This window comes from Mesorhizobium sp. WSM4850 (assembly GCF_055811735.1).
On the sequence record NZ_JBVVPV010000042.1, the window covers coordinates 1 to 57,671 of the forward strand.

49 protein-coding genes and 4 pseudogenes (1 of these 53 running past the window's edge) are annotated in these 57,671 nt (G+C 59.2%); 24 read left to right on the forward strand and 29 right to left on the reverse strand.

Annotated features, from left to right (window positions below; translation table 11 throughout):
• The first annotated feature begins 185 nt into the window (after positions 1–185).
• Both AC0L2Z_RS28145 and AC0L2Z_RS28150 read left to right on the forward strand, forming a co-directional pair.
• A complete protein-coding gene (locus tag AC0L2Z_RS28145) occupies positions 186–938 on the forward strand; it encodes a carbonic anhydrase (RefSeq protein WP_473489534.1) in 753 nt (250 codons plus the stop codon).
• Positions 939–1,069: 131 nt separating this feature from the next.
• Positions 1,070–3,631 (forward strand): two-component system VirA-like sensor kinase, encoded by a 2,562-nt coding sequence (locus AC0L2Z_RS28150; RefSeq protein ID WP_473629887.1) that lies wholly within the window; start codon positions 1,070–1,072, stop codon positions 3,629–3,631.
• A gap of 127 nt (positions 3,632–3,758) precedes the next feature.
• On the opposite strand, the gene virB11 is transcribed toward AC0L2Z_RS28150, so the two are convergent.
• The 12 genes from virB11 to AC0L2Z_RS28210 form a co-directional block, all read right to left on the reverse strand.
• A complete protein-coding gene (gene virB11, locus AC0L2Z_RS28155) occupies positions 3,759–4,799 on the reverse strand; it encodes a P-type DNA transfer ATPase VirB11 (protein ID WP_473479389.1) in 1,041 nt (346 codons plus the stop codon).
• Complete coding sequence (gene virB10 / locus AC0L2Z_RS28160) at positions 4,783–5,925, reverse strand: type IV secretion system protein VirB10 (protein WP_473479386.1); 1,143 nt, start codon at positions 5,923–5,925, stop codon at positions 4,783–4,785. Before virB10 ends, virB11 begins: the two co-directional genes overlap by 17 nt.
• Entirely contained in the window at positions 5,922–6,803 is an 882-nt protein-coding gene (locus AC0L2Z_RS28165) for a TrbG/VirB9 family P-type conjugative transfer protein (protein WP_473479384.1), read from the reverse strand. Before AC0L2Z_RS28165 ends, virB10 begins: the two co-directional genes overlap by 4 nt.
• A complete protein-coding gene (locus AC0L2Z_RS28170) occupies positions 6,800–7,513 on the reverse strand; it encodes a type IV secretion system protein VirB8 (RefSeq protein WP_473479381.1) in 714 nt (237 codons plus the stop codon). The genes AC0L2Z_RS28165 and AC0L2Z_RS28170 overlap by 4 nt, the downstream gene beginning before the upstream one ends.
• Complete coding sequence (locus tag AC0L2Z_RS28175; protein WP_082827328.1) at positions 7,510–7,668, reverse strand: type IV secretion system lipoprotein VirB7; 159 nt, start codon at positions 7,666–7,668, stop codon at positions 7,510–7,512. Before AC0L2Z_RS28175 ends, AC0L2Z_RS28170 begins: the two co-directional genes overlap by 4 nt.
• Before the next feature lie 27 nt (positions 7,669–7,695).
• Positions 7,696–8,583, reverse strand: a complete 888-nt coding sequence (locus tag AC0L2Z_RS28180) for a type IV secretion system protein (RefSeq protein ID WP_473479378.1) — start codon at positions 8,581–8,583, stop codon at positions 7,696–7,698.
• Between the two features lie 58 nt (positions 8,584–8,641).
• Entirely contained in the window at positions 8,642–9,322 is a 681-nt protein-coding gene (locus AC0L2Z_RS28185) for a TrbJ/VirB5 family protein (protein WP_473479374.1), read from the reverse strand.
• Between the two features lie 13 nt (positions 9,323–9,335).
• Positions 9,336–11,705, reverse strand: coding sequence for a type IV secretion/conjugal transfer ATPase VirB4 (gene virB4 / locus AC0L2Z_RS28190; protein ID WP_473479372.1), 2,370 nt, complete (start codon positions 11,703–11,705; stop codon positions 9,336–9,338).
• Positions 11,705–12,031 (reverse strand): type IV secretion system protein VirB3, encoded by a 327-nt coding sequence (locus tag AC0L2Z_RS28195; protein ID WP_473479370.1) that lies wholly within the window; start codon positions 12,029–12,031, stop codon positions 11,705–11,707. Before AC0L2Z_RS28195 ends, virB4 begins: the two co-directional genes overlap by 1 nt.
• Positions 12,031–12,396 carry a pilin major subunit VirB2 gene (gene virB2 / locus AC0L2Z_RS28200; protein ID WP_473479368.1) on the reverse strand — a complete coding sequence of 122 codons (366 nt, stop codon included), beginning with the start codon at positions 12,394–12,396 and terminating at the stop codon, positions 12,031–12,033. The genes AC0L2Z_RS28195 and virB2 overlap by 1 nt, the downstream gene beginning before the upstream one ends.
• Positions 12,397–12,410: 14 nt before the next feature.
• Positions 12,411–13,193 (reverse strand): type IV secretion system lytic transglycosylase VirB1, encoded by a 783-nt coding sequence (locus tag AC0L2Z_RS28205; RefSeq protein ID WP_473479366.1) that lies wholly within the window; start codon positions 13,191–13,193, stop codon positions 12,411–12,413.
• A gap of 74 nt (positions 13,194–13,267) precedes the next feature.
• Complete coding sequence (locus AC0L2Z_RS28210; RefSeq protein WP_473479364.1) at positions 13,268–13,633, reverse strand: hypothetical protein; 366 nt, start codon at positions 13,631–13,633, stop codon at positions 13,268–13,270.
• 858 nt (positions 13,634–14,491) lie between these two features.
• On the opposite strand from AC0L2Z_RS28210, the gene virG reads away from it, so the two are divergent.
• Positions 14,492–15,217 carry a two-component system response regulator VirG gene (gene virG, locus AC0L2Z_RS28215; RefSeq protein WP_473479361.1) on the forward strand — a complete coding sequence of 242 codons (726 nt, stop codon included), beginning with the start codon at positions 14,492–14,494 and terminating at the stop codon, positions 15,215–15,217.
• A 54-nt stretch (positions 15,218–15,271) separates the two neighbouring features.
• Here the strand turns inward: virG and AC0L2Z_RS28220 are convergent.
• From AC0L2Z_RS28220 to AC0L2Z_RS28230, 3 genes and pseudogenes are all read right to left on the reverse strand, one after another.
• Positions 15,272–15,782: pseudogene (locus AC0L2Z_RS28220) on the reverse strand (IS66 family transposase); the annotation flags it as partial.
• Positions 15,783–15,909: 127 nt separating this feature from the next.
• Entirely contained in the window at positions 15,910–23,070 is a 7,161-nt protein-coding gene (locus AC0L2Z_RS28225) for a Ulp1 family isopeptidase (RefSeq protein WP_473629888.1), read from the reverse strand.
• Positions 23,071–23,158: 88 nt separating this feature from the next.
• Positions 23,159–23,626 (reverse strand): annotated as a pseudogene (locus AC0L2Z_RS28230) (type IV secretory system conjugative DNA transfer family protein); the annotation flags it as partial.
• A gap of 827 nt (positions 23,627–24,453) precedes the next feature.
• Between AC0L2Z_RS28230 and AC0L2Z_RS28235 the strand changes: the two are divergent.
• Positions 24,454–25,482 carry a trypsin-like serine peptidase gene (locus AC0L2Z_RS28235; protein WP_473479355.1) on the forward strand — a complete coding sequence of 343 codons (1,029 nt, stop codon included), beginning with the start codon at positions 24,454–24,456 and terminating at the stop codon, positions 25,480–25,482.
• A gap of 218 nt (positions 25,483–25,700) precedes the next feature.
• On the opposite strand, the gene AC0L2Z_RS28240 is transcribed toward AC0L2Z_RS28235, so the two are convergent.
• Positions 25,701–26,120, reverse strand: a complete 420-nt coding sequence (locus tag AC0L2Z_RS28240; RefSeq protein ID WP_473479352.1) for a winged helix-turn-helix transcriptional regulator — start codon at positions 26,118–26,120, stop codon at positions 25,701–25,703.
• A gap of 85 nt (positions 26,121–26,205) precedes the next feature.
• Between AC0L2Z_RS28240 and AC0L2Z_RS28245 the strand changes: the two genes are divergently transcribed.
• Positions 26,206–27,192, forward strand: a complete 987-nt coding sequence (locus AC0L2Z_RS28245; protein WP_473479350.1) for an NADPH:quinone reductase — start codon at positions 26,206–26,208, stop codon at positions 27,190–27,192.
• A 91-nt stretch (positions 27,193–27,283) separates the two neighbouring features.
• Here the strand turns inward: AC0L2Z_RS28245 and AC0L2Z_RS28250 are convergent, their stop codons facing one another.
• The gene (locus AC0L2Z_RS28250) at positions 27,284–27,625 is read right to left on the reverse strand and encodes a hypothetical protein (RefSeq protein ID WP_473479348.1); all 342 of its coding nucleotides are present in this window, start codon (positions 27,623–27,625) and stop codon (positions 27,284–27,286) included.
• Positions 27,626–28,026: 401 nt separating this feature from the next.
• Between AC0L2Z_RS28250 and AC0L2Z_RS28255 the strand changes: the two genes are divergently transcribed.
• The 3 genes from AC0L2Z_RS28255 to sbmA all read left to right on the forward strand — a co-directional run bounded on the left by AC0L2Z_RS28255 (position 28,027) and on the right by sbmA (position 29,883).
• A complete protein-coding gene (locus AC0L2Z_RS28255) occupies positions 28,027–28,149 on the forward strand; it encodes a hypothetical protein (RefSeq protein WP_473479584.1) in 123 nt (40 codons plus the stop codon).
• A gap of 147 nt (positions 28,150–28,296) precedes the next feature.
• Positions 28,297–28,509: a hypothetical protein gene (locus tag AC0L2Z_RS28260; RefSeq protein WP_473479345.1), complete on the forward strand. Its 213-nt coding sequence runs from the start codon at positions 28,297–28,299 to the stop codon at positions 28,507–28,509.
• Positions 28,510–28,605: 96 nt separating this feature from the next.
• Positions 28,606–29,883, forward strand: coding sequence for a peptide antibiotic transporter SbmA (gene sbmA / locus AC0L2Z_RS28265; protein ID WP_473479342.1), 1,278 nt, complete (start codon positions 28,606–28,608; stop codon positions 29,881–29,883).
• A 26-nt stretch (positions 29,884–29,909) separates the two neighbouring features.
• On the opposite strand, the pseudogene AC0L2Z_RS28270 reads toward sbmA, so the two are convergent.
• Positions 29,910–30,326, reverse strand: a pseudogene (locus AC0L2Z_RS28270) (polysaccharide deacetylase family protein); the annotation flags it as partial.
• 740 nt (positions 30,327–31,066) lie between these two features.
• Between AC0L2Z_RS28270 and AC0L2Z_RS28275 the strand changes: the two are divergent.
• A pseudogene (locus AC0L2Z_RS28275) lies at positions 31,067–31,390 on the forward strand (molybdopterin-binding protein); the annotation flags it as partial.
• Between the two features lie 472 nt (positions 31,391–31,862).
• Here AC0L2Z_RS28275 and AC0L2Z_RS28280 read toward each other — a convergent pair.
• The 4 genes from AC0L2Z_RS28280 to AC0L2Z_RS28295 form a co-directional block, all read right to left on the reverse strand.
• Entirely contained in the window at positions 31,863–32,186 is a 324-nt protein-coding gene (locus tag AC0L2Z_RS28280; RefSeq protein ID WP_473629889.1) for a LysR substrate-binding domain-containing protein, read from the reverse strand.
• Positions 32,156–34,414 carry a hypothetical protein gene (locus AC0L2Z_RS28285; protein WP_473479336.1) on the reverse strand — a complete coding sequence of 753 codons (2,259 nt, stop codon included), beginning with the start codon at positions 34,412–34,414 and terminating at the stop codon, positions 32,156–32,158. The genes AC0L2Z_RS28280 and AC0L2Z_RS28285 overlap by 31 nt, the downstream gene beginning before the upstream one ends.
• A 51-nt stretch (positions 34,415–34,465) precedes the next feature.
• Positions 34,466–36,211, reverse strand: a complete 1,746-nt coding sequence (gene virD4, locus AC0L2Z_RS28290; RefSeq protein ID WP_473629890.1) for a type IV secretion system ATPase VirD4 — start codon at positions 36,209–36,211, stop codon at positions 34,466–34,468.
• A 246-nt stretch (positions 36,212–36,457) separates the two neighbouring features.
• Positions 36,458–37,324 carry a hypothetical protein gene (locus AC0L2Z_RS28295; RefSeq protein ID WP_473479332.1) on the reverse strand — a complete coding sequence of 289 codons (867 nt, stop codon included), beginning with the start codon at positions 37,322–37,324 and terminating at the stop codon, positions 36,458–36,460.
• Positions 37,325–38,625: 1,301 nt separating this feature from the next.
• Between AC0L2Z_RS28295 and AC0L2Z_RS28300 the strand changes: the two genes are divergently transcribed.
• The 4 genes from AC0L2Z_RS28300 to AC0L2Z_RS28315 all read left to right on the forward strand — a co-directional run bounded on the left by AC0L2Z_RS28300 (position 38,626) and on the right by AC0L2Z_RS28315 (position 43,186).
• Positions 38,626–38,769, forward strand: coding sequence for a hypothetical protein (locus AC0L2Z_RS28300; protein WP_473479330.1), 144 nt, complete (start codon positions 38,626–38,628; stop codon positions 38,767–38,769).
• Positions 38,770–39,805: 1,036 nt separating this feature from the next.
• Positions 39,806–42,643, forward strand: coding sequence for a xanthine dehydrogenase family protein molybdopterin-binding subunit (locus AC0L2Z_RS28305; RefSeq protein ID WP_473629891.1), 2,838 nt, complete (start codon positions 39,806–39,808; stop codon positions 42,641–42,643).
• 77 nt (positions 42,644–42,720) lie between these two features.
• A complete protein-coding gene (locus AC0L2Z_RS28310) occupies positions 42,721–43,032 on the forward strand; it encodes a (2Fe-2S)-binding protein (protein ID WP_473629906.1) in 312 nt (103 codons plus the stop codon).
• On the forward strand, positions 42,920–43,186 hold the full coding sequence (locus AC0L2Z_RS28315) for a 2Fe-2S iron-sulfur cluster-binding protein (protein ID WP_473629892.1): 267 nt from the start codon (positions 42,920–42,922) through the stop codon (positions 43,184–43,186). Before AC0L2Z_RS28310 ends, AC0L2Z_RS28315 begins: the two co-directional genes overlap by 113 nt.
• Positions 43,187–43,530: 344 nt before the next feature.
• On the opposite strand, the gene AC0L2Z_RS28320 is transcribed toward AC0L2Z_RS28315, so the two are convergent.
• The 3 genes from AC0L2Z_RS28320 to AC0L2Z_RS28330 all read right to left on the reverse strand — a co-directional run bounded on the left by AC0L2Z_RS28320 (position 43,531) and on the right by AC0L2Z_RS28330 (position 44,601).
• Positions 43,531–43,740, reverse strand: coding sequence for a DUF6088 family protein (locus tag AC0L2Z_RS28320; protein ID WP_473629907.1), 210 nt, complete (start codon positions 43,738–43,740; stop codon positions 43,531–43,533).
• On the reverse strand, positions 43,737–44,033 hold the full coding sequence (locus AC0L2Z_RS28325; RefSeq protein ID WP_473629893.1) for a DUF6088 family protein: 297 nt from the start codon (positions 44,031–44,033) through the stop codon (positions 43,737–43,739). Before AC0L2Z_RS28325 ends, AC0L2Z_RS28320 begins: the two co-directional genes overlap by 4 nt.
• Before the next feature lie 403 nt (positions 44,034–44,436).
• Entirely contained in the window at positions 44,437–44,601 is a 165-nt protein-coding gene (locus AC0L2Z_RS28330; RefSeq protein WP_473629894.1) for a hypothetical protein, read from the reverse strand.
• 545 nt (positions 44,602–45,146) lie between these two features.
• On the opposite strand from AC0L2Z_RS28330, the gene AC0L2Z_RS28335 reads away from it, so the two are divergent.
• Positions 45,147–45,500: a hypothetical protein gene (locus tag AC0L2Z_RS28335; RefSeq protein ID WP_473629895.1), complete on the forward strand. Its 354-nt coding sequence runs from the start codon at positions 45,147–45,149 to the stop codon at positions 45,498–45,500.
• 64 nt (positions 45,501–45,564) lie between these two features.
• Positions 45,565–45,894: a helix-turn-helix domain-containing protein gene (locus AC0L2Z_RS28340; protein ID WP_473479318.1), complete on the forward strand. Its 330-nt coding sequence runs from the start codon at positions 45,565–45,567 to the stop codon at positions 45,892–45,894.
• A gap of 384 nt (positions 45,895–46,278) precedes the next feature.
• On the opposite strand, the gene AC0L2Z_RS28345 is transcribed toward AC0L2Z_RS28340, so the two are convergent.
• Positions 46,279–46,569 carry a hypothetical protein gene (locus tag AC0L2Z_RS28345; RefSeq protein WP_473629896.1) on the reverse strand — a complete coding sequence of 97 codons (291 nt, stop codon included), beginning with the start codon at positions 46,567–46,569 and terminating at the stop codon, positions 46,279–46,281.
• A 614-nt stretch (positions 46,570–47,183) separates the two neighbouring features.
• Between AC0L2Z_RS28345 and AC0L2Z_RS28350 the strand changes: the two genes are divergently transcribed.
• The 6 genes from AC0L2Z_RS28350 (at position 47,184) to AC0L2Z_RS28375 (ending at position 52,514) form a co-directional block, all read left to right on the forward strand.
• Positions 47,184–48,092 carry a BRCT domain-containing protein gene (locus AC0L2Z_RS28350; protein ID WP_473629897.1) on the forward strand — a complete coding sequence of 303 codons (909 nt, stop codon included), beginning with the start codon at positions 47,184–47,186 and terminating at the stop codon, positions 48,090–48,092.
• A 634-nt stretch (positions 48,093–48,726) separates the two neighbouring features.
• On the forward strand, positions 48,727–49,026 hold the full coding sequence (locus AC0L2Z_RS28355) for a hypothetical protein (RefSeq protein ID WP_473586336.1): 300 nt from the start codon (positions 48,727–48,729) through the stop codon (positions 49,024–49,026).
• The gene (locus AC0L2Z_RS28360; RefSeq protein WP_473629898.1) at positions 49,023–49,454 is read left to right on the forward strand and encodes a PIN domain-containing protein; all 432 of its coding nucleotides are present in this window, start codon (positions 49,023–49,025) and stop codon (positions 49,452–49,454) included. Before AC0L2Z_RS28355 ends, AC0L2Z_RS28360 begins: the two co-directional genes overlap by 4 nt.
• 36 nt (positions 49,455–49,490) lie before the next feature.
• Positions 49,491–50,279, forward strand: coding sequence for a DUF5131 family protein (locus tag AC0L2Z_RS28365; protein ID WP_473629899.1), 789 nt, complete (start codon positions 49,491–49,493; stop codon positions 50,277–50,279).
• Between the two features lie 27 nt (positions 50,280–50,306).
• Positions 50,307–51,572 (forward strand): three-Cys-motif partner protein TcmP, encoded by a 1,266-nt coding sequence (locus tag AC0L2Z_RS28370; RefSeq protein ID WP_473629900.1) that lies wholly within the window; start codon positions 50,307–50,309, stop codon positions 51,570–51,572.
• A gap of 132 nt (positions 51,573–51,704) precedes the next feature.
• Positions 51,705–52,514, forward strand: coding sequence for a restriction endonuclease (locus tag AC0L2Z_RS28375; RefSeq protein WP_473629901.1), 810 nt, complete (start codon positions 51,705–51,707; stop codon positions 52,512–52,514).
• 365 nt (positions 52,515–52,879) lie between these two features.
• Here the strand turns inward: AC0L2Z_RS28375 and AC0L2Z_RS28380 are convergent, their stop codons facing one another.
• The 3 genes from AC0L2Z_RS28380 to AC0L2Z_RS28390 all read right to left on the reverse strand — a co-directional run bounded on the left by AC0L2Z_RS28380 (position 52,880) and on the right by AC0L2Z_RS28390 (position 54,640).
• Complete coding sequence (locus tag AC0L2Z_RS28380; RefSeq protein WP_473629902.1) at positions 52,880–53,749, reverse strand: nucleotidyl transferase AbiEii/AbiGii toxin family protein; 870 nt, start codon at positions 53,747–53,749, stop codon at positions 52,880–52,882.
• Positions 53,742–54,359: a type IV toxin-antitoxin system AbiEi family antitoxin domain-containing protein gene (locus AC0L2Z_RS28385; protein WP_473518269.1), complete on the reverse strand. Its 618-nt coding sequence runs from the start codon at positions 54,357–54,359 to the stop codon at positions 53,742–53,744. The genes AC0L2Z_RS28380 and AC0L2Z_RS28385 overlap by 8 nt, the downstream gene beginning before the upstream one ends.
• Before the next feature lie 77 nt (positions 54,360–54,436).
• Positions 54,437–54,640 (reverse strand): hypothetical protein, encoded by a 204-nt coding sequence (locus AC0L2Z_RS28390; protein WP_473629903.1) that lies wholly within the window; start codon positions 54,638–54,640, stop codon positions 54,437–54,439.
• Positions 54,641–54,923: 283 nt separating this feature from the next.
• On the opposite strand from AC0L2Z_RS28390, the gene AC0L2Z_RS28395 reads away from it, so the two are divergent.
• The 3 genes in view from AC0L2Z_RS28395 to metK are tightly spaced (at most 54 nt apart) and all read left to right on the forward strand, a layout consistent with a single transcriptional unit that may run on beyond the window.
• Positions 54,924–55,274 (forward strand): ArsR/SmtB family transcription factor, encoded by a 351-nt coding sequence (locus AC0L2Z_RS28395; RefSeq protein ID WP_473488981.1) that lies wholly within the window; start codon positions 54,924–54,926, stop codon positions 55,272–55,274.
• 30 nt (positions 55,275–55,304) lie between these two features.
• Entirely contained in the window at positions 55,305–56,642 is a 1,338-nt protein-coding gene (locus AC0L2Z_RS28400) for a serine hydroxymethyltransferase (RefSeq protein ID WP_473629908.1), read from the forward strand.
• Between the two features lie 54 nt (positions 56,643–56,696).
• On the forward strand, positions 56,697–57,671 hold the 5' portion of the coding sequence (gene metK, locus AC0L2Z_RS28405; protein ID WP_473629904.1) for a methionine adenosyltransferase. The gene runs 201 nt beyond the window's last position; 975 of the gene's 1,176 nt are visible here — the first part of the coding sequence; the start codon lies at positions 56,697–56,699; its stop codon lies off the right edge, out of view.

Consider the following 57,671-nt stretch of genomic DNA (forward strand, 5'->3'; position numbering starts at 1 on the left):
CTCAGCGGCGGCCCCGACGAGGATGTCGTCTATGCGCCGACGTGAAGCCCTGCGCGATGCTCTGGTCGTATGCCGAGTTGTTCGGCGTAGTTGCGATGATGTTGCCACATCACAGTTGCGACCGCAGTTCCCGCCATGCCAACCGCAAATGATAAACTCAGTTCACGTCCAGGAGCGAAAGCAATATGCATCGTCGTAATCTGATCAAAGGGTTCGTTGCACTCGGCGCGTGTTCCATTTGCGCTGATGCCGTGGGGGCGGCGGGCACCCATTGGGGATATGCCGGCCCGGCCGGGCCCGAACACTGGGGCGAGCTGGACAAGGGAAATTTCGTCTGCTCGGCGGGCACGCAGCAATCGCCGATCGATATCAAGGGCGCGGTCAAAGCGGATATTCCGCACATCGCCATAGGTTGGCACAAGGCCGGCGGCAGGATGGTGAACAACGGCCACACCATCCAAGTCAACCTGCCGCAAGGCAGCACCCTCACCCGCGGGGATCGTGTCTACGAACTGGTACAGTTCCATTTCCATGCGCCGAGCGAACACTACGTGGCAGGCAAGAATTTTCCGATGGAAGCGCATTTCGTCCATAAGGACACCGACAGCGACACTCTGGGTGTGCTGGGCGTGTTTCTGGCGCCAGGCGCGACAAATGCCAGCTTCGCCAGCCTTGCCGCAGCATTTCCCGCAATCTCAGGTGAGGAAACAGCGGTCGACGAGGTCGAGCCCAACGGGCTTCTACCGGCCTCACTTAGCTATTGGACGTATGCGGGATCCTTGACGACTCCGCCATGCACCGAAAACGTCGAGTGGATGCTGGCGACGGAACCGGTTGAGGTCGACCCGGCAGACATGGAGCGATTTACCTCACTCTACCCCCTGAACGCGCGGCCTATCCGTTCACACAATCGGCGCTTCATCCTAGGCCTCGGCTGAGGTCCCCGTCACGGGCGAGGCCAGACTGGTGCGCTATATCGACGGCTGATCCCCAATATCGTGAGGATGCGCTCCGCGTCGCGGAGGCCCTTTGGGAGCTCATCCTAGTCCTGGACGCGGATCAAGACCAATTGGGCGACGGTCTTAAACCGTCTTATGAGGGAGAGGTACACGTGGCTTTCCTGTTCCAACAGCATCCGGCAGCACACCGAAGGGATAGGGAGCTAGAATTCAGATTGGACCTTCGCAAGGCGTGCACCGCGGATCAAACGCCGTTTCCTTGGGAAACATGGCTCAGTTTCGACAAAGCAAATGTAATCGCCCTAGCTGCCTCGATTGCGCTCTTGGTCGGGACGCAGGGGCCCCAGATCAACGACGCGGTCCTAAGCCAGCTGCGAACGATTCAGATCCACGATGCATTGCTCCGGCGCGACGTCGCCCGCGCTCGGACCGATATGGCATTGGACTACCGTTCGGTTGCTTCTACCGGACAGGCATTGCAAAGGGATCGTGAAAACTTGCAACGCTCTCTCGACATTTCGCCCGATGAGAGCTCCGGGCAATCCAAATTGCTCGCGCAGCTCATAAACTCGATCGAAAACAAAGAGGCTGCCATCTCAGCCTTGGTCAAGCAAAATCAGCTTATGCAAAGCTCTCTCGCAGATCTTGCTCGCTCGATTGGTCGCCTCGGGGGGGCACCGTCGGGCAGGGTTGAACTTTCGAAGCTGATCGTGTTTTCGGCTGAACCGGGGCTCACCCTCGCATCACAGATGGATCAGCCTCTCGACCGACTTGCTCCGAGCCAGGCCCGAGCTGCCGCGGATGCTATGGGCAATTTCCTGTCTTCTTTATGGAGGTTGGACCAAGCTGCCAATCAGATCGCATCCCTCGACACGTTCTCCATGGCCGTCGAACTGGAGCGAGAGCATCTGAAAGGCTACAGCTTGGCCAGCGCACAAGCGCAGCGTACGCGACTTTTCTTTGGCTTGGTGTCCATATGCCTCTGCTTGTTTGCGATCATTCGGCCCTCCAGGCAGCATCTGCGGACGAAACGGCTGGAAAGGCGGTTGGAGCTTGAAGCGGCAATGAGTGAGATCGTAGCTCGCTTCAACGATAGTAAAGCAAACAACGCCTCGGCGTGCTTTTCCACCGAAGCAGCGCTTAGACTCGTTCAACGCGTTTTCGATGCGGATCAATGCGCGCTTGCTCTGGTGGATCCGAGTCTCAGCAGGCATACCGAGTGCTTTGTGGCCAACACGTGCATACCCGTCTGGAACGTCGCGCTTATTGATCAAGTCGTTTCACTTGTCCGCCCCGGACGGCCAGTGTTTCGCGTCATTCCGGCGGCGGAAATGGTTCGGACCGCCATAGGCACTTCCGGTGTGTGTCAAATTGTTGGATGCCGGGTCTCCGATCAGCAGGCTGTGGTTTGCATCCTTGTTTTTGAAGGAGATCGTTCACTCCCCTCAGCAGACGACCTCCGGGTTCTTGCCAGTGCTATTGTGCGTTTAAGCAACCATCTTGAAATGCAACGTATAAATGCGGAACGCGACCTTCTGGTGAGTCGATGGGAGCATGTGGAAAGGCTGAGGACTGTCGGCACAATCGCAAGCGGCGTCACACATGAATTCAACAATATTTTAGGAGCAATAATTGGATACTCAGAGATTGCCAAAAGTCTTGTGCGTCGTCCCTCAAGAATTCGGAACCACATCGATCAAATCATCTTAGCTGGACACCGAGCAAAGCTGATCGTTGACCAGATTTTGTCACTCAGCCGAAACCGACAGCGCGTGGCAGTGCCTCTCAATGTCTCTGAAATTCTTATGGATCTTGCGCCATTGCTGCGGGTCACAGTTCGTGCCGATGTTCAGTTGAACTTCAAGATCAACGAGTGGCAAACGGTAATCGAGGGCAGCCCAACCGAGCTACAGCAGATTCTTATGAATCTGTGCAAGAACGCGTCGGAGGCTCTCTTGAATGAGGGCCGTGTCGAGGTTAGCGTTTCTCGCGCCCACGTCCGTCAAACGAAGCCGCTCGCTCAGGGCACCTTGAGACCGGGAGATTACGTTCTCCTCTCCATCAGCGACGATGGCCCAGGGATCGCAAGTTCGGTACTTCCGCATATCTTTGAGCCCTTTTTTACCACGCGCTCTCGCGTCGGCGGGACCGGACTGGGTCTTGCTGCAGTGGACAGCCATGTGAGCGCGCTCGCAGGATGCCTTGACGTCACCTCGGCTGTTGGCCGAGGTACGCGCTTTGATATCTACTTACCGGCCTCCGAGGAGGAGCCAGTCAGCGCTGGCATCGCTTTCGGTCCATACGACGGATCATTCGGCAACGGAGAAATCATTGCAGTCGTCGAGCCCGATCCAGCAGAGTTGGAGATCTACAAGGACGAGGTCGCCGCGCTGGGTTATAAGCCGGTCGGCTTCGCGACCTTCGAAAGTCTTTGCGGCTGGATCGAGAGCGGGAAGGCAGCTGACCTGCTAATTTTGGGTAAAACGCCTTTCCTCGAGCGAGGACAGGCCGAATCCGTATGCCCCACCCTCATGACGGTGCCTGTCATAGTTGTCGGTGAAATCGACCCCATGCCGGTCACATCTGATAATCAGGCCTTCGTCCTTTGGCTAGCGAAGCCGGTCTCGTCCAGGGCAATGGAGCATGCAATTCGTACAATGATGATGGCATGATGCCGCCGACTCGCTCAGGCTACCCAAGCAATCTGAGAAGGCCCGTCAAAAAGACATCGAAGCAGAACAAAATGACGCGTCACATCACAATCGACTTATCGATCCCGAGACGCTGTTCTAGCTAGCCTTAGTGCTTGTTAAGAAGGTCGGCTACTGTCTCTCCCCGTCGCCGGGCATCGGCGGCGAGCCATACCTCTCCCACCTCATACACTTCGCCTTGGGTACGGAACGGTACAATGACGTCAATGGCAGCCGACAGCATGTCAAGAAGCGTGCGGTCTTCCACAGCGGCTCCTTGCGGGCTGCTCTTGACGAGTGAAAAGAGCTTTTTAAAGCCTTGGACCGGATCAGCCCCATGAATCGTTGATATTGATCCCGCATGGCCGGAGACGACTTCGCTAAGGTAGGCCCAAGCAGCATCATCGCGCATCTCGCCAAGCAATATTCGATCAGGGCGCATGCGCAAGCTGGCTTGCAACAGTTGCTCGGCTGTCACCGCACCTACGCCTGCTCGGTCCTTCGGATAGAGTAACCGGACATGGTTCTCGTGCGGGATTGCAAGTTCGAGCGTGTCCTCGATACTTATCAGTCTCTCTTGCGGGGGTATAGCGTTGATCAAAGTCTTGCTCATTGTCGTTTTGCCGCTTCCAGTAGGTCCGCAAAGCAGCATCGTGAGCCGCCCGCAAACGCACGCTTGCAAAAATTGCTCCAAGTCACCATGGTCGTAGTGCTGAAGAATCGTTTCGTCCTGCCGCTCTTGGCGCTCCTTTCGTGACCGCCATTGATTCCAACGCGAGTATTCGTAGCGAGAAGAAACTTCCTTGAGTTCGGTCACACGACTTGAGGGACGCCGTATCGTCAGGCTTATTGTTCCTGAGGGAACAGCTGGCGGCAAACAGATCTGCAGCCGCTCTCCGTTCGGCAGCTCAGTCGCACAGAGGGGGCTTTGCGGTCCGACATCTTGCTTGCGCAGCGCTCCAGCGAGGATCGCGATGTCCTCCAGATCGTCATAAGATAGCGGCAGCGGATGTTTCGTGAAAACGCCGGCCTGTCGGACAAAGGCTTCCCCAGGCCGGTTGATAGCGACCTCTTCGGTCCTTGGCTCCTCAAGCCATTTCAGAACGGGGTCGAGAAGCAAACGCAATTGAGGATCAGCCTCCGATCGCATTGTTGTCTCTCCGGCGTTCGCGATGTTGGGGGGCTGGCGCCACGGCGGTCGCTCTAAGATCGTATACATCTGAGAAATCGAGGTCCCGAGCCACAAAGATGGATACAGCATCTCCCTGGTTTTTCTTCAGAGTTGGCGGAACGTTGATCGTCGCTCTCAGTGTCGTCTCGACGGCTTGTCCGCCATTGCTCTGGAAGCTGTTGATGCCGCTTCCTCCGCCAGAGCTGGCCGCGTATTGACCGGCCGCCTGAAACGCGCCTTGGATGACGCTCATGAGCATCGCTCCGCCAAAGCGTTGCCAGAAGTGATTGTCCACCGTGCCAGGCATTCCGGAGCGGCCGAGCTCGTCAGCGCCCGGCGATGCTATCGAAACGAGGGCATGGTCAGGTGTTTCGATGCGCGTCCATAGCACGAAGACACGCGCATCCCCCTGCTGGAGACCGCGCTGGATCTCGCCAATCACGGTCGTCCCGCGATCCAAGAGCACGACATTGTTGGTGGCGCCGCGGACGGCTTTAGGTAAGACGCACTTCACATAGCCGGGTAAATTTGTGTCGACTGCCGTTTGCAAAATGCACGGAATGATCGTTCCTTGAGTAATCACGAGATCAGGGTGCGGCATAAGTGTGGCCCGGCTCGGCTCCTGTATATCTGGCTTCAATCGGCCTGACAGATCGCCACCGTTTGAAATCTCATCCGCGGTCGCGGGAGCATCCTTATGGTTGTCTTCGCTCCGCTGACCGTCATTGGGCATTTGACTGCTGCTACTGTAGGCGAAAATTGGCGTTTCCTCGGGCGGCGGATCAGCTGGCGCCGGTGGGGGCGGCGCGGATGGCGCAGGATCTCCTGCCTGGGCCGCCTGTACGGGTGCTGGAGGTTCGGGAGCAATCTCAATTGGCACAGGGCGGAATGGCTCGGCGTTGGCGACAATTGGCGGTTTTGGCTGAGACGGATCGTCTTGTGTGCCGGGACGACCTCCGAGCCAGATGAGCGATAGAGATGAGACGAGAACAAGAGCAGCGACGGCCAACTTCTGCAATCCCGAAACATGCCGGCGGGCCGGCTCCGAGACCATCGATCCGGATGCATGGACATCATGTCCCGACTGTGGGCCGGTTTCATTCATCGGCCCGAGCCTTTCAAAACGCGCCACACGTCGGGTGTCACTGTACCGGTCACTGGCGCTCGTCCCACAGGATCATAAGCCCTGTTGAAAATGGACAAGACCGTATTGCCATCTCTCAGACGCCATTCCCGGGCGACTGCGGATACTTCAACATAGTCCCCTTTGACCGTGTAATTGGCAGCGGCTTCTTTCCCGTCGGGATTGATAACGTAGAGGGAGGGTATGCGGGAATTGCTTGCGAAGCCAAATACGGTCGTAAAGCCATTATCGAAAACTTCCAGCGGCGCCAGCGATCGATCGCCCTTTGCGACGTAGTGAAAATTGCTTTCGTCCGGACTGGCAGTTGCGGCGGGCCGATTCAACAAATCCTGAACTCTCTGGTCTTGCAGCACTTTCGCCCGGGCCTGGCCAAGAATCGAGCGCCTTTCTGCTTCCTTTCTCTGAGCAGCAGCCTCATCAGCAGGATAGGTGAACTGCACACTGTAGTATAGGTCTGGTTGCTGCTCATCAAGTTTTGGCATCGGTTTGGTTGAAATACTGAAGACGTATCTGCGTGTACCGGACTCGCTCTCGGCCAGCACGATGACCGGCTGCGGCGACAGCATCCGGCTAGCCTTAAAAAAGAGATAGTTGGCGCGCGGGAGCGCAGCCAGGTCTTTGCTATTGGAAACGGCCACGGCTGCGACGGTCTCGTTGGCCGCGAATGTGACAACCAGCGTTGCCCCCACTGCGGTCGATAGGCGCACCACTTCGTCGGGACGGTAAGCCAGGTAGCGCATCCGCGCATCATGCTTGCCGGCAAGTGGCGTGTCTTCCGCGCACGCTTCCGTCGCGAAGAGGAGTGAACAGGCCAGCGCGAAAAATGCTCTTTTTGTCATGGCTGCGCATAGCCCAGGTTCGATACGGTATCTTCCGAGGCTTGATAGGAGGTGACGAGTAGACCTCCCGGATTGGTGAGCCTCGATTGGCCAGGCAGACCCGTCAGGCGCTCGTAACGGATGGTAGCTGTCCATGTGGTCACTATCGGCATCTGCCCATCGACAACAAGCATACGTTTGTATCGGATCTGTTGAACGTCGGGACTGAGGTCGTTTGAGGAAATATGCCCGACCTCGAGCTTGCCGCGCTTGCCGACCGTGACTTGCGGCGAGGTGGGATTTGGATAGTTGAAGAAATCTTGATATTGCTGTTGCACAGCCGGTGCGCTGAAACTGGACACGAGGTCATAGGCGTATTGGGCTGTATCTGCTGTGTAGCCCTCGCGCAGGCGTACATATTCCCACAGCGAAGCATTTATGACGGCTCGGTCTTGAGTTGCGGGCAGTCGAGAGATTGACACTTCGCTGTCAACGGTCCCGTCCGGCCGCACCCAGAGGAACACAGGTACGAGCTTGGCCAACGGGACCATGGCAGCGATGGTAAATGCCTGGGCAACATTTCCGAGGACCGCCGCTGCCGCAAAGGCTATAAGGGCCTTTGACAGGCGCCGCGCAGACTTCGCTCGTGAAGTTTGAAACGCTTCCACCTTCTTGTAGTGAGCAGCTAGCGTTTCTCTCTCCACCAGAAGGGCATGTTCAGGAAATTTCACTTGGGCTCTTCCGTACACTCAACCTGAAGATCCTCAGGTGTGGTTTCCCATTGTCCCGCGTTCAGTTGGAATGGCGTACCCGTGCAGGTCGCAAGCCGATCGGTTGTCTTGCAGGCCGCCAAAGCGAGGATTGACAACAGTAGATAGCGTTTCATGTTTTTGATACCGCGCTTGTTGATTGATTAACCACGTGCCGTTTTGGCAAAGTAGCGATTGAGGTTGTTTGGAGCTCGGTTCGCCCCTGACCAAGAGCCGCCGGCGATGCTGCTGGCGATCGTCGGAAGTGCGACGATCAGAGCGTCGCCAGCCAGGAAAAGCATGTCGATCTCGTAAAGCCCGATGATCTTGGCTGCTGTCGTGCTCGAGAATTTGATCATAACAAGCATGGCTGTCAGCGCGACTGCTTCGGCCGCGATAACTATCGTCGCAACGATGTTGAGAAGGAGAAGCAGCAGCCCGTACGAGACAAGTTGGCCGATCCATCTGGTAGCCATGTCTCGAGTGTGATCAAAAAGGTAGCCGACAAGAACCAGGGGGCCGATCGCCAAGAGCACCTTCGTCAAAATTCCAACGGCATCATAGATTTCGAACGCTGTCCACAGCGAGCCGTAGAAAATCCATTGCGCTCCCTCGAAAGCAAGTGTGTCCTGGCCGTTCATAGGCCCGATTTCGGATGCAATCATCTGAAAGGCATACTGAGTTGAAGCAAACATCCAGTCGAGCTTCCGGGGAATATCGACGAAGGGTAAGTCGCTGCTACTCATCTGGTGAGCAAGCCTTGGAATCGTGTCGTCGAACACCGTTTCAATGTATTTCTGGTAGTTGGCCTGCCCTAAGATAAGGCCGACGACAATCGACACCATGATTACGCGAGAGATACCTCCACGCGCATCGACTTGACCACGCATGACCAGACAGCCTTGGATTATTATCCAAAGCGTCACACAAGCAACCAGAGGCGCGCTGATCGCCTCTTGGATTTTTTCAAGCACGTTGTGCAGCCCTGACGTGAAGGCCACATGAAAGACCGTGTGTATGGCCGTGAATGGCGCGGGAATGCTGAAATTCATGGCATGAGCCTGATTTGTCCCTGATCAGCGGAGTTGAGCCGGATGAACTCTGTGTGGTTCACGGCAGGCTGAACATCTTGGCGGTGTCCTGGCGTTCCCGACGCTGCGTGGCGGCCTCCTCCACTGCGTGAAGGCTCCCTTGTGCAGTGGCCATCGTCAGCAGACTGGTGGCCTGGACATTTTGGATGATCGCATCGTGAATCTGCTTGAGGACCAGACCGTTGGTCACGGTGGCCTGCACAATATTTCTCGAGCTGGAAAGCTGACCAAGCGTGTTGTCGTTAGCCCTAAGGCGCTTGTCCATTACGTCCAGAGTGTCGGCTGCAAGACCTGCGGCATTGGCGGCACCAGCGATTTGCCCCTCTAACAGTTTCCCTTCTGCATCGGTGCCGGTGACTATCCGAGTTGGGTCCTGCGCAATGTTACGCGCCATGGTCGAAACTGGCGCCCGAGCATCAAACATCTGCCCCTCCAGCTTATTGCTCGACGGGTAGTGATTTCCTTGGTTCAGTGCGCCCAACAGTCCTGTGACACCGAATGACGACTTTAGCATATCCACCATTTCGATCGTGGTAGCGAGCGTCGCGATTGACCTCTCAAGGATCGCCGCATTGGAAACCGCTGTTAAGGTCACTTGTGTTTCTGTTAACGGGTCGCTGACGACAAATTGCGACCGGGCCTGTGTGCTAAGCAGAAAGGAAGCAGCAAGCGTTGTTGCTGCAAGCTTGGCAAATCTCATGAATATTCCTCCGTCAGTCTTGAATTTCGTGGTAACGAGCCATGAACTTGTCGAGCCACCCACTTGGGGCATCTCCGTACTGGTCACGAAGCTGGTCGGCAAAGCGCACGGTGTTGGCCCGCCCCGAGAGTACGGCTACATACTCGCGCATCTGCCCAAGGTCGAATTCGCAAACAACACTCCCGCTGTCGCGCTTGAGCAAAAACTTGCGGCTGCCAATTGCCATTCCCTGGCGGATTGCCTCGAACTCCTGCGTGGTGCACTTCAAGCCATCGACATACGCAGCCCGATCCGCCGTCGGTGATGGGTAGAAAATCTTCGTCATGCATTGTGCAACGAGACTAGCTCCGAGGGGCGATTGAAGCACGTGTTCAGGCTGCTGCGTTGCGAGTATCAACATCCCGTTGTTTTTGCGGACGGTGAGCAAGAACTTGTCGATCACAGCCGAGAACTGGGGGTTGAGCAGATAGAAGCGAAATTCGTCGCAGCTCATGACAAACCGACGGCCATCGACAACAGCGCCCACGCGGTGCAGAAGATATGCGGCAGCCGGCGCGCAGACCTCCTCAAATTCCAGGAGCTGCGTCATGTCGAAGCCTGTAATGGAGGCATCCAGTCTTACTTCGTCGACATCGCCGTCAAAGGCCCATCCAAGCGCATTCCCTCTACACCACCGCTGCAGCCGTGCTCCTGCGCCCTCGGAGGGGCTGTGCAGCAGAAATTCGCGTAGGCCCGCAATTGAGCGCATGACGGGTTCGAACGAAAGTTGACGAACAATGCCACGTTCTAGTCGACGGCTTTCCTCCGGCGAGATCGGACCACGGCCGTCACTCTCGATTAGGGCCATCAACCATTCGCGCAGAAAGTCCAACGAGGCGGAGGTGTTGTCCAGTCCACGCAAGGGGGCCAAGCCGCTCGGAGCGCCTCTGCGCAAGGCTAGATATGTCCCCCCCGTGGCTCGCACCAGCAGTTCACCACCCCGGTCCTTATCGAAAAATACGATGGCACCATCGCGATCGACCAGGCTTTGCTCAAGCATCGCGAGGATAAAGGTCATCAGCGTCGTCTTGCCTTTGCCGACGGGCCCGAATATCGCCGTCATGCCGACGTCATCCTCATGGGGGATGTAGTCGAAAGAAGTTCCACCGTTCGTGCGAAAGCGCGCAACCGCTTTGCCCCAGTGGCCGGAAGTGGAACCGCTTGGGAAGTTTTCAAATGACACAAGCCCGGCAAAATTGTGCGAGGTGATCGCCCCCGGGCGTGTGCGCCACCTGTTGTTCCCCGGAAGTTGGGACCAGTACGCGGCCTCCATGCCGATACCCTCTTGGACGATAACGGCGCCCGCGTCGGCCAGCCTTGCGCGCGCATTTGCTGCACGATCTGCAAGGCTGTTGAGGCTGTCGGCATGGACGCACAGGCTCAGATGATGCGAACCCATGACGAACTCGTTGCTTGCCAGTGCGTCCTCTGCCTCGGCAAGTTCATTGATCTGGGTGAGAGCCTTGTCGCCGGCGCTCGTCATCTGGCTGGACTTAAGGCTAAGCTTCGCATGAGCTTGTGGCCGAGTGAGGAAGGAAAAGCTCTGGCTGAGGACAAGCGGAAAGTTGGCGGACAGCAAGGGATTTAGCATGCCTGGCCGCGTGGTCGCGGGATATTCACGGAACGAAAACAATGATCCCACGGAGCTGCCCCCGGGTCGTCGAATCTCAAGCGCCCGCTTCCCGCAGATGACTTGGTCAGTGTAGATCGAGGCGCCAAGTGAGCCGGTAACCATCGGAACCGGGAGAAACCGGCACGTCATTATCAGCCGAAGCGCCTCACCGATTTCCGTGAAGAGCACGTTGCCTTTCTCACGAATACCCAACCGGCGCAGACCGTAACCGCCGAGCGACCCAGCAATGATCTGCCAGAGGTCCTCCAGGCTTCGAATTTGTGTGGCCAGATCGTTGTCATTGCGTCTGGGGGATTTGGCAATGCGCCAGCCGATCTTGCCGATTGCGGTGCGGGGGAACACGACGACAGTGAGGAAGTGATCGTTGCGAAACAGCTTGCCCGACAGCACACGGCTCTCATAGGCCTCGTTCAGACTGTCAGCGAATGCGCTTTGAAACTGGCGCGATGCCGGCTCCGGCACATCGTTGTTTCGCACAAGATGGGCGTATAGCGTGACATTGTCGTCGGCGATGTTGCGCAAGAGAGTGTTGAACGCGCGGCAGCGCGAGTTGCGCATCTCAGCGTCCTCCAAATCAAACGGCAGCCCGTTCACATGTGCCATGGCCATGATCGATCCGTCCTCCAGAAGGACAACCTGATCGCTTAGATGACCGACATACGGAAGGTAGATCTCGCCAGATCTCTCGGTCCGGCCACTGGCGCCAAACATTACACCATTCCTCTTCCGCGTTTCGGCACTCTGATCGGATTGGCGCTGACGCTCGCGCCGCCCCAGACCTGTCCGTCCACGCTTCTGCCGGCGGTCTGCAAATAGAGGAACGCGACGCTTGCGGCGTTATAGTCACGCTCAACGATCAGCCGTGCTCCGAACCAGAGTGGCACGAGCACGATTTCATAAAGTGGGTTCTTAAGGATAATGATGACGAGCCCCGCCAACATCATGAGCGCTCCGGCCAGCGTCAGCGGCACCCCCAGAAAAAGTGCGGGGCGTGTCGCCGCCACATAGAGGGTGCTCACTTCCAACCGGTCGCTCATCAGCCGCCGCCTATGAGCGCCTTGCCCAGGAAGCTGGCGCCAAACATGATGACGATTCCTCCAACGACGCCCGCAACCAGGCCAAGTGAAGCACGACCGAACATCCAGGAGATACCGATGGCCACGAGTCCGAGCACGGCCAGCGATTGTCCGAAGGGGCCAAGTATGAAGGTGCAGATATTCTGGACCATCTTGGCAGGATCCGTCCCTCCGGTCACCTGGGCCGCGGCTGGCCCGCTGGACAAGACCGTCCACGCAACGCCCGCAGCAGCGGCCGGTACATATTCAGCCGCCATGCGCAGCATGAAAAAAGGCAAAGGAACACGCGTTTTAAACGCACGAAATATTTTGAGTGGCTTCATCATTGCATCTCCATGATTCAATCGAATACGAGTTTGTTCGGGTTCGAGGGTTCCCGCTCTTCCGCAGCCTGGCTGCCTGTCGGACCGGAGGGATCGGCCCCGGAGCGGTTTGACTGATAGGAGCCCCAGATGTCCCAGGAATTTTGGTTGGGCTGCTTTCTATTGGCCTGTTGGCTCTGTTGGAGCAGAGGCGGCACGTCTTTCCGACCGGGTGCCTCGAGGTCTGGCACATCTTGAGCGGTGGGCTCCAGCGTTCGCTCAAGGAGACTTGACATGTCCTTTGCGGCCGACTCGACCTTGCGTACATAACCGTTGGCGAAGCCACGCGTGACGTCGCCCGTGTTATAGGCCGAGATGGCACGGCGAAGCGCCAGTTGCTGCGCCAAAGCAGTCGCGCCGCCGGCATACCGGCTTTCAAGTAAGTGGGCGGCAGCCGAAAGCGAGGCGCAGGGCTCGAAAGCCTTTTCCGGCGTGAGATTGAGTATGGGAAAGTTGTTGCTGTTTATCTGCATCAATCCAACGTCGACAGAATGTTGTGCTTCGAGGCGGTGCTTGATGCCCCGCGTGGCTTCCAGGTGATCTATCCAGCGAAGCTGCTCACCTGTGGTGTTGTCATGAGCCACCAGTGTTTCAAAGCCACTTTCAACCTTGGCAATCGCGGCGAGGGTGGACGGCGCAACCCATGGAGCGCATTTGCGCGACAGGCTGTGGAACTCACGGGGAGAAAGTGGCGCGGGCTCGGCTGGGAGTGACATGGATGTCAACAGGACGATGGCCAGGGGCCAAGCTGCAATAAACATTCCCTATCACCTACCTTTCCAAGCCGCCGGACGGGTTCTGGCCCTGTCCGGCACGCGCTTATCGGGGAGGTTTGTTACTCTGTGATGTTCAATTTCAGCTTTTCGGTTTCAACTGAAGCAAAGACCGTGTTCGTGTCAGCATGGGTGAGCATCTTGCGCATGCGTGAGTGCGCGGGCCCGATCAGCCAGCGACATCCGGAGCATCTTGGTATGATGACTCCTGTGCAGGATTGCTCGTCCCCGCCGTCCGTTGCTCTTGGACCGGGGCCCGCGACTTCGTCGTCATGGATGGTGATGGGATCTTCTGTCAGCGCCAAGCCAAGGACAAAATGGGAAGCTTGGCGGGTTTGTTCAGGCTCGGGATCACCGTGGGGAATCGACGAAGGCGATAAAGCAGCCCAACTTTGCCGGTATGCTGCCGGTGCTTTAAGAGCAGCCATGCGCGGCCCTGCACACTCAGATCATTGCTTGAGACGCGAGCTCGTCCGCGAAGCTGGCTCGAAGGCGCAAATCCGCGGGGGCGAGGGTCAACGGGGAAGACGTGGCGGCGCAGCCCATCCTGGTGCGAGCCTGGTTCAGCTGTTCGGCCGCCGCCGGCAACGGGTGGATCATGCACAGTCCCATCGGCAGAAAACCGCACGCCATTAACGGAGTGCGACGGCGCAATGGACAAGCATAGTGACACCCTCCAGATGGAGGGAGTTGCAGTAACTGAGAAATGTTAGCCCGGACGTTCACCGCAACCGGCGACCTGCCGGTCGCCCGAACAGCATTTGAGGCCGCCGGCCACCTTGGACGAAGCCGGCTTGGCAGGAGACATACTATTTGGCACAAGGCCGCTGCAGCGAATCACGGTCTTCTTCCGCCGACCGCCTCTCCGATCAACCAAACGCCGCGCTGCTCAACCATGTCCGAGCTGGATCCACGAGCCGGAGGATGTCGAGATGATCCAGGTCCGCAAACTCCAGGATGACGAGGATGCAAGGGCATAGCAGGAAACTTGGCATCCATGAGGTCGAACTCGAATGGTATTGGCAGGCCTGCACCAACGGGGGAGCTCGAAGCGAAAAAGCGAAGGACCACACGGCAGGGTCATCTCGGCGCTTGGACCTGTCTGGTGGCCACGGGCGGCCTGGGTGCGGTCAATTCGCCAGGGATGAAAAGACCAGGACGAGCACGGCCTCACATTGGCCGCACGCAACGGCGAGTGGTATCAAGGGGCAGCTGTTCTGCGTCGGCGCCCCAGGGTTGCTCGGCAACAGGTTTAGACAAGGGGATTCAAGATTGAAGGTGTGCCGTTGAAACATGTTCTTGTCATTGACGATGATGCCGCAATGCGGCGCCTCATCGCCGGGTATCTCACGATGCATGCCCTGAAGGTAACCGCAGTCCACGATAGCAAGCAGTTTGACTATGTTCTTTCACATGAGCCAGTCGATCTCGTGGTTGTTGACCTTAACCTAGGCCGGGAGGATGGACTTGCGATTGTCCGCAATCTGGCGACAAAATCGGATGTTCCTATCATAGTGATCAGCGGCGACCGGCTTGATGAGGCGGAAAAAGTGGTTGCACTGGAGCTCGGCGCAACCGATTTCATTCCCAAGCCTTTCGGGATGCGCGAATTCTTGGCCCGCATTCGAGTAGCGTTACGCGAGCGCATTTCTAGTCCGCGAACCAGAGATCAGCGCTCATTTCGCTTTGGGGCCTGGAAGCTCAGCGTGAAGCAGCGGCGACTGATCTGTGCGGAGCGTGGCGAGGTCAAGCTTACCGCATGTGAGTTCAATCTCTTGATCGCATTTCTGGAGAACCCCCGCAACGTGCTATCCAGAGAACGGCTTTTGCTCGCGAGCCGTGTGCGTGGAGAAGAGGTGTACGATCGAAGTATCGATGTCCTAATCATGCGCTTGCGTCGAAAGCTGGAGGCTGATGCGGCCAATCCTCGCCTAGTCAAGACATGCCGTGGTGCAGGGTACTTCTTCAACGCTGACGTAGACGTTAGCTACGGAGGTACCTTGGCCGCGTGACAGGAGCTATTCAGGAGATTGGCTGACGAGGCTGATCAAGCGTAAGCGGTGTTCTCAGGCCACGGCCTTTAGCTCGGGCGCCCGGATGTAGGCCAAAGGCAGCAGGTCATTGATCTGGCTGTTCGGATGGCTGTTGACGATCCTGGTGAGGACGTCGGCGACTAGCCGAGTGGCTCGACACCATTGAGCTTGCAGGTTTCGATCAGCACGCAATGACTGCCCAGTGTTCGGCACCGCCGTCGAGCCAGCGAAGAGCGCGTTCTTGCGGTTGAGCGCGATCGAACGGATTGAGCGCTCGACGGTGTTGCTATCGATCTCGATACGGCCGTCGTCAAGGAAGCGCGAGAGGCCTTCCCAGCGTGAGAGCGTGTAGCGGATTGCCTCGGCGAGCTTGGTCTTCTGACTGATCAGGCCGAGCTTTTCGCGCAGTAAGGTTCAAGATCGGCGACAATAGCGCGGCTATTTTCCTGACGCATCGCACGGCGTTCATTGGCCGATCGGCCGCGGATATCGTCCTCGATCTTGAGGTCGGCGATCGTCTCAGCTCCTGGCTGGCGATCGGCGAGTTCCAGGCCTACAGTCGCCTGCCAACAGTGCCAGCCTGATCAATTACGGCGAGAGCTACCGGTCCGGAGATCGCATCAGCCTCTCCGTCGCCAAAGAGCTGTTCTGCTTCATCCCGGCCATCGAGCTCAACGCCCTGCGTCGGAGCGCTCTCTGCTTCTGGAGGAAGCCATGAGGTCCGCTCGGGCTTGATCGGAGGCTTGCCTGATGGGCGTCGTGGTTGCTTCGCTCGCCTGCCGCCCCGTGGCGAGGGTTTGCGGATTATCGGTCCTCTGCCTCTTCGCCGGTCTCAACAGCGCTGTGTAGTGTTCAGTGTTTATGATGACGCCCCCGGTGTTGCTCCTGTCAGGTGTACTCGTCAGCTCGTGCTGGGCCTCGCGCGACTTGCTCAAGTGCTGGTCAAACGGCGCTGGCGCGACTTGTCGGGCTTGCTGCTCTTGCAACACGGCTTGTTGCGACCCGGCTGCTGCAAAAGCTTCCGCGGGGATTGCGGCAAGCTCGTGCGGCAAGCGGCCCTGCCTCAGTCGGTTTTGCAGCGCCTGCCGGTCGGCAACGAGGTCGTCGAGGTGCAGCGGCCGCTGCCGTTCCGGCCACTCTTGGTTCGCCAATCTCTGAACCAGCGCGCGCGTGCCATCCACCACGAAGACGCCGCAATCAACACCGTTGTTCTGCTGCGCCATGACGGGTGTCACCAGGGTGGTCGCGTCCAGTCTTGTTGCGAGCTCTATTGCAGGCGCGTTGTTGTATCCCCGTCCATAGCTCTGATGGATGGAGTCGTAGTGATAGGCGACCGTTCTTTCCGGGTCGCGGCGATCTACGAGCAGCAGCGACCAATGCTCAGTGCGTCCCTCGTTCTCCGCCGTAGCCATAGGATTGCCACTGTTCACCGGCAGGAACACGAAGTCGGCTGGGGCGTCGTTTTGATGGTAGATCGACAGCAACCTACCTTGCACGTCCCCGTCGTGACGGCGCAGTTGCTGGGAGACCAAGGGATCCACCAGCCTTGTTCGGGCGGCGAGCGCTGGGTGGGCCGCCTGCAGGTACTGCTCCAGCAACTGGTAATCCCTGTGGATATGGACGTCGTCCAGCAGGTCGGTGGCCCCGAGAACCGCCCCCCGGGGGAGGTTAGACGAGCCTGACGGAAGCGTTCCGATCCGTGCATCGGAAGAGGTGGTCAGATCGACCAACGGAACACCGCGATAGGTGTCTGACAGCCTCGCGGTCGCTGGCGAGACGGGTCCTGGAGCCCTTGCCGGTACTGCTGCCGCTGCAGATGCACTCATCGGACCGCGATCGACGAGCCAAAAGTCGTTGCGCCCTTCTGGCCTCTCGGCGGCGTAGCCCTGACCTTTAATCTCGTAGTTCCATTGCGGCTTTTCCGCATCCGGCACGAGGTCATGGCGGTCCAAGAAAGAGAGCATCGCGTCTGGGGCGTGTTGAGTCCCATGGGGAAAGCCTTTGGGGACGGTGAATGAGACGTTTATGGAGTTCTCGATCGTAGCGGGGGATGCCTCAGACCTTGCGAAGGGCGCGGCCTCCGCATGCAGCCTTCCGATGTATTCGGACCTTGTCCCTTGAACCGATAGCCCTTCCAATGGCAACTGCTGCCTGGGAGGCTGCATCGGCACGCGGCCGGCTGAATTGCCGATTTCGCTCAGCGGCGGCTGAATGGCGGCGGCTTGCGGCGTATTCAGGGCCCTCTGCCTCTCCGCTGGCCGCAACAGCGCCGTCGAATGTTCATTGTTGATGATGAACCGCTCGGGTGGCAGGAGGTTGCCCCGGTCAAGCGCATCCGGCCAGGGCCGGTGTTGGCTGGCAGCTAACGCTGGCGGGGCGGCGGCCTCAACTCCGGCGTGCCCAGAGCCGGCCGCCGCGAAAGCGTCCGTCACGCTTCTGTCTGACGCAGACTCCATATCGCGAACCCGTCCCAACGCCCAGCGGAGATTGCGGCTGCCTGGAAGCAACGTCTCGGCGAATTTCATCCGTGAATCATGATCCAGCCTAGAGATCGTCAGGCCCCGACTCTCCAGCGCTTCAGAAAATCTGCGAAGACTACGACCATAGACAACACGGGAGGTTGAGGCCAAGCTGCTGTCACTGGCCACTTGTTCCAAGACCTGCGCGTCTGCCTTTGAGGGCACCGGCACTCGCCGCCGGCCAGGCGCCGAATAGCCCGGCTCATGATACGCACGCAGGACGTTCAATGCCGTCTTTATATCACCGTTTTTCGGAAAGAAAGCATCGACGTGATCGACCAGGGATTGGTGATTTTTTAGATCAGTCGCTTGGCCGCGAGCGCCGAGATCATTCGCCAATTGGCGAAGTGCAGACGTGTATATTCGGACCGTGCTCTCGCTATATTTTTGCTGAACCGCAGCGTGAGTGATCGCCCGATCAATAAGGTCCCGGTGTTCGTCGGACAGATGGGGATAGCGGGTAGCACGGGCGCCACTCGCGACAGGTTCGGCTCGGCGCGGCTCGGCCACGTGCTGCTCAAAGCCCGCTTGCCGGGCCTGGCCCGCAACCGGCAAGAGGTCATGGCGGTCCAAGGAAGAGAGCATCGCGTCTGGGACGGGTTGAGTCCCATGGGAGAAGTCTTTGGGGACGGCGAATGAGACGTTTATGGAGTTCTCGATGGCAGCGGGGGGTGCCTCAGACCTTGCGAAGGGCGCGGCCTCCGCATGCAGCCTTCCGATGTGTTCGGACCCTGTCCCTTGAACAGGTACCCCTTCCAATGGCAATTCACCCAACTGCTGCATGGGGGGCTGCATCGGCACGCGGCCGCCTGAATTACCGATTTCGCTCAGCGGCTGCTGAATGGCGGTGGCTTGCGGCGTATTCAGGGCCCTCTGCCTCTCCGCTGGCCGCAACAGCGCTGCGTAATGTTCAGTGTTGATGATGACGCCCCCGGTGTTGCTCCTGTCAAGTGTACGCGTCAGCTCGTCATGGGCCTCGCGCGACTTGCTCAAGTGCTGGTCAAACGGCGCTGGCGCGACTTGTCGGGCTTGCTGCTCTTGCAAGACGGCGTGTTGCACCTGCGACCCGGCTGCTCCAAAAGCTTCCGCGGGGATTGCGGCAAGCTCGTGCGGCAAGCGGCCCTGCCTCAGTCGGTTTTGCAGCGCCTGCCGATCGGCGACGAGCTTGTCGAGGTGCAGCGGCCGCTGCCGTTCCGGCCACTCTTGGTTCGCCAATCTCTGAACCAGCGCGCGCGTGCCGTCCACCACGAAGACGCCGCAATCAACACCGTTGTTCTGCTGCGCCATGACGGGTGTCACCACGGTGGTCGCGTCCAGTCTTGCTGCGAGCTCTCGTGCAGGCGCGTCATTGTATCCCCGTCGATAGCTCTGATGGATGGAGTCGTAGTGATAGGCGACCGCTCTTTCCGGGTCGCGGCGATCTACGAGCAGCAGCGACCAATGCTCGTTGCGTCCCTCATTCTCCGCCGTAGCCATAGGATTGCCACTGTTCACCGGCAGGAACACGAAGTCGGCTGCGACGTCGTTTTGATGATAGATGGACAGCACCGTATGTTGCGCGTCTCGGTCGTGACGGCGCAGTTGCTGGGAGACCAAGGGATCCACCAGCCGCGTTCGGGCGGCGAGCGCTGGATCGGCCTGCTGCAACTGCTGCTGGAGGAATTCGTAATCCCTCTGGATATGGGCGTCGCTCAGCAGTTCGGTGGCCCCGAGCACCGCCCCCGCGGGAAGGTTGGACGAACCTGACGGAAGCGCTGCGATCTGTGCATCGGAGGAGGTGGTCAGATCGACCAACGGAACACCGCGATAGGTGTCTGACAGCCTGGCGGTCGCAGGCAAGCCGTGTGCTGGAGCCCTTGCCGGTACTGCCGCCGCTGCAGCTTCCCTCATCGCACCGCGATGGACAAGCCAAACGTCGTTGCCTCCTTCTGGCCTCCGGGCGGTGTAGCCGTGACCTTTAATCTCGTAGTTCCATTCCGGCTTGTCCGCGTCCGGCAAGAGGCCCTGGTGATCCAGGAAAGGGAGCATCGCTTCTGGGACGCGTTGAGTCCCATGGGAGAAACCTTTGGGGACGGCGAATGAGATGTTTATGAAGTCCTCGAGCGCAGCGGGGGTCGCCTCAGACCTTGCGGAGGGCGCGGCCTCCGCATGCAGCCTTCGGATATGTTCGGCCCCTGTGCCTTGAACGGGTACCCCTGCCAATGGCAATTCACCCAACTGCTGCATGGGGGGCTGCATCGGCACGCGGCCGCCTGAATTGCCGATTTCGCTCGGCGGCTGCTGAATGGCGGCGGCTTGCGGGGCCCACTGCCTCTCCGCTGGCCGCAACGGCGCCGTCGAATGTTCATTGTTGACGATGAACCGCTCGGGTGGCGGGAGGTTGCCCTGGTCAAGCGCATCCGGCGAGGGCCGGATCTGCTGTTGGCTAGCAGCTAACGCTGGCGGGGCGGCCTCAACTCCGGCGTGCCCAGAGCCGGCCGCTGCCAAAGCGTCCGCCACGATCCTGTCTGACGCGGGCTTCGCATCGCGAACCCGTCCCAACGCCAAGCGGAGATAACGATTGCCTGGAAACAACCCCTCGGCGAGTTTGATCCGCGAATCATGATCCAGCCCAGAGATCGTCTGGCCCTGACTCTCAAGCGCCTTAGAAAAATTGCGAAGATTACGACCATAGATAAGACGGGTGGTTAAGGCCAAGCTGCTGTCACTGGTCACTTGTTCCAAGACATGCGCGTCTGCCTTTGAGGGCGCCGTCACTGGCCACCGGCCAGTCGCTGAATAGCCCGGCTCATGATACGCACGCAGGACGTTCAACGCCGGCTTTATGTCCTTGTTTTGCGGAAAGAAAGTATCGACGTGATCGACCAGGGATTGGTGATTTTTTAGATCAGTCGCTTGGCCACGAGCGCCGAGATCATTCGCCAATCGGCGAAGCGCAGACGAGTATATTCCGAGCGTCGGCGCGCTATGGTGTTGCTGAGCCGCAGCGTGGGCGATCGCCTTATCAATCACGTCCCGGTGTTCGTCCGACAGATGGGGATAGCGGGTAGCAGAAGTCGCTGAATAGCCCGGCTCATGATAGGCACGGAGGGCGTTCAACGCCCTCTTTATTTCCTCCTTATTCGGAAGAAAAGCATCGACGTGATCGACCAGGGATTGGTGATTTTTTAGGTCAGTCGCTTGGCCACGAGCGCCGAGATCATTTGCCAATCGGCGAAGTGCATACCTGTATTTTAGGACCGTGCTCTCGCTATATTTTTGCTGAGCCGCAACGTGGGCGATCGCCTTATCAATAAGGTCCCGGTGTTCGTCGGAAAGATGGGGATAGCCGGTAGCACGGGCGCCACTCGCGACAGGATCGGCTCGGCGCGGCTCGGCCACGTGCGGCTCAAAGCCCGCTTGCCGGGCCTGGCCCGCATTCGGCAAGGGGTCGTGGCGGTCCACGAAAGGGAGCATCGCGTCTGGGACGCGGTGAGTCCCATGAGAGAAGCCTTTGGGGACGGCGAATGGAACGGGTGGCAGGTGGTTGCCCTGGTCAAGCGCATCCGGCCAGGGCCGGTGTTGGCTGGCAGCTAACGCTGGCGGGGCGGCGGCCTCAACTCCGGCGTGCCCAGAGCCGGCCGCTGCGAAAGCGTCCGTCACGCTTCTGTCTGACGCGGACTCCATATCGCGAACCCGTTGCAGCGCCAAGCGGAGATAGGGGTGGCCTGGAAACAACGTCTCGGCGAATTTGATCCGCGAATCGTGATCCAGCCCAGAGATCGTCTGGCCCCGACTCTCAAGCTCCTCAGAAAATCTGCGAAGACTACGACCATAGACAGCACGGGTGGTTGAGGCCAACCTGCTGTCATTGGTCACTTGTTCCAAGACATACGCGTCTGCCTTTGAGGGCACCGTCACTGGCCACCGGCCAGTCGCTGAATAGCCCGGCTCATGATAAGCACGCAGGACCTTCAACGCCGGCTTTATATCCTTAATATCATTGTTTTTCGGAAAGAAAGCATCGACGTGATCGACCAGGGATTGGTGATTTTTTAGATCAGTCGCTTGGCCGCGAGCGCCGAGATCATTCGCCAATCGGCGAAGCGCAGACGAGTATATTCGAAGCGTCTCCGCGCTATGGTGTTGCTGAGCCGCAGCGTGGCCGATCGCCTTATCAATAACGTCTCGGTGTTCGTCGGACAGATGGGGATAGCGGGTAGCAGGGGCGCCAGCAGTCGCTGAATAGCCCGGCTCATGATACGCACGCAGGACGTTCAACGCCCTCTTCATATCATCGTTTTTCGGAAAGAAAGCATCGACGTGATCGACCAGGGATTGGTGATTTTTTAGATCAGTCGCTTGGCCACGAGCGCCGAGATCATTGGCCAATCGGCGAAGTGCATACGTGTATTTTCGGACCGTGCTCTCGCTATATTTTTGCTGAGCCGCAACGTGAGTGATCGCCTTATCAATAACGTCCCGGTGTTCGCCGGAGAGATGGGGATAGCCGGTAGCGCGGGCGCCATTCGCGACAGGATCGGCTCGGCGCGGCTCGGCCACGTGCTGCTCAAAGCCCACTTGCCGGGCCTGGCCCGCATCCGGCAAGGAGCCATGGCGGTCCAAGAAAGAGAGCATCGCGTCTGGGACTTGAGTCCCATGGGAGAAGCCTTTGGGGACGGCGAATGAGACGTTTATGGAGTTCTCGATGGCAGCGGGGGGCTCAGCCCTTGCGGAGGGCGCGGCCTCCGCATGCAGCCTTCCGATGTGTTCGGACCATGTCCCTTGAACAGGTACCCCTTCCAATGGCAACTGCTGCCTGGGAGGCTGCATCGGCACGCGGCCGGCTGAATTGCCGATTTCGCTCAGCGGCGGCTGAATGGCGGCGGCTTGCGGCGTATTCAGGGCCCTCTGCCTCTCCGCTGGCCGCAACAGCGCTGTGTAATGTTCATCGTTGATGATCACCCACTCGGGTGGCAGGTGGTTGCCCTGGCCAAGCGCTTCCGGCGAGGGCCGGATCTGCTGTTGGCTGGCAGCTAACGCTGGAGGGGCGGCGGCCTCAACTCCGGCGTACCCAGAGCCGGCCGCTGCGAAAGCGTCCGCCACGATGCTGTTGAGGTCACCCCGTCCAGCGGGCATGCCTGGGTCGCTGAAAAGAGACGAGGCGGCTTGATCATCCTGCCGTCGCTCAAGCCCTTCGCTCAATTGTTCTAGTCGCAGAACCTCTTCTGGATTGGTTGGCGACTCGTCAGCTTGATCGAACAGCCTCCGGGCCTCGGCAAGGTGCTGCTCATCGCCCACTTGCCGTGCCTGGTCCGATTGCCCCTCTTCCAAGCCGGCGTCCTGCACCTGTGACAAAGCTGATACCCGGGATGGGTTACTATTTCGCGGGTCCACACTAGCCTCACATCAAACTGTATCGTCAAAGTTCTGCGCCAATCCACGCAGTTCCTGATCGGGTTGAGATTCTGCCGAGCCCCTCGTCTGCTTTCACCAAGGGTGCCGGCTCCGGGAGGGCGCCTGTCTGGCTTTCGAAGATGCGTTTAAGTATGCGGTCCGAAAAATATCGCACCTTCCTCAATTGCAATGGTGGCAGACCTTTGATGAGAACAATCTCGTAGTCGTCATCGAGCAGCCGAACCTGTTCGGGACGCAACAGCGGTGCACCTTGATGCGAATTCTGAATGTTCCAATCGAACGTTCGCGCCTGGCTGTAGGAAATCGACTTGGCTTCAAACGTGTATTCACCGATAGCTGCGGAAATGTAGTTCGGAGTCTCGTCATCGGCCGTGGCCATGAACACTTGCAGGCCGGTATTGCTGAGAAAATTCTGCTTGCCAGCCTCGCCATAGGCGCCCGTCAGTGCCGAAAGGCTTTGGATGATGAGCATGGAAGGTCAAGGTGGTTACGCCGTTCCTCGGCCCTCCTCCCGTCGCGGGATGAACTTCCAGCTGCACGTGTCCGTTTGCTATCGCGATCCATTGCTCGGCTTCCAGAGTCGTATCTCTACCCCATGAGGTTACCACCGAAGCTTGATCCGCTAAACCAATATGGTGTTACACTTGTAGTCTCCCAGAGGCTTCTCCTAGCTCTCTGGGTCACGCCGAGAGCCGTAACCGATGAACAGGTGAGCACAAGGTTCGCGCCCCTCTGGGGAAAAAATCTGTAGACCGACGTTCCTCACTGCAATCTTATGCGACTTTTGGGCGAAAAAACACCAAACAACACTACAAAGGCTCCGCTCAAATTCTACGGACTCCAAGACAAGACACAGACCGCTGATGGGTCCGACGCGGTACTCTAACTTGGGACGCGATGTCGGATGAGCGTGAGCCCTGTCGGCCGAAGGGCATTTACCGTGAGTCCTTCGGCGAGGACAAACGCATCGTCGTTCTTGCCGGCAAGCTCAATGCCAATCGCTGCCATGGCGCAAGTCACTGGTCTCCTCTCGCGGCGGCGCCAGATCATCGCCATCGACGTTGAAGGCCACGGCCAGGTCTGCGAGACACGCCCATGAACCGCGAAAGGAACGGCGATGACGTTGCCGCAGCCGGCGCCACCTGGGGATAGTCCAAGCCGACGTAGCGGTTTGGCCGACCATCTGCACAACGGTAACATTTCCGTCGTTTCCGACGATTATAGGTTGCGCATCACTTCTGATTCGGGGGACCAGATGGCGGATTAGCGCAAGAAGCAAATCTTTCGTTCGAGCAGCAAATGGCGGTGGAACGGCCCGACGCCGGCCCCGTCCCTAAGAGCGCTGCGGACTGGGGCATCAAGGATCTGGCCATCCTGCCCGGTGATGTCCAGAAGACCCGACGCCTTCGCAGCCCGAAGTTCGAAGGTCTGCCGGCCGACGCCAGCACCATGTTCGAGCAGCTGTCCGTCACCCTGGAACAGGTTGTCGGCTCCAACGATCGGCGCCCGGCCTGGTGGCTGGAGGAAGGCGCAGCTCGCTCGCGCGCCGTCTGCAAGATCGACGCTTCTGGCATCGACTACAAAGGGCGCTCCGGCACCTGGAGCGGATCCGGTTTTCTGGTCGCGCCGGGTATACTGTGCACCAACCATCACGTCCTCAACAGCAAGGAGGTCACCGCCCGCAGTCGCGCGCTGTTCGATTTCGCCGCCCTTCCCGACGGGACTGTGCGACAGGTCTCAACTTTTCGCCTGCGTCCCGATCTCCTTTTCTGGACCAGCCCTGTCGTCGCCACCGGCGGCAAGGGCGGTCTCGATGTCACGTTTGTCGCCGTCGAAGGCCAACCCGGCTCGACCTTCGGCAGCATTCCGCTTCTGCGGCAGGCCTTTGTGGTAGCTGACGAAGACAAGTTGAATGTCATCCAGCACCCAAATGGACGCCTCAAGGAAGTCGCGATCCGCAACAACACGGTGGTGTTCCAAAACACGCAGGTCGTCCAATATCGTTCGGACACCGAGGCGGGCAGTTCGGGCGCGCCGGTCATGAATGACGGTTGGGAGCTCGTGGCGCTTCACCATGCGGCGAAAGAAGACAAGTCGAACGAAGGCATCAAGTTCTCGGCGATCGCCGCTGCTCTGGAACTGGAGGCGCAAACCGGCAACGCAGATGCGGCGCGGCTTCTCGAACTTTTCGCGGGCACGGATGAACTGGCCGGGTTCTTCGGCACCCTCGGTCGCGCGGTTGCCCGGAACGACAGCGGCATGGAGCGGGTCGTCGATGCCTACAACGGCGAGGATCAGGATCTCGATCGGCTAGCCAACGTTTGTTGAACCATTCGATGTTCCAGAGAAGGCAATCACGTTGGCAGTGGTGCCCTCTTTGATGAACCGTGATGGGTGAGCCGATCAACTCAGGCTCCGAGACGATATAACGCGGGCAGACCACCCCTCAGGCGGTGCCGCGCTCTTAGGGTGGTGGAGGCACGAAGCTGGCCTTGGGAGATGCACCCGAACCGACAATGGCACTTGGCCTCGATCCTGTCGGCCCTCTACGAGCGCCTTGACGATGTGTGATCCCGATCGGCGGATGCACGCGGTTGGGCGACCTCAAGTGCCTCGCCGTCAGGCCCGCAAACAAGGCCGTTTCGGGCGGCAAACGTCTCGCCCCACTCCTTCATCGCGTTCAGAACCGGCGCGAGCGTCTTCCCGAACTCTGTGAGGGAGTACTCCACGCGGGGCGGCACTTCGGCAAAGACCTGGCGTTCGACCACGCCGTCGGTCTCGAGCTGTCGGAGTTGCATCGTGATGGAGCGCTGGCTCGGCTCGCCCACCATGCGCCGGAGTTCACCACGTCGTGGGCCGTTGAGGAGTTCGTAGATGATCAGCGGTTTCCACTTTCCGCCGGCCACGTCGACCGTCACCTCCACCGCACAGTTGTAGGCGAAGCTCCAATGATGTACTTTATACACCTATAGGCAAGAATATTGCCTACTTGCAAGAACACTTGTGGCATCGATATCCCTTTGGTCATTGGCAAATGTCAGGAGACCGAGAATGAGAGCTGCTTTCTACGACCGGCAGGGCGCCGCGAAGGACGTCCTCCAGATAGGTTCTCTTCCTGATCCCGAGCCCCAGTTCGGCGAGGTCCGGGTCAAGGTGGCCGTCTCCGGCCTGAACCCCTCGGATATCAAGACGAGAACGGGCTTCGGCGGCAGGCCGATGCCCTTTCCCCGTGTCGTTCCCCATCAGGATGCGGCCGGGATCATCGACAAGGTTGGGCCGGGCGTGTCCGAGGAGCGGATCGGTGAACGGGTCTGGGTTTTCAAGGCTCAGACAGGCCAGGCGTTCGGATCCGCGGCCGAGTTCGTGGTGGTTCCTTCCTCCCATGCGGCCCCTCTTGCCGAGAATGCGTCGTTTGATGGCGGGGCTTCACTGGGCATCGCGGCCATCACCGCCCATCGCTGCCTCTTCGCCGATGGTGATCTGCGCGGAAAGCGCGTTCTCGTCCAGGGCGGCGCGGGAGCCGTCGGCACGGCGGCCATCCTCCTCGCCAAATGGGCGGGCGCCTGGGTCGCGGCGACCGTGAGCCGCGAGGAGCAAGCCACGGTGGCAGCGGCGGCGGGCGCCGATCTCGTGATCAACCGTCATCAGGAAGACATCGCTGAACGGATCAGGGCCGCGACCGGCGGCCGTGGCGTCGAGCGTATCGTCGACGTCGATTTGGCAGCCAACGTCGAGGCCGATATCGCCTGCATCGCTCCGAGCGGCGTCGCGACGGCCTACGCGACGGAGGATCCGACGATCAGGTTGTCGATGCCGTTCCTATCGACGATGTTCGGGGGCTATGCCTTCCGCTTCGTGTTCTTCTACACGATCCCTGAGGATGCGTTCCGCCAGGCAGTCGAAGAGGTCTCCGCCTGCGTGGCGGCTGGGGCCTACTGGCCGCAGATCGCGATGAAGCTGCCGCTCGACCGCATTGCCGAAGCGCATGAGGTACAGGAGAGGGGCAAGGCAGTCGGCAAGATCCTGATCGAAATCTGATCTTGCATTTTGGCGACGGAGCGTGCCACCCATCCCTCACTCGGGGTCGGGGCACATGTGCTGATTTCCTGCACGGCCTAAAAGCGGTCGTTCAGGAGATCGTCAACGGGCGGCTTCGAAAGCGCCGCCGGTAGTCGTTGGGCGTCAAGCCGACGATCCGGATGAGCACTTTCCGGAGGGCGCCGGGATCGGATGACCACCGGGGTTCAGCCGCAGGCCAACACCATGTCGGGATACGAGACCCAGTAGGTGCTGGGAGGATGACCTCGTCGCTTTCGCCGACGGTGCCACCAAGGCGTTGTAGATGACCTGCTTCGGTCCCAACCGTCACCTGATCGAGGTCGCAACGGAGCTTTGCGATGATGGCCTGGCGCAGCGCCGGCGCATCGTTCACGGGCGTGTACCGCGTGTTGCCTGCTGCGAGGGCGGCCACGACCGCATCCTTGGGCCTCCTGTTGGCGCACGAGCGCCCTCGGCTGAGTAGCCAGCGTCGCCCGCCGCCACCGAGACTGGCAACTGCTACGCAGAAGGACGAAGCCGATGCCACACATCCATTCCGTAAATCTTTCTATCTAACAATTCGATTTCCCCGATTATCTGATGAGGAATATGAGGGCGCCAGGTGGCGTGGTGGGTTGCATCATAAGGAGTATTTGCGATGGCAAACATCATTGAGGGTAGGTCCTCGCGTCCCGAATGGCTCATCGGCACCGATCTCGAGGATTGGATGGCGGGTGACGAGGGCAATGACCGGCTTGAGGGTCGTCGCCGCAATGACAAGATCGAAGGTGGCGATGGCGATGATCACGGCATCGGCGGCGAGGGAATGACCGAATTTGGGGCGGAACGGGCGACGACTATCTTCGCGGTGACAACGGCCGCTTCCAACCGCGCCTCGTCGCGAGGATCATGACAAGCTCTTCGGCGGTCCCGGCGACGATCTCCTCTACGTGGTGACGGCAAAGACAATTTGACGGGGGGGCCGGCAATGACACGTTTCTGTTCCAGTTCCACAATTCGATCCACGGAGTAGTCGAGGGGACGGCGGACATTACCACTATCAGCGATTTCAACGCGAAGGAGGACACTTTCGCCTTCGATGCGGTGGGCCGCGGCGACGACGGTTTTGGCGCGAACTTCGTCAACAACGCCGCCGCAAAGTCTGGCAGCCCGGTGAGCAGCTTCTACAGCGGTCCGTCTGCGGGTGCGAAGGGCGAGCATGTGGTGGTGATCACTGACGATTCTTTTGAGACTGCCTCCGACGCAGCGCGTAAGATCTCCGGCGAGGCCGTCGGCGACATCATCGTCTACTACTGACACGACGATTTTGGCAAAATGGCGAAGCTGGCGTATGTCACCGCCTGCTGACAGCAACGCCGCTGATTTGCGCATCAACCGAGGAGTTTCCCCAACGTGTTCGTATCCTTCTTCCCGCAGCCGAAGCCTTTTTTCATCTCGGCCGCCGTCTGGAGCCTTCTGCTCGTCCTCCTGTGGTTTTTCGGCGGTGAGCACCTTGGCACGATGCTCGGCATGCCGCCGGTCGACCCGCAGGCAGCACCAGTCATCAGCCCGTTAAGATTCCTGACGCCGGCATTTCTCTGGTTTTATGGATATTTCTTCGCCGGTATGGGCGTATTCTACCTTTTCTGGGCGCTGTATTCCCCGCATCGCTGGCAGAACTGGTCGATCCTTGGCTCTGGTTTGATCATTTTCGTCACCAATTTCATCGTCCAGCTCAGCGTGGCGCTCAATGACTGGCGCGGCATGTTTTACGACATGGTGCAGAGGGCACTCACCACACCGGGCTCCGTTTCCCCTGCCGAGCTTTACTACGGCGTATGGCAGTTTCTGTCCTTGGCCCTGGTCTATATGAGCATTGCCGTTCTGAACGTGTTTTTCGTCAGGCACTACGTGTTTCGCTGGCGCACCGCGATGAACGATTATTTTACCGCTTACTGGCCGCGGCTGCGCCATATCGAAGGGGCGTCGCAGCGCGTTCAGGACGACACGATGCGCTTCTCCAGCACAATGCAGGGGCTCGGAGTGAACTTCATCGACTCCATCATGACCCTGATTGCATTCCTGCCCTTGCTGGCCTCCCTGTCCCTCCATGTCTCGACGCTTCCGATCGTCGGCGCAATCCCTTATCCGCTGGTCATCGCGGCGGTCGGGTGGTCGCTGTTTGGCACCGGCTTGCTGGCAATCGTCGGCATCAAGCTTCCCGGCCTGGAATTTCGCAATCAGCGCGTTGAAGCCGCGCTGCGAAAGGAGCTTGTCCTCGGCGAGGACGATACGGCACGAGCGCAGCCACCAACGCTGGCCGAGCTTTTCAGCAATGTTCGGAAGAACTATTTCACGCTATACGCTCATTATGTCTACTTCGACATGGTCCGCTATCTCTATCTCCAAGTCGACAACGTTTTTGCTACCTTTCTTCTTGTTCCGACCTTGGCAATCGGCAAGATAACATTTGGCGTTTTCCAGCAAATTGTCACCGCGTTTTCCCAAGTCGCCAGTTCGTTCCAATATCTCGTGAATTCCTGGCCGACCATCGTCGAGCTGATATCCATCTACAAACGCCTGCGCGCCTTCGAGGCGACGCTAGAAGGGGCGCCGCTAACGGAAATCGACCGGGACTATTTGGCGCGAGAGCGGGCCGGCTTGCGCCTTGAGGATCAGCCGGTAAGCTGAGCGTGGCGGGCGGCGAGCGCTTCTAGTCAGCCGCCCACCGACGTCTGCTTTTCGCCGTCACGTCGCCGTGAAACATAGTCGCAATAGCTGATGCACTCGACATCGGGCTTGGTGCAGACCTCGCGGCAAAGCGCTCCAGCGCATGCCAGTAGGCGCCGTCATTCATCAGCGTGAAATTGAACCGAGTTCCAGCGGAATGCGTTTGCCCTGGTACTGCATATCGAAGGCGATGCGGAAGGCGTCTGTCCGGTCGTCGTCCGCCTTGCTCGGCCGCTCGAAGCCGCCGGAATGCCTGACATAAAGATGTAATCCATCGCGATCATTCGCCTTGTGTCGGGACCTTCCGGAATCTGCGGCAGCGAGAAGCGTGTGATGCCGTCGTGGGTCGGTGGTCGGGCAGGGCCGCGCGACACACTGCTCCCGTCGAACAGATAGCCCGCTGAGAAGTTTCCATGTTCTTGAGGCGGCTCCGAACCGGCTGGACCGACGATGACGTCGGCACCGTCGACATGATCCGGCAGACCGGCAAGTCCAAGAGCTGCATATGGCGTTGGCAGAGCGCTTCGCCGCCGAAGGCTTCAAGGGCTATTGCGCGACGCGGCCCTCGCGTATTGGTTTCTCGGGCCCGAAGCCCGCCGAGCGCGGTTCTGGTAACGCCGTGAGAGGAATCGGGCGACGGGCCATAATTATGAAATACATTGCGTTAGCTGCATGGAAAAGGAGTTGACGGTTTAGGAGCGGGATGCGGCGCCAAACGCACGCTGGAATCAGCCGAGGCGCGCTCGTGGTTGGGCTTAGCCGAGAAGGGAATCCGCGAAGCACAGCTCCAATTAACCAAGAGGTGAAAGCCGCGCCAGGGTATCTCTCCGCCTGTCGCTACGAAGCTGCTGTAGGCAACGCTGCTTCAAACGCAAGAACTCGCCGGACGCGATGATGTCAGTGGTCCTCGGCCTCTCGAAGGCCATATTGATTTCTTCGTGGATGCGACCTGGCTGTGCCCTGCATGACGATGATTCGATCCGAAAGCAGGAAGGCTTCGTCGATGTCGTGACGAAGACGACCGTCGTTTTGAACTGCTCGAGCAGCAGTTCCTGCATCCTGAGCCGTGTAGCCGAACGGAGAAAGTCGAGAATGCTGCCAACGGAATTGTGCGCGGGATCAAGGAGCCTGCGAGGGCTGGAGCGCGATCGGTGAGTGGAGGGGTATTCCTCTGAGCGTCTTCCTCCAGCATGTTGGCGCGGACATGACAGCCAAATATGTCGGCTTCAAATGCGGACCGCTATTATTCCAGTATCGATGTGCCGACAGCACTGCACCCGCAAACCATCCTGTCGCTCGATTTCGGGAAGGATTCTTGCCGCTCAAATATCGTTCACCGATGAAGCTTAGGGTGTCGACTAAGCTCGGCTTTAAGAACCCCAAGCATATCCTAGAGGTGTTCGTCGCCAATGATTATCCGGGCGGCTACTGGGTAGACCAGGGCTCCAACTGGTTCAGTGGGCTATGAACAGCTCCGCCGCCAGCCTTGGGTGCCGTAAACTTCCACGATCGATTGATAGGCTATTGACCCGCGGCGGGTGTACCCTCAGCGATCATGCGAAGATCGTGTGACTGTCCAAGTTTCCCAAACGCAGGCATCCCACAGATGGGGCACTCGGCTGCTGCGGGTCACCGTCGACGACAGTCACACTTACTGATCTCGATATAATTGTTGAACCTCGGTCTTAAGAGCAGCAGTGCTGACCTCAAGCTCCTTAACCGATGTCGAAATGAGTTTGGCCGCGGGCATGGCACGCGCAAGCGGCGCACCCTGGCCAGCCCATTGTGCTCCGAATCCGCGCTCCTTTCTTGCTTTTGCAGCAGCATGCAGCGCCTTTCCAGAATCGTAGGCGATCTCTGGGCAAACGGACCCTACGATCTGCCATCAAGATCCGCCGACGATTGGGTCTGACTGACCCCTTGTTTTTGCTCCACCTTTCTTAAGCCCGCTGCAGTTGTCGGGCCGGCTCTGGTCCTTCCGGCTGAGGCCGTGAATGCGCCTCAGACGCCACCGCCATGAAAGCCTGAAGTGCCGCGGAGAGATACTCGTCGCTCCGCGTCACAAAAACAGTCGGCGCCGACCGCAGATTGTCAGGTAGCTGGTGTATGATGACCTGTCCGTCGGCTGCCGCATCCTGAACGACCCCCCGAGGTAGCATGGCCATCCCTACCCCGGCGGCGACGCAGCCGATGATCCCGTCCATTGTTCCGAGTTCCATCCAGCGGACATGCGTTACCCCACACGCCGCCAGGAACGTGTCCATGCGCCGGCGATAGGAACAGCCCGATCTGGCGGGGCGGCTGCCTCAACTCTGGCGTGCCGAGAGCCGGCCGCTGCGAAAGCGTCGGCCACGCTGCTGTTGAGGTCACCCGGTCGAGCGGGCATCCCTGGGTCGCTGAAAAAAGACGAGGCGGCTTGATCATCCTGCCGTCGCTGAAGCACTTCGCTCAACCCCTGTTCCAGTCGCAGAACCTCCTCTGGATTGGTTGGCGACTCGTCAGCTTGATCGAACAGCCTCCGGGCCGTCTCGAGACCCCCGGCTGACGCGGACTCCGCATCGCGAACCCGTTGCAACGCGAAGATGAGATTGCGTTTGTCTGGAAGTAACGTCTCGGCGAATTTGATCCGCGAATCGTGATCCAGCCCAGAGATCGTCAGGCCCCGGCTCTCAAGCGCCTTAGAAAATCTGCGAAGATTACGACCATAGTCAGCACGGCTGCTTGGGGCCAACCTGCTGTCACTGGTCACTTGTTCAAAGACATGCGCGTCTGCTTTTGAGGGCACCGGCGCTGGCCGCCCGACAGTAGCTGAATAGCCCGGCTCATGATACGCACGGAGGACGTTCAACGCCGTCTTTATATCGTCGTTTTTCGGAAAGAAAGTATCGAGGTGATCGAGCAGGAATTGGTGATTTATTAGATCAGTCGCTTGGCCGCGAGCGCCGAGATCATTTGCCAATTGGCGAAGTGAATACGTGTATTTTCGGATCGTGCTCTCGCTATATTTTTGCTGAACCGCAGCGTGAGTGATCGCCCGATCAATAAGGTCCCGGTGTTCGTCGGACAGATGGGGATAGCGGGTAGCACGGGCGCCAGGTGACGCGGGCTCCGCATCGCGAACCCGTTGCAACGCGAAGATGAGATTGCGTTTGTCTGGAAACAACGTCTCGGCGAATTCGATCCGCGAATCATGATCCAGCCCAGAGATCGTCAGGCCCCAACTCTCAAGCGCCTTAGAAAATCTGCGAAGACTACGACCGTACTCAGCACGGCTGCTTGGGGCCAACCTGCTGTCACTGGTCACTTGTTCAATGAGATGCGCGTCTGCTTTTGAGGGCACCGGCGCTGGCCGCCCGACAGTCGCTGAATAGCCCGGCTCATGATACGCACGCAGGACGTTCAACGCCCTCTTTATGCCGTCGTTTTTCGGAAAGAAAGCATCGACGTGATCGACCAGGGATTGGTGATTTTTTAGATCAGTCGCTTGGCCACGAGCGCCGAGATCATTCGCCAATTGGCGAAGTGAATACGTGTATTTTCGGACCGTGCTCTCGCTAAATTTTTTCTGAACCGCAGCGTGAGCGATCGCCTTATCAATAAGGTCCCGGTGTTCGCCGGAGAGATGGGGATAGCGGGTAGCACGGGCGCCACCCGCGACAGGAGCCGGATCGGCTCGGCGTGACTCGGCCACGTGCTGCTCAAAGCTCACCTGCCGCGCCTGGCCCGCATCCGGCAATGAGCCATGGCGGTCTAAGAAAGAGAGCATCGCGTCTGGGACTTGAGTCCCATGGGAGAAGCCTTTGGGGACGGCGAATGAGACGTTTATGGAGTTCTCGATGGCAGCGGGGGGCTCAGCCCTTGCGGAGGGCGCGGCCTCCGCATGCAGCCTTCCGATGTGTTCGGACCCTGTCCCTTGAACGGATACCCCTTCCAATGGCAATTCACCCAATTGCTGCACGAGGGGCTGCATCGGCACGCCGCCGCCTGAATTGCCGATTTCGCTCAGCGGCGGCTGAATGGCGGCGGCTTGCGGCGTATTCAGGGCCCTCTGCCTCTCGGCTGGCCGCACCAGCGCTGTGTAATGTTCGTCGTTGATGATCACCCACTCGGGTAGCAGGTGGTTGCCCTGGCCAAGCGCTTCCGGCCAGGGCCGGATCTGCTGTTGGCTGGCAGCTAACGGCGGCGGGGCGGCGGCCTCAACTCCGGCGTGCCCAGAGCCGGCCGCTGCGAAAGCGTCGGCCACGATGCTGTTGAGGTCACCCGGTCCAGCGGGCATCCCTGGCTCGCTGAAAAGAGACGAGGCGGCTTGATCCTGCCCTCGCTCAAGCCCTGCGCTCAATTGTTCAAGTCGCAGAACCTCTTCTGGATTGGTTGGCGACTCGTCAGCTTGATTGAACAGCCTCCGGGCCTCGGCAAGGTGCTGCTCATCGCCCACTTGCCGGGCCTGGCCCGCTTGCCCCTCTTCCAAGCCGGCATCCTGCACCTGCGACAAAGCTGATACCCGGGATGGATTACTATTTCGCGGGTCCACACTAGCCTCACATCAAACCGTATCGTCAAAGTCCTGCGCTAATCCACGCAGCGGCTCATCGAGTTGAGATTCTGCCGAGAGCCCCTCGTCTGCTATCGTCAAGGGTGCCGGCTCCGGGAGGGCGCCTGTCTGGCTTTCAAAGATGCGTTTCAGAATGCGATCCGAATAATATCGCACCTTCCTCAATTGCAATGGTGGCAGACCTTTGATGAGAACGATCTCGTACTCGTCATTAAGTAGCCGCACCTGTTCGGGACGCAACAGCGGTGCACCCTGATGTGAATTCTGGATGTTCCAATCGAACGTGCGCGCCTGGCTGTAGGAAATCGATTGGGCTTGAAACGTGTATTCACCGATAGCTTTGGAAATGTAGTTCGGAGTCTCGTCATCGGCAGTGGCCATGAACACTTGCAGGCCGGTATTGCTGAGAAAATTCTGCTTGCCAGCCTCGCCATAGGCCCCCGTCAGTGCGGAGAGGCTCTGGATGATGAGCATGAAGCGACCCTTGTAGCCCGCGATGGTCGTAATTGCGGTCTCGATCGCCTCCAGCTTACCCAAGTGCTTGAACTCATCGAGCAGAAAGAGAACCTCGTTCTTTTCATCCCGGCGGGGCAGCGACCGCTGCAGAATTGAAACGATTTGCTGAAAAAACAAGCGTATCAAAGGCGCGATCACCTCAAGATCGTTCGGACCAACACAAAGATAGATGCACGTTCTGCGACGGCGAAGATCATAGACCGAAAAGTCCGAGCGACTTGTAGCTGCCTTTACAGCGGGATCCGCCCACAAATTGAGCCCGCCATCGCCGAGCACGGAAGTGTAGGAGGTCAGGATTTTCGTGTCGTTCCCCGCCATGTCGTCGAATATGCGTTGTGCCTCTTTGTTCTGGGTCTCCATGGCGAGTCGCGCGAAGAGCTTAAACTTCTCCCCCGGCTGGGCGAAGAGATCATAGACGGCGCCGATTGTTGGCGTGCCCCGCTCGATGCAGGCAAGGATCCCCGCGACAAAGATATCTCGCGCGCCGCTGACGAAACCTTCCGCGCCCTCCCCCTTCGCCGTAATCAGGTTTGCGGCCAAGCGGCGGGCTTCGGTGAATTGCAGCTGCGGAGGCAGCGCTATAAGATCCAACAGCGGATTGTAGCAGTTTGTGCGCCGCTCCGAATCCAGCGGCGCGAATTTGAACACGTCGTCGCCTGCGGCTTTGCGCGCCCTCGAGGTGAGCTCAAAGAGCTCCCCTTTGACATCCAGAGCTATCACTGAGCCTTTGAATGTAAGTAGCGTTGGAATGACTATGCCGACGCCCTTGCCAGCGCGCGTCGGTGCAACGATGAGGCTGTGAGGCTGCTCGCCATTGGTCAGGTAGTAGCCAGGCCAGAAAGGGCCACTCGTCTTCCCAAATACCGGGCCTGTCACGCCACGGTATCGTCGCAGATATCCGGTGCGTCGCATTTCATCCACTCGAGCCCAACGAGCCGTCCCGTGGTGTTCGAGCTTGTGGCGTAATACGATCCGCTGAATCAGCAAGACGACCCCGGACGTCGAGAGCAAGATAGCTGCGCCCCGATAGAAAACGGGGGTTGCGAAACCCAGATAGAAGGGGGTCTCAAACCAAAAGGCACGGACGTCAAACGTCATCAAAGCCTCGCCGCTACCCCCGTGGCGGAACGTTGCGTACAGACTTGCCGCGCAGAAGCCCAAGGCGAGCGAGCACGCGATGCTAATGGCTATGTTTGGGGGCGTCGTTTTTGTTGAGGGCATTGTTCCATTGCCGGATTAGCCGTAGCTAGTGCTGCGCTTGCTTCAGACACCGAACCGACGTCGCGCGATGTCGCCGCTCGACAGATCGATGCCGCAGCGGGTGGTGCGATGCTTGCATCGACCACCCGGCAGACGTGGTTTTTGAAAGTTACACCAGGCAGGTACGTCAACGGACAGCGAATTGGAAACGGCAAGGCCGTGAACGGAATTCGGGAGAGAAGGCGTCACTGTACCATGGCCGAGACCTCAACGGCCCGAGCGATCTCTGCTTCTGGAGGCAGCCATCAGGTCGTCTCGAGCGTGACTGAAGTCGTGGTTAATGGCCTGACCGACTAGACCACCCCGCTGCAGCTGTTCATAGGAGATTTGCGCGCTTGTCGCACGGACTGCAGCCTCAAGACCTGCTATATGGCCGTCCAGATTCGCATTCCGTTCCGCTGCTGCATACCGCGGCGGAGGCATGTTCTGCAACAGACCATGCAGGTGGGGAAGTGAGCTAGCTTGCGCCTGTTGATTTGCGTCTAATTCATGATACACGGCGATAATGGCATTTTGTGCGTTCTCCTTGACCATGTGGTGATTATGAGGATCAGCCGCCAATTCAATGGCCTGCTCAAAAATGCGGGATTTATTTGCGTCATTAAACTTACCGAAGTTTTGTGAAGCGTAAAGAGCTCCGAGAGCTTGCTCCGGTGGCTCCATGTTGCCAATGCGATTAACAACAGCATCTTGCATCTGTGGCGTTATGTAATTGGCTATACTACTGACCGCTCTGACTTGCTCCAATGCGACGTTATCCGGCTGGTACCCCAATCCGTCTGTCAATTTCCGGGCCAGCTCCATGGCTGATTGTCCGAGCTGATTGGCCCGCCTTTCAAATTTCGCGAGGTCAGTTTCTGGCCCGGGTTGAGTGCCCCGAACGGCTGTCCGCGCTTGCGTCCCGAGGTCTTTGAAGCCCCCAAGATTTCGCGCTGTATCGCGCGGGTTAGCGGTTACCAGCCGTTCTGCTACCTCGCTTAATGCCCCCTCTGGAAGGGACAGGATGTTGCTGGGTTCCCTGCCGCCTTGGGATGAACTTGCAGCTGCGCGTGCCCGTTTGTTATCGCGATCCATGCTCGGTCTCCAAAGTCGCTATTCTACCCAATGAGGTTACCACCAAAGCTTGACCTGCTGAACCGATATGATGTTACAGTTGTAGTCTGGCAGAGGGTTCCCAGCTCTGTGGGTCTGCCAAGAGCCCGCCTGAGCCAAGGAAAATCTGATGAGGCTGGCATCAAATGCGATGAGTGGGGTCTGCCCGAGGGCATGAATGGCACGCCGTCGCCGACTCTTTCACCTCCCCCTTCCGGTTCCTTGCAAGAGCCCGGCATGAGATCCCCCGCAGCAGGTTCTCCTTTGGGCGCAGGCTTGCATGCTCGACGGTTTCGATGAGGACCATCGCCCACTCCGGCTGATCAGCCGCGGCCGAGCTGTCGTGCTCCCTCGGCAAGGAAATCAGTCGCGACCTGACCGGCAATTTGCGCCGCGCCGCGCCAATAGCATCGCTGTACCATGCCACCGCCAAGGCATTCCTGCCGCAGGCCACCCGTGGCAATCCCCCGGCCCAACCGGCGCCAGGCGAGGAGCAAAGGTCCGACGGCAAAAACGCGCGCGGGCGGGCAGCACGGCATCGCGCAATGCCGCTCCGTTCTCGACGCGGCCGCCTGTCGTCTATGTGCCGCGGTCGTCAGCACCAGCCCGCGGCGAGCCAACCGTCGGCTGGGCGATCGCGACGTCTTCAATGCCTTTGTTCCGGGGTTTTCTCAACGGGAGTCGCCTGGCGCAGCCACCTCGGAAAGGACGGCATACTTCAGCGCCACCTTGACCGGGTGCAATTGCCGCGCGGCTTTGCGCCCCAACCGCATTGATGCAGGCCCGCCATCGACTAACTTGCTTTGGCTGCAATCCCCTCGACTCACAGAAACCTTTCCCCAAAGACGGTCGGTTTCTCGCGCTCCTGTCCGGGGCCAACTGTGGATGGTCCTACGATCGGGTCAAAAGAGTTCGATGGATGAGGGTGCAAGTGGCGCCGACGCGCTCTGCTTGTCAGACGCCATTGGTATTACCGCGGGAATGCAGCCATCCTGACACCATGCCTGTTTTTGGGCAATTCAACGTGTTGCGTCTTTTGCCGATGCCCCCGCCTCTCGTCGCCGAGTCAGCTCTGGCTTGCGTGGTCGCGACCGAAGACCTCAAGCCTATGGCCAGCCAGAACGACAGTGTCGACTTTGCAACAATGTCAGAGGTCCGACTGACACGGGCGGCCCACAACCGTGCAGTTGAAAGCTTTTCTCTTTTGGCACGCTTGATGCAGCAGATGATCCTAAACTTGCGCGGAACCGCGATAGACCGAGAGGGGAATCCCAGGAATGAACATGACAGGCATCATTGCGTCGGTCGCTGTCGACTTTGTCTGTCTGCCAGCGGTTGGAACAGATGGATCCTACAAAGCGGCATTTCACGTCCTGGGCGAACCCGATGCGGAGAGCAACATGGCGGTCAGCGTTTTTCACGTGTGAAAGCCTGTGACGCGGTTCGAACTTAGTTCGACCGCAACCTATGGGAACAGGGAGCCGATCTGCAGCCAGAGCCAAGGCACAGTGACCGAGATCTACCACGATCACTGCAACATCGACGAGATCGTTGGATCATCAGGCACAGTTGAGGACACCAACTATGATGGGAGCATCGACAGCGGCGACGGGTAGGCAAGCCTGCTTAGCGACCAGCATCAGGTTGCTACTTCGAAGGAGCCTCTCACATCGAAGGCATCGTAGAGCCGGCCAGAGTTGCCTCTCGCCTGAAGCCAGGCGCGCGTCAAACCATTGTCGCCGTGCAGGTCTTTGCCGCCCTGTGCAATTTGGGAGACCAGGCATCAATGAAGCGGATCAGCTTGCTTCTGATGAGCGCATTTCGGGGTTCGGACCTGTGTCCCTCATGAAGAGAGTGGTTCGATCCGGCACAGACCCTTGGGCGGGGGGCTTGGTTGAGCCGGTGCCGGACCGAACCGTCTCAGGCAACGCCGGCTATGTCGAGGGATATTGCGGCAACTTCGTGGCCAAAACGTGGGGGTAATGTGTCGTAGATTCACCGATTCCAACACGCGCGTTGCAAACGTGACTGGAAGTTTAAGAAACCGCGCAGCGCCGCTGAGTTTGTCGGGAGTTCTGCACGTGGGCGGCTAGCTTGGCTGTGAAAATAGCCGCCCGATCAGGCGTCGGATTCAGGAAGGGAAAAACTCGCAATGTTGTTTCCGCGGGGCGCCGGGCGACATACAAGCCAGCCGGTGTCGCCCGGCCACATAGAATTCGACCATCTCCTTCGAAGGGCTCACAACAGAAAAACGTGTGTATCAGGACATTCGGATGCGAAGCAGAAGTCATGCGCTTCAATCTTGCGGACTGACGCAAAGGCCCGGCGATTTTTCATGACCGGGCAAGGCCGTTCCGTTTGTCGGCGATGCCGGAATGGCGAAATGACCCCGAGTCGGGAGTACATAGGTGAGGCGAGCCGGCCGGGTGTGGGGTCGGGCTCTCGGCCGTTCGGGGAGACGGCATGAGCGGCAGGGTTTCGCGGCGCCAGTTCATCGCAGCGGCGGCTGGCGCGGGGATCGCGGTCAAGATCGGTTTTCTGGGTCGGCCCGCATCGGCTGCGCTCATTGCCAATTCGCCCGGCCGTTCGCCAAACTGGATCGGACCGGACGGTCGGCCGCGTTTTCGGATGGACGCCGTGGCCAAGGTCACCGGGGACAAGACCTTCACCCGCGATTTTCGCGCCCGTGACATAGCGGGCTGGCCGCAGGAACAGAGCCACGCATTCCTGATCCGCGGCACCCGGGCCGACGCCCCGTTCGACGGGCTGGACCTCTCGGTGCTGGGCGAAGATCTCAAGCCCGACCGACTGATAGCCGGCGAAGACCTTGTCCGCGATGGTCTTGCGCCGCCGGAAACGACGGCTCCCGGCTTCTATGGCGACATGTTCCTGGTGCCGAAGGGACGCATTCCGCGCCTGCTCGGTCAGCCGGTCGCGCTCTTGATCTACAAGGATTTCGCGCGGTTCGACGCGGCCAAGCGGCTGGTCCGTTCCGCCAAGGGCATCGTGCGCTGGGGGGCGGCCGCCGGCTACGACACGCCACCGCATTACGGCGCCAGCCGGCTCGTGCGCATCGGCGGCGCGGCATCGGATGAAACCGACATTTATGCTCCGCTCGAAGGCACCACGATCTACGGCAGTTTCGACGGCGATCAGGTCGTCTGGCCGAAGCCGGATCAGAGCGGCGATGCGGCGGCCCGCGCCATGTGGGCGGCGGGCGAGATCGAGCGTGAGATCACGGCTGCCGGCGACGACGCATTGGTCCTGAAGCGAAGCTATTTCTCGCAGTCGACCGACGCCTGCGCGATGGAAGCCGACAATGGCAATGTCTGGTACGAGCCGGGCAGTTCGACCCTGCACGCACTCATCGCGACCCAATCGCCTTATGAGGTGGCGACCTCGACGTTGGAAATGCTGTCGAAATCGCGGTTTGCGGTGAAGGCGCTCGACCTTTCGATCGGTTACACGGTCGGATACGGTACCAAGGATCATTCGATCTTTCCCTACTACGCCATCCTGGCAGGCCTCTATGGCGACGGGCGGCCGGTGCGTCTTGCCAACGATCGGTTCGAGCAGTTCCAGATGGGGTTGAAGCGCCATGCCTTCTGGATGGAGAACACGCTTGTCGTGGATCGCTCCACGCACGCTTTCCGCATCATGAAAGGCAACCATCGCACGGATGCCGGAGGACGGCGCAATTTCTCGCCCGACGTTGGCAAGGTCGGGGCCAGCGCGGCGCAGAGCATCTATTATCTGCCGAAGAGCGATTTCTCGGTCGAGGTCCGCGCTTCACGCGCTGTCGATGCTGGCTCGACGCGCGGTTACGGAACGCTGCAGACCATGGCCGCTACCGAGATGATGGTCGATGAGGCGGCCGAACTGCTCGGCATCGATCCGATCGAGCTTCGCCTCAAGAACGCGTTGAAGACCGGCATGAAGAACTCGCAGGGCGCCATTGCCGGCGAGGCGCTAAGGACCGAGGAGGTCTTGAAGCGGGCCCGTGCCCATCCGTTGTGGAGGCATCGCGCTGCGAACAAAGCGGCGTTCGATACCGCCAATCCGGGTAAGTGCTATGGCATCGGTTTCGCGCAGGTGCAGAAGGATTACGGCACCGGAGCCGAGGCAGCGGTGACCACTCTGTCGCTCGATCCGTCCGGCCGGCTCACCATGCGCCAGAACGGCAATGATATCGGCACGGGCCTGACCACCTCGCAGGCGGTGATGGTCGCCGACATCATCGGCCGGGTGCCGGACGACTGCGCCTTCGGGATCGTCGACTGGCCCGAGATGCCTCTCGTCTCGACCGAGGAGCCCTATACGACGCCGCAGGACAGGGAGGACGCGCTGGCACGCAATCCGCGCTGGACGCCCTCGTTTATTTCACCGATGAGCGCCTCAAACAGCGCCTATTTCGTCGGCCACGCCACGCGGACGGCGGCGCGGGCGCTGCTGCGCCTGTCGCTCTGGCCGGCTGCGGTCGCGCTCTGGTCGAGTGGACCGGGCGGCGGGCGGGCGGAGCCGCTCGCTGTCGACATGGCGGACGTGCGGATCGCAGATGGCAAATTGACGGCTGGAGGGATGGAGCCGCTCGCACTGGAACAACTCGCGGCGGCGGCGCACAGGCTCGGCCTGGTCACGGGAGTCAGCGTCCATGTGTTCAACCGCTGGCAATGGGCCGAGGCGGTGTTCGATGTGCCGAACGTCGGCGCCGTCCGCTTGCCGGTCGACGCGCTTTCGGTCTGCTATGGCCAAAGCGCGCCGGCTGGTTTGAAGGCGCTGATGACCTGCGGCGGCTTCCATTTTCTCGACCGGCGCCAGGTCTTCTATCCGCCGGTAAAGCGCCAGAACGCCGCCGGCACCTGTTACACGGGCGTAGCGACGATCGCCGAAATCGCAGTGGACACCGCCTCAGGCGACGTGAAGCTCCTTGCACATCATTCCATCCTCGAATGCGGCACTCAAATCGTGCCGGAACTCGTCTCGGGTCAGCTCCAAGGCGGCCTGGCTATGGGCGTCGGCCCCGCCCTGCTCGAGGAATTGCCGCTCTATGAGGACGGTCCCGGCGACGGGACGTGGAACTGGAACCGGTATCGCCTGCCGCATGCCAGGGATGTCGCGGTCTGGACACAGACATCGGAGGTGTTGGCGCCGCTTTCCGAAATCGACCCACCAAAGGGAATGGCTGAGGTCGTGATGATCGCGATCGTTCCGGCGATCGTCAATGCCGTCAACCACGCCATCGGCAAGCGTTTTTATCAAACGCCGATCACGCCGGAAAGGATTTTGGAGGCCCTCCCGTGACCGTCGCCACGCGACCACTTTCGATGACCGTCAACGATCGCAAGGTCGGCCCGGTCGACGTACCCGACGATCTGATGATGATCGACTTCCTGCACGAATATCTCAACCTCACGGGCTCGCGGCTTGGCTGCGGCCAAGGCATCTGCCACGCCTGCGCGATCATTCTCGATGGGCCGGAAGGAAATTCTAGCGAGATGCGGAGCTGCATCACCGGAGCGCATTTCTTCGAGGGCAAATCCGTCCGCACCATCGAAGCGCATGCCGAACGCGACGCGAATGGCGATGTCGTTCCGGCTCTCGGTGATTCAGCAGGCCTTCGTCGAACGTTTTTCGTTCCAGTGCGGCTATTGCACGCCGGGCTTTGTCACCGGTGCAACCGTGCTGGTTGAGCATCTCAAAGAGAAGCCGGTCCGTAGGGCGGATGTCGAACGCACGATCGAGCAGGCGCTTGCGCCGCACATTTGTCGTTGCACCGGTTATGTCCGTTATTATGAGGCGGTCCGTCACGTGATCCTGAGCACGCCCGGCCTGGTACAGGGCTGAGGTCCGGCGATGAGGCGTTCCTGGATATTTGGCCTGCGGCACGCATCAGGTCGACGTGCAGCCAATACGGGCGTTTCTGTTTCCGGCACCTGGGCGTGTTCCTTTTGCTTGCCGCGGTACGGTCAAATAGTTCTCGTCCGTGCCTGCGCTTGCGCGGCACGCCTCGCAAGAATATGCGGCTCGCGTCCCAATGTTGCCGAAGCGGTCCAGAAGAGCGTCTCTTCTTGGCCCCGTTTCAAATCGAAGAACGGTTCACCGCTCATTTTCTGCTTTCGAGATCGCCGCATGGACCCAAGCGGGCACTTTCGCCTTGAGGGCGACTACGCGAGTCCATTCCTCGGGGGTCAGTCTGTTCTTGAGCAATTCGCGTAGTGGACACCGTTAGATCGGCCAAGGTGCGCGATTGCCCGGATGGCTTCGCCCGACCTATTCTTTGGCAGGCTCGTGATCCAGGCGGGCGCGTGCTTGAGGCGTATTGTGCAGCGGCCAAGTTTCAGGTTCTTCGACTTTCCGGTCGTGAGAGAGACTGTTTGAACCGGAACTTGTGTCGTCAGGCCGAGCTGGTTCGCCGCCGTAGCACCGGATTGACGATCCTCTCACCTGACAACGAAGCGTACGACTTCACGACGGCTTCCGCTTCCGGCAGCACATATCCATACGGCGTCTTCCTGGAGGGCGTGTACATTCCCCTGTAGACGTGCGCCAGTTGGCCCTTTTTCGCAAGTCTGCTGAGAGCTTGATCGGCTGCCGCACGGTTTCCAGAGCCAACGAATTCCTTCGAAGTGAGCAAAGCACCTTCCTTGGCTCTTTTCGTACGCATTTGAACCGCCCGCGTGACCCCTTCCATGGCATTAGCTCCTGTCAGAGAGAAGATTCGAGTTCTGACCGAATTGTCTCTTATCGTATTGATTAGAAAGAACAGTTCAAGATCGGCTATGGCCAAATCTGGACGCTATATCCCATCCAAATTATGACGCGGCCTGCCTGTGCATAACCGGAAGTCTGCATTGAGCTTTTTTGGAACGGGATCAAGGCTGCCGCAGGTCTTGGGGCCGTCCTGCGTGGACGAATGAGGCATCCCGGGTCGGGCGACTGCCGAAGATGGCTGGATTCATTGCCGCCTTCGCCCGGAACTTCAGGCCCGACGAGGTTGCCGATGATCGGCAGCTCCATGTCGGGCCGCGGCTCAAGGTTTTTGGGAATCAAATCGCGACCATCTTACGGCCGCACCAAAGTCGAAATCGGCCAATTCAGAATCCGAGCTTCAGCGTCGGATCCACAGTTCCGCGTGTTTTCCTGAAGGTCTCGCCGAAGTCGTCTTCCAGAGCCACATTGGCCAACGCAAATTCGACGAGCTCGGCATCAGATGTCAATCCGGTTCGAGCTTTGGCCTTCTTAATGAGATCAGCACTCACCGCCCCGTAATTCTGCCGTCCTTCTCAGCGCGCAGGCCGGATTCTTCCGCCCTCTGCAGGACGGCGTTAATCCTGGCCAAGCGACGCATCTGCAATTTCTCAGCCAGTTTGGGAAGGGTTCTCGTTCGCTTGCCCACGGATTCTTGGCCGCGACGCATACGTACAGCTGTCTTCGTCATCGGGATTTCCGCAGGTTCCGTTTAACAAAAATCGATTTTAGCAACATAGCAGGCAAGGTTTTTTTTCAAATACCCAAAAATAAAACGGGTGTTGGCAGCCCCGGAGTTGCGTTGCTGAAGCTCTCCGAAGGGAGGGATGCCACGGCTGCAACCGACCCGTTGGCGGGGTCCACTCGGAGCACCAGGTCGTAGGCGCTCCCGGGCCAAGCTCGCAGCGGGAGTTTTCACCTCGTCCGAGCGGCCCGGCAGCGCCAAGTTGGCACGATTCGGGAGTGGTAGCACCGCGCCAATTCGAAGACCGGTGCGGCCTTGACCCTCGCCAGCACCTGACATACTTTCTATAAGCAATTTGCGTAGGGAACGCGTGTGCAGCCCGATGATATCGAACTCATTGTGGACGCTGAAATTTCGGAGGACCCATGCCTCCTCTTTGATGTCGTCACGCCCGATGGCGTGCTTCAGCTATTGGGGGACGTGGAGATGGGCAGCAACCATCTTGTTGTCCGTGACCTCCATATTGGAGGCGATGCCCAGGTCCAATGGGGTTGGTCCAAATTGCGCAAGCTCGATCGAGTGATCGCGGAGAAGCTTAATGTCGACTACATCGAAGTTCATGGAGCGGTTCGGACAACGGGTGCGAACCCGGGACGTCGTCCAGGTGTCGTCAGGCTCTCCCGTCCGGCTGAGCTTCAGCTTTCTACACGGCGCGAATACTCCTGAGGCTGCTAGGGTTCTCGTCAGGAGACAGCTGCCGCTGAGGACGGCCCATGCGGTCCTCACGGAGATGGTCGATCAGGGCAAGGCGTTCGTGACTGTTCCTTGCGTCGACGACCTGCGGGCACTGAAGGACGAACTCTCGTCCGCAGGAGTGATCGCGAAGGTTCATGCGCCGCGGCCGATAAGCGTTCGCGAAGTTCGGGATAGCACCAAGCTGTCCCAGGAGGCGTTCGCCGTGAGGTATGGCCTCGATCTGGCAACGCTTCGAAACTGGGAGCAAGGTCGCTCGGAACCGGATGCAGCGGCGAATACTCTGCTTTGGACCATCGCCCGGAATCCGGAGGCAGTCGAAAAATCGCTCGACATGGAGGACGAAGTGGCGGCGCCGTCTCCCTAGTAGTCTAAGTCTTGGGGAGAGGCCGTCGGAACGGCCACTCCATCGCGCGGCTACTCGGCATGCCAATGAACTCTAACCCGACCGCGCTTTGCTCCATCGTGGGCATATCCCAATCAGATCCGCAAACTGCAGCACGACCTGTCGAGACGCACGGAGCACGCCCTGGAGGCGGGCCTGCGCCTTCGCGCGAAGACGGCCAAGCATCTCCAGTCCCTTAGCCAGAACCGGAATATCTCGTCACCGCTACGGCCCGGAACTGGCCGCCACCGCCTCCCAGATAAACCGGCTCACCGCCACCCTTGAAGAGATGGCGGCAAAGGTCACTGCATTGATCGCGCGGCCCGCGAGATTGCAGCAGGCAGATCCAGCTGCCTCCTGGGAGGTTCACGGCCGGGATTCAGCGGCCTCCTCGTCTGCTGCGACAGCTAGTCCGATGACATGATGCACCAGGAACACGTCGACGAGGTACGCAGCCTCGTCCCGGGAAATAGGCAACATGTCTGCCGTGATTTCATTATCGATATATGATTCGGCGTCCCATAGGGTGCGAGTCAGCTTCTCGTTGGGCTCAATCCGCTCAATGACCCTTTCGAACGCGGCGTTGGCGGCCTCGATAAGCAAGTTACGGTCGGCCCCGGCGACTGGCAGGGACGCAATAACGGCATGGGAATCCATGACGAACGTTTCCTTCTGGAGTGGCGGTCTCTTGCCTCAGCATTTTCGGTCGCCATGCCGACGCTGGTTCTTGCTGGGGTGGCTCGTCGAAGCGCCAGGCGCCAACTTGTGCTCACATGCGCAGCCGCAGGATACGCGAGAATTCGGCAGATGCAATCAAAGGTGACAAGCACGGCAGCGCCAGGGACAGAACAGTGTCGGCATAGTGGGCGAAAGGCGGTCTCCGAGCTTTAGGTTCCCGCACGAAGCGGCCTGGAACCCAAGCCTGATCCCCGGAGCCGCCGTCGCGCGTTCCGTCAAGCGCAGGCGCGCGCACTCCGCAAGGGCTTGAGCGGAGCGTCCCTTGAGGACGAGCACGGCTGCGCGAGGGACAGAGCGCGTCGGAGGCGGACCGGGTTCAGGCGGCCTGATCCTTGGTGAGTCCAGAGCGTCTTCTTTGGTCGGCCGCTCGGCGAAACGCTGTCCCTGGGGGTGGCAACCTGGCCCTACCATTTCGAAAGCAAGGAGCTAAGGGGATTAAGCCTTCCGGTTTCGGCACGCGTTGTGTAGTCGGCGGATAGATGAGTGTTGTGATGTCTGCTACAATCGAAAAGTAGCGTCGAGGGGGGGCGACAATGGTTGAAGTGTTCCGCGGAAGGAGCGGTAAACTCGAACACGAAGGGGCCGCGCTCGGCAGAGTCCATGCGCAGGCAAATCACCGCAAGGCGTTGGGGTACTGGCTCGGGTTCTTGAAGGGCGTGATGGCCAGCGAGCGGGTCGAGCGGGCGGAGATGCCGCCACTCAGGGTCGAAGCTGAGCAGTTCCTGTCCCTTCTTCACGACGATGATGCTGCCGAGCTCATCCGCGATCTGGACATTTGGGGTAACGCGCCCGAAGAGATCTACGCCGTCCTTGAAACGATAATCGGCATACGCTCACGGGAGTTTGTCGCCGCTGACGACAAGGACGAAGTCAACGAGTTCTACGGATTCTGTGCCGGTATCGCCTGCGACAACTCCATCACGCCAGCAGAGGTCGAAAAACTGCTGTCCAGGTTGGACTCGAGTGTGGTCCTGCGCAAAGACAGCCGCGTGGCATCTCTCGGAGAAACTGCCAGAAGGTCTTTTGCTGACGGTCGCATAACCGCCGACGAGGCAGAAGACATATGCGGGTGGATTGCCCGTCTTGTCGGCGACAGCGCGACAGACACGGGGCTGCCTACCTTCGGCAATGTGGGTGTCATTGACGGCGCCTTGGAGGATGCAAGCCAGTTCGTGATTCCGAGCCGGATGTTCGTCCTCACGGGAAAATTCGCCATCGGCCCGCGAAAGGCAGTCGCTGCGATGATTTGCGAACGCGGCGGTGATTGGAAGGACACCGTCTGCGGCCAGACCGACTACCTCATCGTCGCGGCCGAAGCGTCTCGGGACTGGAAGCACAGCCACGAAGGCACGAAGATCATAAGGGCAATGGAGCTTCGCGAAAAGGGAGGTCGGCCGGATCTGGTTCTTGAACCGATGCTGGCCAAAGCGTTGGGTTTCTGACCGCCTCCATCCGGCAAAGGGAAACCCTATTGTCTTGGAGGTGCGGCTTCAGAGCCTAGTCGTCGGAAGCGCGGAGCCTGAACACCTGAGCCTTAGTGAATCCTGATACGGGTCGTTTTTCAAGGCGGGTAGCGGCGGCACCTGGCGCCATCAACCCGCAAAGGATCGGCTGCGAGCATGCCGCCGCTGCGGCTGCGCCTGCGCCGTGATTGCAGCGCTCAGCCCGACACGTCGGGCGGCTGTCAGCGGGGATAGTCCTCCGCTCGGAACAGGAGCCGGATCGATGCCCCTCAACGAAGGCCACGCGGTTGTTTAAACAACATATAACCCATTGAAGTTACTGCCAAATGTTTTCTGGCCACGACCCTGAGGCGTCAAAAAGTTACGCTTTCTATTTTAGGGAAAATCGCCGAAAAAATATGTTTGAGGTTTCGTCAACTATCGGGACCGGTGGACGATTTTGCACCTGGCGGCCGCCCGCCAGCCTGCTCGACGCTCGTCAAAAAATACCGTCGCACAACCATGCATCCTAGACCGATGCCATCCAACCGCAAGGGAGCACCGCCCGGACTGCCCGCGCCTTGATCAATCCCTGCGTTCTGGTTATATTACTGGAAATATGTCGGAGGCAACTATGGGCAGCTCGCAAAAACGCGCCATTCAAAACTATCGATCTCGCCTCAGCGAGCGCGGCTTGGCGCGCTTCGAAGTGCTTGGCCGCGATGCCGATCGCGACCTTATTCGATCTTTGGCTCGCCGCCTGGCCGAAGATGGGCCGGACGCCTCTAGCCTGCGCGCTGCTGTCAGCCGGACCATCGCTGGCGAGCCGCCCAAGCTCGGCGGAATCCTCGCCGCCTTGCGTCGTTCTCCACTAGTCGGCGCTGATCTCGATCTTTCCCGCCCCCGTGAAGAGGGACGCAAGATCGACCTGTGACACGCTACCTCCTCGATACCAACATCATCAGCAATGTGGTCAAATCGCAGCCGTCGGAATCGCTTCTGGCATGGATGTCGAGACAGCGTGACGAGGACTTGTTCATCGCCTCGCTGACCGTTGCAGAAATCCTTCGCGGGGTTCTGGAGAAACCTCGTGGCAAGAAACGCGACGCACTCGACAAGTGGTTCTCTGGGCCTGAGGGGCCGCAGGCGCTGTTTGCAGGCCGCATCCTCTCGTTCGACGACAAGGCCGGGCTGATTTGGGCGCGGCTGATGGCAGGAGGAAAAGCGGCCGGCAAGCCGCGCAGCGGGCTCGATATGATCATCGCCGCTGTCGCCGGAGCGAACGAGTGCGTGCTGGTAACGGATAACGAAAAAGACTTTGCCGGGCTCGAGGTCGTCAATCCGATACGCGGAGCGGTCTGATGCGGCGGCGGGTCAAGGAATGCTCGGGAGGGCAAGATGGCTGAAACTCAGATAGAGTGGACAGACTCCACTTGGAACCCGGTCGCAGGATGCTCGATCGTTACGGCAGGCTGCACCCATTGTTATGCAATGGAGATGGCCAAACGCCTTGAGGCCATGGACGTCGCGAAATATGCGGGGCTTACCCGTAAAACGGGAAAGCGCACGGTGTGGAATGGCGTGGTGCGGGAAGACCGCGAGGCGCTGGCCATTCCCTACGGATGGAAGAAACCGCGAAAAATCTTTGTAAATTCGATGAGCGACCTCTTTCACGAGGGTGTCAGCGACGAGTTCATCCTCAAGGTCTGGAAGGTCATGCGCGAGACCCCGCGCCACAACTATCAAATTCTTACTAAGCGTCCCGAGCGAATGGCAGCCCTTGTCGCCTCGGCGATGGGCGACATCCTGCCCAATGTCTGGCTGGGCACGAGCATTGAAAACGCGGACGTCGTGAGCCGAGTCGACTATCTCCGCCAGGCACCCGCGACCATTCGCTTCATCTCCTTTGAGCCTCTGATTGGACCGGTTGGCACCGTCGATCTCCGTGACATCCATTGGGCAATCGTAGGCGGTGAAAGCGGCAAATTCGCTCGACCGATCAGGGAAGAATGGATCGATGAAATTTACGGCCAATGCCTGACGGCCGGTACCGCCTTCTTCTTCAAGCAGTGGGGAACCTGGGGCAAGGACAATAAAAAGCGTTCAAAGAAAGCCAACGGGCGTGAGTATCGGGGCCAGACTTGGGACGAGATGCCGACTACCCCGCAGGACGCGGTAGCAATGTAGAATAACATCCGGCGGGGGGAAGTTTAGGTGGTCGAAAAACGATATGAATGGGTTGACGGAGCAAAGCTGGAGGAACACTCTCGCCGCAAGCATAAAATATTGCGCGAATATGTCTTCGACTACCTGACGGTTCGCTGCAGGCTGCCTCAGCAGGAGCGCTTTCGCCTTGCTATCGTCGACGGTTTCGCTGGCGGCGGGCGCTACCAGTGCGGCTCACCTGGATCGCCGTTGATTTTCATGGAGGAACTGAAACGAGCCCTCGAGGCGGTGAACACGCAGCGCGCCGTCCAAGGGCTTGGCGCTGTCGAAGTTGAATGCCTCCTCGTATTCAACGACGCCAGCCGCGAAGTCATGGAGCTTTTGAAGGCGCACGTCGCGCCCATGCAAGCGGAGGCAAACCAAGCCTGCCCAAAATTGCATTTACGCGTCGAGTATCTAAACGAGTTCTTCGAAGTCGCCTATCCCAATATCAAGCGCCTACTGGAGCAAGGCCGGTATCGGAGCGTCATCTTCAATCTCGATCAGTGCGGGCATAGTCACGTCGAGCGAAACACCATTCTCGACATCATGCACTCCTATCCCGCGGCTGAGATCTTCTACACCTTCGTCATTAGCTCCCTGCTGGCCTTCCTTCAGAAGGACCAGCCGGAGCGACTTCGCGCCCAACTGGATCATCTCGGCTTGACGAGCAATGACATCCAAGCGCTGGATGCCCTGATGAGTCAGAAGGATTGGCTCGGCACGGCCGAGAAAATCGTCTTTGATGCTTTCCGGTTGTGTGCACCCTATGTCAGCCCATTCTCGATCAACAACCCCGGAGGATGGCGGTATTGGCTGATCCACTTCGCCAATGCTTATCGGGCTAGGCAGGTCTACAACAATGTCCTCCACGACAACGCCAGCTTACAGGCACATTTCGGTCGGTCTGGCCTTAACATGCTGTCCTATGATCCAAAGCATCATGAAGGCATGCTCTATCTCTTCGATATCAGCGGTCGAGCTTCGGCGAAGAATCAGCTTCTCGGGGATATTCCACGCCTGATCACGGAATCCGGGGACGCCATGTCCGTCATGGACTTCTATGAGAGCATCTACAACATCACACCTGCACATGCGGACGATGTGCACGCGGCGATCATAGAGAATCCGGACCTTGAGGTCATAACCCCCGCTGGAGGTGAGCGGAGGAAGGCCAATACAATTGGCGTCGATGACGTGATCAAGATCAAGAAGCAGATCAGCTTCTTCCCAATGTTCTTGAACGCCGGGACAAAGGGCGGTGCCAAAGGATGACCGCGCGGCGTCGGGACCCGGAATGGCGCGAGTTCGAATGCCTAGTCGCGCGGATTGAGGCCGACGCCGGACCTCAGGGCCTGGTCATCGCCGGATCGTCTTCGCTGCAAACTCACCGGTCGGATGAGAGAAGTGGATGCAAGCATTCGTGCTCGGGTCGGCAGCACCGAAATGCTTGTTACAATCGAATGTCGACGCTGGCGAAAGATCCAGGACGTAACTTGGATCGAGCAGCTAGCCACAAAGAAGTCTTCGATTGGCGCGGATCGAACCATTGCCGTCAGTGTATCTGGCTTTTCCCCAGAGGCTCAGATTGTCGCGTCTCATGAGGGCATTTCGCTGCGGAAACTTTCGGAAATTACGGTTGCGGAAATGAACTCGATCTTGCGACTGGACTTTGTGCTCTTTTGGCATCGGGCCTGTGCCATTGCACAGGTCGGCATCCGGAGATTTCGTTCGCTCGATTGGAAAGTTCCCAGTCCCCAGGACGTCGATTTCATTTTACCGGAGGATACTGACCCGCTCGCACCGATCTTTCGCAACACTGAGTCCGATACAACTTGGTCTCTAAACGATCTGTGGCACCAAATTCAAGGGGCCGCAGATCCGTTTGACGGCATTCATAAGGCGCAACCGCCTGCGTTCCGGACGGCATGCTTTCCTTATCCTGGCTCAGTCACCCTCACAACCACCAACGGCCCCTGCGTGCTGGGTGACGTCCTCCTCACCGTCGCACTTTGGACAGAGGCCGAGCAGATCACTCTCGATGAGGGGCACAAGGTCGAATACGCATCCGACGAGATGGCCGCGATCCAGCGCGTCGAGTTCGCCTCGCGCCGGCGAAAAACGAACGATTGGCGCATCTCCCTCCAGATCCCAAAAGACTCCGAGGACACCGCCGATCTGCGAATGGGAGGCGATCGGTCTGAAGCCGAGAAATAGCGACACACATTGCATTTTGAAAAACGTCTACCGGTTTGTGCCCCCCGCCCGGCCCTACGAATGCGCAGCAATCGGACAATCTGCTGTGAGAATCCTGGCCAGGGGCGTGCATCCCAGGGAGGGATCTCAATGAGTATCGCCCAGACAGTTCGACCGGTTCATTTGCGACCGGCCCATCGTCTCGGGTCGTAGCGGCTCTCGCTACGGCCGCCGCGAGCGATACTGGCCTGAACGTTGGACCCGATACGCGCTCTGGAGCAGAGAAGTGAGCTCGATCGGACTTGGGACGTGCTGATGGGGCGTATATCCACTCAGCGCGACCGCCTTGTCCGCTCCCCACAATCCGACAGTGGAAATCAAGCTGCTCATTGGCCCAAGCTCGCTGCTGAGGCTGCCTGGGGCATAAGGAATGCAGCTACATCTCTAATGACGTTCCCAAGATCGCCCGGATCGTGAGCGACTTCTCCAACAAACGCGCGCCACTGTCGCTGCTTTTGCGCATCCTCGGCAAAGGCCGACGTCAGCGCATCGGGCAGGTCTTGAGGTATCCCCGTTCCGCGCCGCGCGAAGGTGGCGGCGATCGCTCGTGGCAACCTGTCGTCGTCGAAGGTGAAGGACCGGCTAAGAATCCAGATGTCGTAGAAGTCCTTCATCCTGCTATTCGCCCGCCCCAGCGCCACCATCGCCTGAAATTTCTCGGCAATGACGGTTTCCCGCGCATAAGCCCGCAGCCGGGGCATGGGAAAGTCGAGCATGGAAGGATAGTCCAGCTCTTCGGCACCAGGCTCCAGCGCATCGCCAAAGCCGATGTCGATCGTCAGGCTGACCCGGGCGCCGCTGATCGAGGCCGTCGTCCGCAGCCTGAGCCCACCATACTCCAGCTCCTCGCGAATGCGGTCGACCCGGAGTGCGTCAGCGTCGAACTCGACGCCATCGCCAGCGTCCTGCGCCAGGACCTCCCGAAACGTCGCCAGCATCGGCTCCGCGCTCGGATCGCCAAAACCCAGCAGGTCAAGGTCGCGGGTGCCGCGGTGCGGATCATCGAACCAGCTCATCATCAGCATCGCGCCCTTCAGCACGAAGCGGTCGGCGTGGGGTGACTGGCTAAGCCGGAAAAGCAGCCGCTCGAGGGCGAAGCGGGTCAGAACCAGATCGAGGGTCTGGCCACTTACCTTGGCGAGTTGCAGCAGACGTGTGCGCACTGAGGCGCCGATGTTCTTGATCTCTTTAGCCATTGGCCGTCAGCGCCTCGATATACGGCCGGATGACCGTGGCGACACCGCCACGCTCAGCCTGCCTGGCAATTTCGCCGGGCGTGGCCTTGCGCTGGCGAAGCGCTTCCTGGAGGCCCTCGATCGCTACCGACAGGCCGATCTTGTTGCGATATCGAAAACAGTCCGCGATTGTTTTGACAACCCCAAAGACTTTTACGGTCACGCCCTCGACAACATGAGTTTCGACGCTGTCGTTGAGCAGACTTTCGGTAAAACGCACGATGCGAATGGGTGTGCCGTTGGGTTTGGGAGCCCAGTCCTTCTGGCCGATGGCCAGCCATACCTGTCTCGGAAGCTGATCCGTCAGCTGGTGGAATGCCAGGGCTGACACAAGGCAGACAACGCCTTTGGGTACGCGCTTGGCAGCCTCGGCTAGGCTATGATTAGCGTCGAGCGGCGCGTCGGAGAGCTGGTAGAGGCCGCGTGCGAGCCGGAGCACCTCCCCATCCCGTTCCATGCGACTCATCGTGGCCGCTGTTACGCCGGCGTTGCGCAGCTCCGCGAGACGCGCGATTCCGCGCACTGTCAGAAGTGCGTGGGCGATTTGGCGCTGGGGAGCGGGCTCTGGCATTGATACGAAATCTCGGAACTAAGGGGTTACAGTCCGAGGATTTGTATCACTTGTTGAGAATCAATGGAAGCCAATCGTCAGCCGCATTGAGCCTTGCGCCGCAGCCATACTTTGAGCTCGCCGTGGACGGCGGCGCCTTCGAGCAGGATATCGGTTTTCTTGGGATGTGGTCCATCGGGATAGAGATCGGAGCCATGGACAAGATGGATTTCATCCCCGTCGATGCTGAGCGTCCCATCGCGCGGCGACCGGCGCATGAAGGCCTCGGCCGTACGCCGCATCTTCGCAAGCCGGCCTTACCGCGCAGCCGCCGTTGTGCTGGGGCGCATCCGGTATGCACGTGTCGCAACAGATCCTTCAAAGAAAATCGCGGACTTTTAGCACTCTAAACCGCTGAGAATATGTACGTTGAGCCTATCATTTGGGCTGCGGGTCGAGACCGTGACGTATCGGAAACGATCTGCGATGCGGTCGGGCGTATTGACCTCGTCGGACGGCAAGATTGCCTCTGAAATTAGTGGAAGGACGCCAAATGGAGGAAGTCAAGACAAGGAGTGCCGGCCGATGATGACACTGGTCATGCGCCTAAAGGCCGCGGCTCATCTTGATCGACTTCGAATCCTGGGACTTTGTGCGCATGCGGACCTGACCGTCTGCGAGCTGGCAGAAGTTCTGAGTCTGTCTCGCGAGCACGTGGTCGCACACGTGCGCCAGCTCGCCAGAGCCGGCTTTCTTCTCGGCAACGAACAGCGCCCCTGGCCTTCGTACCACCTCGAAGCAGGAGGCTCGGACGGCGGCTTGGTTCAATTGTTGGTTGATCTCCTGCCCCACGGCGATGGCCATCACAGACAAGACCTACAGCGCCTGGAGGCGATACAGGGCGCGCGGTCCAAGGTGGCCGCCTGCTTGTCCTGAAACTTAGTCCCAATGGAGCGCGAAGCTGATATGGACAATTCGACTGGCGGCGCCATCGCGGAGCTTGACACTTGCGAGTGGCCTCACCTGGCTGTCGCAGATTCTCGCGTTCACGAGCTGCTTTTAAGACAGGAGCGCCAGGAGCGGACGACCCTCAAACTTATCGCCTCCGAGAACTTCGCGTCCTCGGCGGTGCTGGAAGCGACCGGGTCTATTTTCACCAACAAGTATGCCGAGGGATATCCCGGCGCGCGCTACTACGCCGGAAACGAGATTGTCGATGAGCTTGAGAACCTCGCCATCGAGCGATTGAAGGCGCTATTCGGCTGTGAACACGCCAACGTGCAGCCTTATTCCGGCTCGCCGGCCAATCAGGCTGTCTGTCGAGCGCTGTTGTGTCCGGGAGACAAGATGATGGGCTTGACCCTCCCCGGCGGCGGGCATCTGACGCACGGTTGGGCCGTCAACTTCTCTGGCACTGACTATCAGCGAGTTCCGTACGGGCTGCACGAAAAGACGCAGCAGATTGACCATGACCGCTTGCGCGAGACGGCCAAACGCGAACGACCGAAGCTCATTTGGGTCGGCGGAACTGCTTATCCGCGCATCTTTGACTATGAGGCAATGGCCGACATTGCTTCGGAGGTGAACTCCTATCTGGTAGCCGACATCGCCCACATCAGCGGCCTCATTGTCGCAGGAGCGCATCCGAATCCCGTTGGCCATTGCGATGTTGTCACCAGCACCTCTCACAAATCGATCCGCGGCCCCCGCGGTGGCTTCATCTTGTCAAGGAATGAAGACCGCTATCAGGCGCTCTACCATTCCAAGAGCAAACACAATCTGGCCAAACGCATAGACCGTGCCGTGTTCCCTCTCCTCCAGGGCGGACCGCACATGAATACGATTGCCGCGCTAGCTGTCGCTCTGCACGAAGCAGGGAATGCATCCTTCCGTGTGTACGGTCAGCAGATCGTCAACAACGCCAAGGCTCTGGCCCAGGCCCTTCTGGAGCGAGGTTATGAACTCGTCACGGGGGGCACTGACAATCACATGCTGATCCTTGATCTTCGGGACCGGCCGCTGTCTGGGAAAGCCTATGCCGAGCGTCTGTCGCAAGCAGGTATCATTACGAATTTCAACATGGTGCCGGGGGACCGGCGCCATCCCGCGCTCACCAGCGGCATTCGGTTAGGCACGCCAGCAGTGACGTCTGTGGGCATGCGCGAGGCGGAAATGCTGCAGATTGCCGCTTTCATCGACCTGGTTTGCCGCCAGCCCGATGATTCGGACGTCCATGCCCGCGTGCGCAGAGACGTTGCCGACTTCTGCGCTGCGTTCGACGTGCCGGGCATCTCCGACAGGTAAGACGGCCTGATCAACTGTCACATCTATTTCCAACGTTTGAAGCGAGGAAATCCCATGACCAGAAAATTCGTGTTCTCTTCCGAATCCGTCGGCGCTGGACATCCCGACAAGATGGCCGACAATATCTCAGATGGCGTGCTCGATGCGATCCTTCGCAAGGATCCCAAGGCTCGCGTTGCTTGTGAAGCGTTGGTGAAATCAGGGATGGTCGTTCTGGCTGGCGAGATCACCAGCCACGCGCAGATCGACTACAGCCAAGTTGCCCGCGATATCATTTTGGACATTGGATATGACGACGATGCGATCGGCTTTGACGGCCGGCGTTGCGCCGTGATCTTGGCCTTGACCGAGCAGTCGCCTGACATCAGCCAGGGCGTCGACGAGGGACGAGGGCAAGATCTCGAGCATGGAGCGGGGGATCAGGGCCTCATGTTCGGGTACGCGTGCAACGAGACCGAAACATTGATGCCGTTGCCAATCCAACTTGCTCACGAGTTGACAAAAAAACAGGCAGAGGTGCGCCAAACCGGACGCCTTGGCTGGCTTCGCCCGGACGTTAAATCACAGGTATCCGTCCGTTATGAGGGTTTGCGCCCGGTAGCGCTTGATACCATAGTCCTGTCGACGCAGCATGACGAGGAGGTCTCACAAGCCACGGTCCGCGAAGGCGTCATTGAGGAGATCATAAGGCCGGTCTTGCCCCACGACTTGGATACGACGGGGATAAGGTTCCTGGTCAATCCAACAGGCCGGTTCGTGGTCGGTGGGCCGCGCGGCGATTGCGGTCTCACCGGACGCAAGATCATCGTCGATTCCTACGGCGGTATGGGGCGTCACGGCGGCGGTGCCTTTTCGGGCAAGGACCCGTCCAAGGTTGATCGGTCGGCCGCCTATGCGGCGCGGTACGTCGCAAAAAACGTCGTTGCCAGCGGACTGGCGGAGGTGTGCGAGGTTCAGCTTGCTTACGCGATCGGTGTGGCCGCGCCGGTCTCTATCCTCGTCAATACATTCGGAACCGCAAAGATTGAT

What these genes read in the sequence shown, in the direction of transcription:
- AC0L2Z_RS28145 (WP_473489534.1), top strand. Translation starts at nt 186, where the DNA reads ATGCATCGTCGTAATCTGATCAAAGGGTTCGTTGCACTCGGCGCGTGT.
- virB11 (WP_473479389.1), bottom strand. Translation starts at nt 4,799, where the DNA reads ATGCGATCGGAGGCTGATCCTCAATTGCGTTTGCTTCTCGACCCCGTT.
- virB10 (WP_473479386.1), bottom strand. Translation starts at nt 5,925, where the DNA reads ATGAATGAAACCGGCCCACAGTCGGGACATGATGTCCATGCATCCGGA.
- AC0L2Z_RS28165 (WP_473479384.1), bottom strand. Translation starts at nt 6,803, where the DNA reads ATGACAAAAAGAGCATTTTTCGCGCTGGCCTGTTCACTCCTCTTCGCG.
- AC0L2Z_RS28175 (WP_082827328.1), bottom strand. Translation starts at nt 7,668, where the DNA reads ATGAAACGCTATCTACTGTTGTCAATCCTCGCTTTGGCGGCCTGCAAG.
- AC0L2Z_RS28180 (WP_473479378.1), bottom strand. Translation starts at nt 8,583, where the DNA reads ATGAATTTCAGCATTCCCGCGCCATTCACGGCCATACACACGGTCTTT.
- AC0L2Z_RS28185 (WP_473479374.1), bottom strand. Translation starts at nt 9,322, where the DNA reads ATGAGATTTGCCAAGCTTGCAGCAACAACGCTTGCTGCTTCCTTTCTG.
- virB4 (WP_473479372.1), bottom strand. Translation starts at nt 11,705, where the DNA reads ATGTTTGGCGCCAGTGGCCGGACCGAGAGATCTGGCGAGATCTACCTT.
- AC0L2Z_RS28195 (WP_473479370.1), bottom strand. Translation starts at nt 12,031, where the DNA reads ATGAGCGACCGGTTGGAAGTGAGCACCCTCTATGTGGCGGCGACACGC.
- virB2 (WP_473479368.1), bottom strand. Translation starts at nt 12,396, where the DNA reads ATGATGAAGCCACTCAAAATATTTCGTGCGTTTAAAACGCGTGTTCCT.
- AC0L2Z_RS28205 (WP_473479366.1), bottom strand. Translation starts at nt 13,193, where the DNA reads ATGTTTATTGCAGCTTGGCCCCTGGCCATCGTCCTGTTGACATCCATG.
- AC0L2Z_RS28210 (WP_473479364.1), bottom strand. Translation starts at nt 13,633, where the DNA reads ATGGCTGCTCTTAAAGCACCGGCAGCATACCGGCAAAGTTGGGCTGCT.
- AC0L2Z_RS28235 (WP_473479355.1), top strand. Translation starts at nt 24,454, where the DNA reads ATGGCGGTGGAACGGCCCGACGCCGGCCCCGTCCCTAAGAGCGCTGCG.
- AC0L2Z_RS28245 (WP_473479350.1), top strand. Translation starts at nt 26,206, where the DNA reads ATGAGAGCTGCTTTCTACGACCGGCAGGGCGCCGCGAAGGACGTCCTC.
- AC0L2Z_RS28280 (WP_473629889.1), bottom strand. Translation starts at nt 32,186, where the DNA reads ATGGACACGTTCCTGGCGGCGTGTGGGGTAACGCATGTCCGCTGGATG.
- virD4 (WP_473629890.1), bottom strand. Translation starts at nt 36,211, where the DNA reads ATGCCCTCAACAAAAACGACGCCCCCAAACATAGCCATTAGCATCGCG.
- AC0L2Z_RS28295 (WP_473479332.1), bottom strand. Translation starts at nt 37,324, where the DNA reads ATGGATCGCGATAACAAACGGGCACGCGCAGCTGCAAGTTCATCCCAA.
- AC0L2Z_RS28300 (WP_473479330.1), top strand. Translation starts at nt 38,626, where the DNA reads ATGACAGGCATCATTGCGTCGGTCGCTGTCGACTTTGTCTGTCTGCCA.
- AC0L2Z_RS28305 (WP_473629891.1), top strand. Translation starts at nt 39,806, where the DNA reads ATGAGCGGCAGGGTTTCGCGGCGCCAGTTCATCGCAGCGGCGGCTGGC.
- AC0L2Z_RS28310 (WP_473629906.1), top strand. Translation starts at nt 42,721, where the DNA reads ATGATCGACTTCCTGCACGAATATCTCAACCTCACGGGCTCGCGGCTT.
- AC0L2Z_RS28315 (WP_473629892.1), top strand. Translation starts at nt 42,920, where the DNA reads ATGGCGATGTCGTTCCGGCTCTCGGTGATTCAGCAGGCCTTCGTCGAA.
- AC0L2Z_RS28325 (WP_473629893.1), bottom strand. Translation starts at nt 44,033, where the DNA reads ATGGAAGGGGTCACGCGGGCGGTTCAAATGCGTACGAAAAGAGCCAAG.
- AC0L2Z_RS28340 (WP_473479318.1), top strand. Translation starts at nt 45,565, where the DNA reads ATGGTCGATCAGGGCAAGGCGTTCGTGACTGTTCCTTGCGTCGACGAC.
- AC0L2Z_RS28345 (WP_473629896.1), bottom strand. Translation starts at nt 46,569, where the DNA reads ATGGATTCCCATGCCGTTATTGCGTCCCTGCCAGTCGCCGGGGCCGAC.
- AC0L2Z_RS28350 (WP_473629897.1), top strand. Translation starts at nt 47,184, where the DNA reads ATGGTTGAAGTGTTCCGCGGAAGGAGCGGTAAACTCGAACACGAAGGG.
- AC0L2Z_RS28355 (WP_473586336.1), top strand. Translation starts at nt 48,727, where the DNA reads ATGGGCAGCTCGCAAAAACGCGCCATTCAAAACTATCGATCTCGCCTC.
- AC0L2Z_RS28365 (WP_473629899.1), top strand. Translation starts at nt 49,491, where the DNA reads ATGGCTGAAACTCAGATAGAGTGGACAGACTCCACTTGGAACCCGGTC.
- AC0L2Z_RS28380 (WP_473629902.1), bottom strand. Translation starts at nt 53,749, where the DNA reads ATGGCTAAAGAGATCAAGAACATCGGCGCCTCAGTGCGCACACGTCTG.
- AC0L2Z_RS28385 (WP_473518269.1), bottom strand. Translation starts at nt 54,359, where the DNA reads ATGCCAGAGCCCGCTCCCCAGCGCCAAATCGCCCACGCACTTCTGACA.
- AC0L2Z_RS28390 (WP_473629903.1), bottom strand. Translation starts at nt 54,640, where the DNA reads ATGCGGCGTACGGCCGAGGCCTTCATGCGCCGGTCGCCGCGCGATGGG.
- AC0L2Z_RS28395 (WP_473488981.1), top strand. Translation starts at nt 54,924, where the DNA reads ATGATGACACTGGTCATGCGCCTAAAGGCCGCGGCTCATCTTGATCGA.
- AC0L2Z_RS28400 (WP_473629908.1), top strand. Translation starts at nt 55,305, where the DNA reads ATGGACAATTCGACTGGCGGCGCCATCGCGGAGCTTGACACTTGCGAG.